The sequence below is a fragment of the Pantoea sp. MT58 genome, assembly GCF_014495885.1.
Classification (GTDB): Bacteria; Pseudomonadota; Gammaproteobacteria; order Enterobacterales; family Enterobacteriaceae; genus Pantoea; species Pantoea eucalypti.
In genome coordinates this window covers 516,079-573,220 of sequence record NZ_CP061083.1, presented here as the reverse complement: position 1 = coordinate 573,220, position 57,142 = coordinate 516,079, and the positions used below count along the sequence as shown (strand labels likewise).

Genomic DNA, 57,142 nt, shown 5'->3' with positions numbered 1-57,142 from the left:
ACAAGCTCAATAATCGCCACAATCAGCAGGTTGCACTGTTCCATAAACTGGAAATGTTGCGCGATCGTCTGATTGAGCAGGGCGATGAGGCGATGGGCGATGTGATTGCGCTCTATCCCGAAGCCGATCGTCAGCAGTTACGCAGCATGATTCGTAACGCGCAGAAAGAGAAAGCGGGCAATAAGCCGCCGAAGTCTGCACGTCAGATTTTCCAGTATCTGCGCGAGCTGGCCGAAGCGAAGTAATGCCATGGCAGACGTGCTCAGACAGAGCACGGCCAGGGCAGGAAGTCTGAGCGGATTTGTAACGGCAAGAGATGAAAGGATTTACCAGGATTTTCCTGCAAAATAAGCGCCCTGTCGGGCGCCTGTCATATCAGGCCAGCCTGTCCAGCAGCTTCTGATGAATACCGCCGAACCCGCCGTTGCTCATGACCAGAATCGTGTCGCCTGGCTGAGCGGCTTTGACCACCATTTCGACCAGGGTATCGATATCCGCACTCCAGTGCGCAGGCGGTATACACGCTTCTGCCACGTCTGAAACCTGCCACGGAATATGGTGAGGCTGGAACAGGAAGACCTCATCAGCCCGCGCCAGAGACGGGGCCAGATCGTTTTTGCTGACGCCCATCTTCATCGTGTTGGAGCGTGGCTCCAGTACCGCCAGGATACGTGCTCTGCCGCCCACTTTACTGCGCAGCGCAGCCAGTGTTGCCAGAATCGCGGTCGGATGATGCGCGAAGTCATCATAGACTTTGATGCTGTTCACTTCACCGCGCAGCTCCAGCCGGCGACGTGCATTGATAAAGGTGTTCAGCGCCTGGCCTGCATCTTCCGGCTTCACACCGACATGCCGCGCGGCCGCAATCGCCATCAGGCCATTGTGCATGTTGTGTTCGCCAACCAGGCCCCAGTTCACTTCCCCGACTTTTTCGCCGTCGAGCCAGATTTCCCAGTGAGAGGCATCGTTGGTCAGCTTCTTCGCCTGCCAGCGCCCGTGCTCGCCAACGCTCTCCTGCTCACTCCAGCAGCCCATCGCCATTACCTGTTTGAGGTTAGGATCATGTTCCGGCAACAGGATCTTGCCCTGACCCGGCACGATCCGCACCAGATGGTGGAACTGCTTCTGGATCGCCCGCAGATCATCAAAGATGTCAGCATGATCAAACTCAAGGTTGTTGAGGATCAGGGTACGCGGACAGTAATGGACGAACTTGGAACGCTTGTCGAAAAACGCGCAGTCATACTCATCCGCTTCAATGACGAAGAATGGACTTTTTCCTAATTTTGCTGAGACATCGAAGTTTCCTGGTACACCACCAATAATGAAGCCGGGTTCAAGGGCGCATGCCTCGAGAATCCACGCTGCCATGCCTGCTGTGGTGGTTTTACCGTGGGTTCCGGCCACTGCCAGTACCCAGCGATCGCGCAGCACAAAATCGTGCAGCCACTGTGGGCCAGAGAGGTAGGGAATGTTGCGTTCCAGTACGGCTTCCACGCAAGGATTACCCCGCGTCATCGCATTGCCGATGATGACTAAGTCAGGCATCGGATCCAGCTGGCTGGCGTCATAACCTTCCGTTAATTCAATGCCTTGCTGTTCGAGCAGGGTACTCATTGGCGGATAAACGTTGGCGTCTGAACCGGTCACCTGATGACCAAGTGAACGTGCCAGCATCGCCAGACCGCCCATAAAAGTGCCACAAATCCCGAGGATGTGAATGCGCATAACATGATCCATTACTCAAAAGTTCGGCGCACAGTGTAACGCCGCTCGCAGACGGAAGAAACGGATTAGGACTATGGTTTTTGAAGTTCATTCGGCTAAACTGCGTACGCATCCGTTGGCAGACTGTTACGCGTGCTGCCACTCCATCGAAGATTCAGGGAATGTGTTATGAAAACGTTGGGCGAATTTATCGTCGAGAAGCAGCACGACTTTCCGCACGCCACAGGTGAACTGACGGCGCTGATTTCAGCTATCAAGCTGGGTGCCAAAATTATCCACCGCGACATCAACAAAGCCGGTTTAGTGGATATTCTCGGTGCCAGCGGCGTGGAGAATATTCAGGGTGAACAGCAGATGAAGCTTGATCTGTTTGCCAACGAAAAACTGAAGGCAGCACTGAAAGCACGTGGCATCGTCGCCGGTATCGCTTCTGAGGAAGAAGACGAGTTCGTTATCTTTGAAGGTGAGGAAAACGGTAAGTACGTGGTGTTAATGGATCCACTGGATGGTTCTTCTAACATCGACGTTAACGTTTCCGTCGGCACCATTTTCTCTATTTATCATCGCGTTAGCGAACCCGGCACGCCAGTGGTTGAAGCGGACTTCATGCAGCCAGGCAACAAGCAGGTTGCTGCCGGTTACGTGGTCTACGGCTCATCCACCATGATGGTTTATACCACCGGCGCAGGTGTGCATGCGTTTACTTATGATCCGTCACTGGGTGTATTCTGCCTCAGTCACGAACGTATGACCTATCCGCCAACCGGATACACCTATTCGATCAACGAAGGTAACTACATTCGTTTCCCGCAGGGTGTGAAGAAATATCTGAAGTTCTGTCAGGAAGAGGATCTGCCAACGCATCGTCCTTATACCTCACGTTACATCGGCTCGCTGGTTGCGGATTTCCACCGTAATCTGCTGAAAGGCGGTATCTACCTCTATCCAAGTACCGCCAGCCATCCTCAGGGCAAGCTACGTTTGCTGTATGAGTGCAACCCGATGGCGTTCCTGGCCGAGCAGGCGGGCGGTAAAGCGACCGACGGTCAGAGACGTATTCTGGATATTCCACCGGTCACGCTGCATCAGCGTTGCCCGTTCTACTGCGGTAACGAGGCGATGGTGAACGACGTTGAGCGTTTCCTGGCTGAGTTCCCGGATTGCCGTCAGGGTTAATCCGGAAGTAGTATAAAAAGTCATATAGATAGGGCGCGATTTCGCGCCCTATCTGTTTTTTACGCTGTCTGCAATCTGAACTGCGCCATCGTTGACTGAAGCTGGTCGGATTGTGCTTCCAGCGACTGAGTGGCAGCGGTTGCCTGCTCTACCAGCGCGGCGTTCTGCTGAGCCGCGGCATCCATCTGCGTGACGGCCAGATTGACCTGCTCAATGCCACGGCTCTGCTCGTCGGAGGCCATCGAGATCTCTTTCATCAGTGCCGTGACGCGCATCACCTCACCAGAAATCTCATCCATGGTTTCCCCGGCGCGCGTCGCCATCTCACTGCCCTCTTTCACCCGAGACTGTGAGTCACTGATCAGCGTGCGGATCTCTTTGGCTGCGTTAGCACTGCGCTGTGCCAGCGTGCGCACTTCATTTGCCACCACCGCAAAGCCACGGCCCTGCTCGCCTGCACGCGCCGCTTCCACGGCGGCATTGAGCGCCAGGATGTTAGTCTGGAAAGCGATGCCATCAATCACGCTGAGAATGTCGCCGATACGATTGGCGCTTTCGGTGATCTCATTCATTTTTTCCATCACGTAGCTGACGACCTCAGCGCCGCGATCGGCAGTATCGGAGACCGCGCTTGCCAGCTGGTTCGCCTGCTGAGCATTTGTGGCGTTAAGTCGCACGGTGGCTGTAAGCTGCTCCATACTGGCCGCCGTCTGCTCCAGCGAGGCGGCGGACTCTTCGGTGCGCTGAGACAGATTGACGTTACCGGCCGCCAGTTCACGGCTGCCGATGTCGATCTGCATACTCGCTTCACGCACCTGACTCACTGAGGTCCGCAATGAGTCCTGCATCCCGCTCAGTGCATGGTTAAGCCGGCCCAGCTCATTGTTGCTGGACGGTGGCAGCGCCTGCGACAGATCACCCGCCGCGATCTGCTCAAGATGGACAATCGCCTGGTTCAGCGGCTGCAGCAGCATCCGGCGCAGCAGTTGCCAGGCAAGCACCAGCAGCAGCAACGTTAATATCCCTGCCACACCGATCAGGATTTTCATTTTGGTTTCGTTTTGGGCCGCCTGCACCAGCTGAGCCTGCGTGACCTGGTCAGCAAACTGGCTGAAGTCAGTGACCGCCTTATCGTAACTGGCCGCCAGTGTTGCCAGGTTGCCTTCCAGCAGCTGGTAATATTCGTCGGTATATTGCTTATCCAGCGCGTCCATCATCGGTTTGATGCCCTGGTCGAGATAGGCTTTGTAACTGGCTGAAACCGCATCCGCCAGCATCTTACCGTGCGCCGTCACCGTTCCTGCGTCCACAAAGCGCTTCAGGTTGAGTTGTGATGACACCACATCCGCCTGTGAGAGTTTTGTAACTGCCGCGCCCTCTTCCAGCATACCAATTTCAATTTTACGCACTGCCAGCGCCGCGTTAGCGCGGGCACGCATCAGATCTGAATTGCTCTTATAAAGACTGTTCAGCTCGATCCCCTGAATGCGGTTAACCACATCCAGCGAGCGGTTTCCTTTGTTAATTGCCACGATACCCATAGAACTCACCGCCAACAGCAGCAGTGTCATAAATGCCAGCAAAGCCAGCAACCCCGTGCGAAGTGATAACTGTTTCATCCTGATAGTTTCCGTGTATGTGAAAAGGCGAATTTCAAGCGGCCTCAAAGCGGAGGAATTATCGGCAGTAACGGTCCGAAACTTTAACGCTGATTAGTGTTAACAACTTGATCATCACAGAAACATCCATCAAGCTGATTGCCGCCCATCCGTTATCCGGAGAAAAGAATGAAACCAGGTTTGTTTCTGATGCTGATCTGCCTCAGCACATCGGCGCTGGCAGAGGATATACCGTCAGACGCTTCGCCTGATCGCTGCCTCAATAATGCCTCAACGACTCTTGCAATGAATCAGTGCTACGCGGCAGCAAGCAAGGTCTGGGATCAGGCGATGAATAAGCAGTACAACAAGCTGATGAAAACGCTCTCCGGCGAACCGAAGAACAAACTGCGTGCCGCTCAGCGTGCCTGGCTGAGCTACCGCGACAGCTGGCTGGAGGCGAGTCGCAGTCAGCTCAGTTCTCAGGGAACACTGGGTAGTGTCGCCCTGAGCGCGCAGAGTCTGAGCCTGGTGCGGAATCAGGCGCTGATGTTGCAATCACTTTCTAAAGGCAGTTGTGCGAATCCCGATGACTGCTGATCGATAACTGGCTTTTGCACTGGCGGAAGTCAGTGCGTTCCATAACCTTCAGGGAGAAACCATGGCTGCTTACGCCTCGACCATCATTCTGATTTGCCTCGCCGTGCTGAGTTATTTCGTACACAACAATGCGGTCACGATTTCGATTCTGGTGCTGCTGGCGATTAAAATTACCCCGCTGGCGCAGTTCTTCCCCTACGTCGAAAAACAGGGCATTACCTTAGGCATCATTATTCTTACCGTGGCAGTCATGGCGCCGCTGGCGAGCGGCTCACTGCCCGCCTCCGCCTTAATCAAATCCTTTGCCAACTGGAAGTCGATTGTGGCGATTCTGGTGGGGATTTTTGTCGCCTGGCTGGGCGGTCGTGGCGTGAATTTTATGAGCGTACAACCCTCTGTAATCGGAGGTCTGCTGATTGGTACGGTGATAGGCGTCGCGTTCTTTCGTGGCGTGCCAGTAGGGCCACTGATTGCCGCAGGCATTGTTTCACTGTTTGTGGCAGCTAAGTAGCGTTTGGGCGCATTCCGAAACGCCAAAAAGGGGGCATACATTCAGAGTCAGTTGGCTATAATAGCCGACACTCAACATACGACTACTGAAGGAATACCAGATGAGTTTGAACCAGGTGCCAGCAGGTAAAGACCTGCCAGAAGATATCTACGTTGTCATTGAGATCCCAGCGAACGCTGATCCGATCAAATATGAAGTTGATAAAGAGTCTGGTGCCCTGTTTGTAGACCGTTTCATGTCTACCGCCATGTTCTATCCGTGCAACTACGGTTACATCAACCATACCCTTTCTCTGGATGGTGATCCGGTTGACGTACTGGTTCCAACCCCGTATCCACTGGTCCCAGGCTCCGTGATCCGCTGCCGTCCGGTTGGCGTGCTGAAAATGACCGACGAGTCTGGTGAAGATGCCAAACTGGTTGCCGTTCCGCACACCAAGCTTTCTAAAGAGTACGATCACATCAAAGATGTGAACGACCTGCCAGAACTGCTGCGTGCACAGATCACCCACTTCTTTGAACACTACAAAGATCTGGAAAAAGGCAAATGGGTGAAAGTGGATGGCTGGGATAACGCCGAAGCCGCTAAAGCTGAAATCATCTCCTCTTATGAGCGCGCACAGAAGAAGTAATTCTGCTGCCGGTTTGTAAGTCGAAAAAAAAACACCGTCCAAATGGACGGTGTTTTTGTTCAGGCCTCTGGCTCCTCATCACGCTTTAGCCAGTCACCACTCATAATGCGCTGGCGTCCTGCCACTGAGCGTTGATAAACATAAAGCCATGCACTGCCAAACGGCGTCTGAGTCAGAAATCGTTTGTACTCTCCCCCTTTGGTGCGAAGCGCATCCAGCTCCGCCAGGGTTGAGGCATCAATGCGGTACACCTCACAATGTACCGCTCCATTGCCCTCTATAACGCCGGGATAATGGCCCAGACTATACAGCTCAAAGCCTTCAATCTGGTGATCACCCAGCCACTGCGCATTGGTCATCCAGTGACTGTTTCCCTGTTTGCGCCGTAAACTGCCGTAGACAATTATTCGCATTGCTAAAACTCAAACTGATAGAGCAAATCGAGAGCCTGATCCACACCGGACACGGCTTCCAGATAGAGCTTAGGCATCAGGCGGTAACGCAAGGTTAACGTCGCCAGTGAATCAAATATGCCAACACCGTATTTTACCTGCAGACCCGGTAGCACGTAGCCGCTGACCTGCACCTGCTGGCTATCGCCAACACCGGCAGTATCAACGGCGAGATTGCTGACACCGAAGGTCTCTCCGATTTTACCCACAACCTGACCACTTTGTGCAACCCCTAAGCCAACAAGTGCCGACGTTAGAGCGTTACTGTCGCCGTCGCTGCCTAATCCCTGACCACGCAGCAGGTAGGAAAGCGCTTCCTGTTGCGACATCGCCGGATCGGAGAAGACTTCCGCTTTAGGTTCATCGGCAAGGCCGGTCACGCGCAGACCGGCAGTGACGCCATCTTCCGTCGCATCCGGGTTACGAATGGCTTCCAGGTTAACGTAAGGCTGATCAGGCGGCCCGGCAAACTGCAGCTCACCTTTACGCACAATCAGATCCTGACCATAGGCGTGGAAGCGACCGGATGGAATGTTGATCTGGCCGTTTAAGCCCAGTCCTGACTTATCCTGCACCATTTTCAGATCGCCATTCAGCTTCGCTTTCAGACCAAATGCGGACAGACGCACATCGTTGCCGACGTGGATCACCAGGTTACTGTTAATCGGAATCGCAGCGGTTTGCGGTGCAATTGGCTTCAGCTGTTTATCCAGCATCACCTCATCTGACGAGACGCCCGTCGCGCTTTCCGGCACTTCCTGCACCGTAATGCGCGCCCACGGAATATCGACGCTGCCATCAAGGTTAAAGGCGGCTGGCGTCGCTTCAAATACCAGATCCGGCGAGACATCCATGCGCACCATCGGCGGCACGGTGACGCGAACCCGACTGCCCTGCGCCGCAATGCGCGCACGCCAGTTATCGAGCTGGCTCCAGTCGGCGTTACCGCTGAGATTGATGTTGCCCTGTGCAGTCTGGACCAGTCCGTTCAGGGTAGAGCTCATACCGTTGAACACCAGATTCAGGTTGGCGGCGGTCAGATCGACCGGCATAAAGTTGCCATCCACATCCACACCCGTCAGACCCAGCTGCCCAAACACCTGTGGCTGCTGCACACTTCCCCCCAGGCGAAGGCTGCTGTTCAGGCTGCCTTTGATCTTCTCGCCCTGCATCAGCGCAGGATTGATCATCGCCAGCGAGATATTGCGGATGTTCACGTTACCGCCCAGCGTGCGGCGATTTTGCGGATCGTCGATCTGCACGTTGCCATCCAGCTGCCCGTTTTTGGCAATGCGGATCAGCCAGTCGAGCTGCGCGCGACCGTTTCGCAGTGCGGCATTCAGGTTAAGCGTGTCAAAGGCGATCGGCAGGCTGTTGCCCTGAACATCCTGCACCACTTTTACGCCGTTACCCTTCAGCGCCACAGTACCGGTTGGCAGGCTGCCATCCGCCGTCCAGTTAACGCGTACATCGCCACTGAACAGGCCGCTGAGCTGGGTTGCCTCCGGCATAAATGGCTTGACCATCGCAAGGTCAAAACGGTTCAGCACCACATGCGCCTTACCTGCCGGGCCCGCTTCAATCGGCTCCGGTACACAAATTTGTGCATTGGGGTTCTGCCAGCAATGCGGCCCGATGGTCGCCGTCTGACGGCTGTTCAGATAGTCGATGGCCATGGCGCGGGTCAGACGCCACTCGCCCACGGGCGTGTCAAAGCGGGTATCGTTTAGCGAGCCTTTCCAGCGCTCGGTCTGGCGATCAAAGCTGCCGTTGAGCGCCAGCTGACCCGAGACCGGTTTGCCCTGCACAGTCAGCTTCATCTGATGCTGACGCTCATTCCCCTCTGCATTCAGCGTCAGCAGGCCGATGTTCAGCGCATCCTGCTTCAGTTGCTCAACGCGAAGTTGCAGTTTACCGGCGACCTGTTCGCCGGAGCGGACATCGCCATTCAGGGTGACGCGATTAATCTGCATCTGCTGCCAGCGCAGACCACGGGCATTGAGATCGGCCAGCAGCTGCGGTGCCTTCAGAGTGCCACGCGCTTTAATCGTGCCGTTGACCACGCCGCCCAGACCCGGCAGCGCATTGTCGAGCTGTGGCGCATCAATACTGGCATCAAGATCCAGACTGTCGCCCAGCGCCCCTTTGACATCCAGATGGTTGCGTCCCAGCGCCAGCTTAATACCCGGCACCGTCCACTGGTTGTAGCTGTTACCGGTCAGTGAGCCGTCAGCGGTTACGGCATTCTTTTTCACGTTACCTTTTAGCTGAAGCTGCGGCACGCTCAGCTGCCAGGTGCCGCCATACAGACTGCCGCGCGTGGTGATTTTGCCATCCAGCCGCGCGGGCCAGTCGGGATACTGTTTCGCAGTATTGATCCCTGCCAGCGTCAGCTCACTGCGCCAGCTGATTGCCTTACTCCAGTCCACCAGCGCGGTGAGATCGATATTGCCCTGCAGCGCGGCTACGCGCAGGCGATCGAGGCTGAACTGCTCAACGTTACCTTTACCCGTCAGCGAGACATTGGCCGGTGGCACAGATTCGCCCTTCACGGCGGTCTGCAGTGACATCACATAGTCGGTGGCTTTGCCTTTGAACTGATAGTCCAGGTTATCGGCCTGATACTGTATCGGTCCGGTCAGCGGCCAGCGCAGTTGCGGACTGGTCAGCTGCAGTGACAGCGGCAATCCCGCAACAGCCAGTTGGGTCGTCGCATCCAGCTGCGCATTGACCGGACCTGAGAGATTCAGGCCCAGCTTCAGCGCGTCGCGCATCGCACCGTTAAGTTTCAGCGCCAGCTTTTCGCCTTTAATCGGATCGGTATTGACCGTGCCATTCAGGGAGAAATCGACCGGCCAGTTATCCGCCAGCGTCGCCTGCCCACTCCCCTTCAGATTGCCCAGATTCGAGTCCACTTCCAGCGTCGTTAACTGCATCTGCCGATCGGCGGTTTTGGCTTTTAGCAACAACCGGCTGACAGCGATATCGGTGTCGCCGGTCACGCGCAGCTGCTCGCCCAGAATCTGCTGCACGTCAATATCCAGCGGCAGACGGAAATCAGGCAATGCCGGTAGCAGCGGTTGCGCAAACATCGCCTGCAGCGTTTCGCCCAGCGGTTTCTCAGCGGGATGCGGCTGCTGAACTTTCGGATCGACCACCTCTTCCTTCACCACTTTTGCCGCTTTTGGCAGCGCAATCAGCAGGCTTTGGATATGGGTCGGATTCAGCGTCAGCGCACGATCCTGCCACTGCAGGCCCGTGGTGAAATCAAGCAGCGAGATCGCGGTGTCATCAACCTTCACATTGATGTTGTGCAGGCCAAGATGACGCAGCGTGATGGGGTATGGTGTGCTGAGGTTAGTGTTGCTACTCTCCTCTTCCGGTGCGGCGGCGGCAGGTGCCATTTTCTTGCTGTCGACGACCACGCTGATATCGCGCAGGGAGACATCGTTGACGCACACGGAGGAGTGCAGCAGGCAGTTGAGATCCACCGCCAGGTGAATCTGCCCGGCATCAACACTGACGCCGGGCATCTCAAAGCGCAGACCGTTAAGGGTCAGGTTACGCCAGCCGCCATCGACCTGTTTGATCGACAGGCCAGGCACCCAGCGCGATGCGCCCTTGAGCACTAAATGCAGTCCCGGCGTGGTCCCGATTAAAAATGCCACGCCACCCAATAGCACAACCAGAAAGATCAGAATACCGATCAGGACCTTTTTCCACAGCTTCATAGTTCAGGCCCCAGTCCTACGTAAAATTGCAATCCATGCTCCTCGTCATCCCCGATAGGTCTGGCAATATCAAATTTGATGGGGCCAACCGGTGAAGACCAGCGCACACCGACACCTGCACCGGTTTTGATATTGCTCTGTTTAATGTCGTTAACCGCTTCGCCTGAGTCGACAAACACCGCGCCCCACCATTTACCGGTGACGTTATACTGATATTCCAGCGATCCGGTGGCGAGTTTTGATGCCCCGGTGAGTTTGCCGTCGTCGTCACGCGGTGAAATATTTTTGTATTTGTAACCGCGAATACTGCGGTCACCACCGGCGAAGAAGCGCAGATCCGGTGGCACCTTGTCGAAGTCGTTGGTTTCAATCCAGCCAAGATTGCCGCGCGCCACAAAGCGATGACTGTCACCGAGAGTGCGAATCCAGACGTTTTGCGCCTGCAGAATCAGGAAGTCGACGTCGGAGCCCCATGTCGTATCGGAAACGTCGACGGAGTAGCGCTGTGAGTCGCCCCAGGTCGGCATCAGACCGCCGCGCGAGCGGGTGCGGTTTACGCTGACGCCGGGATAGAGCAGCATGGTGGTATTGGTCACACTGCCCTGCGTAAAGTGATCCAGGCTCCAGCGCAGGTTGACCGCCTTCTGCCAGCCGCTGCTGCTGTCCCAGTTGCGCGACATCGCAAGCGTGGTGGTGTCGGCTTTGGTGTCGTTAAGGTCGGTACGCTTGAGGCCTCCGGAGAAGGTGTAGTACTGCTCCAGTGGGCTCTTCAGTAACGGGACTTTATAGCTGAGGTCGACCTGCTGTTCCGGCGCAGACACGTAGGCGCTGGCTGTCAGGCTGTGGCCGCTGTCGTTGATCCACGGTTTTTTCCACGTTCCTTTCAGCCGCGGACCGACGTCAGTTGAGTAGCCGACGCCGGTTTCAATGGTGTTTTCGGTGCGGGGTGACATCACGGCACTCAGCGGCAGCACTTTAGTCTGTCGTCCCTTGCTGAATTCCGGCGCGACCACCACCGAATTAAACCAGCCGGTGGCGGAGAGGCGGCGATTCAGTTCGGCCAGATCGCGTGAGCTGTAGTAATCCCCTTCTTTAAAGGGCACCAGATTTTGCAGATACTCTTCACGAATCTGCGATCCCTGAAAAGTGACGTCACCAAAGCGATAGCGCTCGCCGCTGTCGTAGTCGATATCCCAGAACGCTTCATGGCGCTCAACCGAGACGCCGAGCTGGCTTTTTTTAAAGGTGCCGTCGAAGTAGCCGTTACGCAGCGCAAGATTAGAGAAGCCGCTTTTAAATTTGTCATACTGCCCGTGGTTAAGCTGCGTGCCCACTTTGGGCCGTCCCTGCTTCACCCAGGCTTTGTAATCAGGATCATTGCGCGCATCACCTTCCACCACAATGGTGCTGCCGCCAATTTTGACAGCCTCGCCCGGCGTCACATGTGCGACTAATACCGGCCGTCCTCCCTTCGCAGGCGCGGGGCGGGATTCGAAATCGATGGTCGGCTCGTAATAACCAAGGGCGCGCAGCCCCTCTTTTATTGCAACAGAGACACGTGCACGAAAACGGCCATCATTCGAGACCTCGTCGCTGCCGATGGTGGAAAGGCGCGCTCTGACATTCTTTTGCAGATCCCCGGTTAAGCCATCTACCTGTAATCGCACGGTCGCCGCCTCAAGGGCGGGCGCGGCAAGCAGCAGGCCAGCTATGCAATAAACATAAAATCGTGGCACCTGTACTCCTGTTAATCATGCCGGCCCCTTTTCCGCGGGGCACTTATTAATCATCTTTGCCCGCACTACCGCAACGGCAACATCCTCATCATAGCCGCACTTTATGGCAAACGGCGGCGCAAAATCGACTTCTAACTCAAATAACGCGGCTATTGTCGGTAAATGGGGGGATTGATACAACTCCTGCAGGCGGGAATGAGCGGTCCAAAATGATTCACTCAGATAAATCTGAGTCGATAACGTACCGTTCTGCCTGCTAATCCTGAGGGAAGCGGCAGATTGCCCTCTGGCGGCCCGATGAGCGCTCCTGCTATAATCTGCCACCACAGGCATTCCGCCTGTTTTCATTTCTGCCCCGACATGTACGTTGTCGAACTGGCGCAGACATTTTTGGCACGGATAGCTCTGTTTCACGGATAAACCAACTCTGTTTGCGCTTACCCACGCTGCCCAGGCCAAAAATGACAAGTGGATAACCCTTTGGATCTCATATGTTAGATAGCTTGCTTGTCATTTTATTGCTGATTGTAATCAGTGCCTTTTTCTCCCTGTCGGAGATCTCGCTGGCGGCCGCCCGTAAGATCAAACTGAAACTTCTGGCCGACGAAGGCAACGTCAATGCCCAGCGTGTGCTGAAAATGCAGGAAACGCCGGGCATGTTCTTCACCGTGGTGCAGATTGGCCTTAACGCTGTCGCCATCCTGGGCGGTATTGTCGGCGACGCGGCATTTTCACCGGTTTTCAGCGGCCTGTTTAACCGCTTTGTTTCGCCGGAACTGGCGGAACAGCTCAGCTTTATCTGTTCATTCACCATCGTGACCAGCCTGTTTATCCTGTTTGCCGACTTAACACCAAAGCGGGTTGGCATGGTCGCACCGGAAACCATCGCGCTGCGCATCATCAATCCGATGCGTTTCTGCCTGTTAGTGATGCGTCCGCTGGTATTTCTGTTTAATGGCCTGGCCAACGTCTTCTTCCGTATTTTCAAGCTGCCGATGGTGCGTAAAGATGACATCACCTCCGACGATATCTACGCGGTGGTGGAAGCCGGTGCGCTGGCGGGCGTTCTGCGCAAGCAGGAGCATGAGCTGATTGAAAACGTGTTTGAGCTGGAGTCACGTACCGTTCCCTCTTCAATGACCTCACGCGAGAATATTGTCTGGTTTGATCTGCACGAAGATGAGACCAGCCTCAAGACCAAAATCGCCCAGCATCCTCATTCGAAGTTTCTGGTCTGCAGCGGCGACATCGATCATATCGTTGGCTATGTCGACTCAAAAGAGCTGCTGCTGCGCGTACTCGGCAATCAAAGCATGGCGCTGAACAGCGGCCTGCAGATTCGCTCTGCGCTAATCGTGCCGGACACGCTGACGCTCTCAGAAGCGCTGGAAAGTTTTAAAACCGCTGGTGAAGATTTCGCGGTGATCATGAACGAATATGCGCTGGTCGTGGGCATCATTACGCTGAATGACGTCATGACCACACTGATGGGCGATCTGGTCGGTCAGGGCATGGAAGAGCAGATCGTGGCGCGCGATGAGAATTCATGGCTGGTTGAAGGCGGCACACCGATTGATGACGTAATGCGCGTGCTGGACATCGATGATTTCCCGCAGTCAGGCAACTACGAAACCATCGGCGGCTTTATGATGTATATGCTGCGTAAGATTCCAAAGCGTACCGATTTTGTGAAGTTTGCTGGCTATAAGTTCGAAGTGGTAGATATCGATAGCTACCGTATCGATCAGCTGCTGGTCACCCGCATTGATGAACGACCACCCGTGCTGAACCTGACCAAAACCGAAGAAGAGTAAATGACTCAGAGCGTGTCCCGGCGGCTATTATTGTCCCAGGCAGTCCTGGATACAGAGCGCGCGGAACAACCGGAACGTTTACGTAGCAGTTGGAGATTGTGGGCACCGTCCGTGTTCGGACAGGCAAAGGGAATAGCCTGATAGGTCATACACTAAGGGCGCCATCGGCGCCCTTGTTATTAGTTGAACTCAAGTTTGAGACGAACGACCTGGCGGTTAATTTCTGACATCACGCTCAGGTGCTGTTTGTCTTTGACGCGAGGGATTAATACTTTCCCTTTATCGAACTCGAACGCGCCCACGTCCTTGATATACAACCTTCCTTTGAACAGCGTTTTTACATATTTCGCTATTTGTAGCGGATTATAGCGCTGGAAGATCTTCATGCTGTTTAACTCCTGTACATTTTTAAGCACGCTTCGCCGTTTCCAAATTTGGTTCCAGCCCATGAAGCGCGAATTCGCGATAACTATAGAACACTAAAACTGACTGATGTTCCTAAAAGTGAATTTTTTTACTGAATTGACACATCATTACAGAACACTCTGTTATCAGGCTCACACAACACAGTATAAACCTTCATTGATTAAGGAATTGTGGCGGCCATAACAAACCTGACACCTTTCCAGGACAGGCGCATCATCCCTGCTTACTATTGCAGTAAAATGACTGACTGGTCTGATCACCTAAGGAAATAACAATGCGTATAACCCTGGCAGCTGTGGCGTTGTCTCTGTTGATACCGGCAGGCGCGATGGCTCATAACCTCAGACTGGATATGCGGGTACCGGCTGTAGGCGTGAATGACAAAGGCGAGCTGTTATTGCAACAGGAGAAGTTTAGCTACAAAAACTGGAATAGCGCGCAGCTCAGCGGAAAAGTTCGCGTCATCCAGCATATTGCGGGGCGCTCATCTGCGAAAGAGATGAACGCGGCACTGGTAGAAGCGATCAAAGCCGCGAAGCTGCCGCATGATCGCTATCAGACCACCACCATCGTCAATACCGATGACGCGATTCCGGGCACGGGCATGTTTGTGCGCAGCAGCGTCGAGACCAACAAGCAGCAATATCCCTGGTCTCAGTTTGTCATAGACAGCAAAGGCAACGTGCAGCACAGCTGGCAGTTACAGCCTGGTGGTTCCGCCATAGTGGTGCTGGATAAGCAGGGCGAAGTGAAGTTTGTGAAGGATGGTTCGCTGACGCAGGATGAAGTGACAAAAGTTATCGCGCTGGTCAACTCACTGCTGAAAGAGTAATGCTGAACACCCGGGAGCGAGAGAATCGCTCGCCGGGCATTTATGCCAATACCGTCTTAAAAGAGCGAAACGCGGAAGCCGGGATTCAGGAAGGATTCGCGCGGCGCATAGTCCAGGGTTTTGCCCTGCCAGTCATGTACATGCGCACCCGCGGCCATCGCCACGGCATGACCCGCGCCGGTATCCCAGATATTGGTTGGCCCGAAACGGGGATAGAGCTGAGCTTTACCTTCTGCCACCAGACAGAATTTCAGTGAGGAGCCGGTCGCAACGGTCTGATGCTCACCTAACTGCTTCAGGTACTCTTTCATCTCGTCGTCGTCACCATGTGAGCGGCTGACCACGACCAGCGGAGGACGTGCGTCACGGACATGAATCTGTTCACGATGACCGCCCTCTTCTTTCCACGCTTTACCCTCTGCCGCGGAATACATTACGCCCAGCACTGGCGCATAGACGACGCCCATCACCGGCTTGCCCGCTTCAATCAGCGCAATATTGACGGTAAATTCACCGTTACGCTTGATGAACTCTTTGGTGCCATCCAGCGGATCAACCAGCCAGTAGCGTTGCCAGTGCTGACGGACATCCCAGGCTGGCGGATCTTCTTCTGAAAGTACCGGTATGTCAGGCGATAGCTGTTTCAGCCCCTCCATGATGACTTCATGCGCCGCGATATCCGCAGCGGTCACCGGCGAATCGTCCGATTTGTGAGAAACGTCAAGCGGCGCGGCACCGTTATAGACCTGCATAATCGCGTCGCCAGCTTCGCGTGCCAGTTGGCAGATTTGCTCTAACATTTTTCACCTCGTTTTTGTCTGTCTGCTGCAGGATCAGCCCATCTTCAGATAGTGACATTTTAGCAGTTCCGCCTGACCAGCCTGTTTACTGGTCCGGCGGCGATTCAATTTATAGATATATCAATATCATAGTTACGTGCTTATCGCCATGCTGACGCCAGTGAGCCTTTATCGTATAAGAATGAGTCGCAGGCCGATGCATCAAAACGTTATATCCATCACGATTTAAAATGACTATCTGTCATGCTTTTACATTATTTTGAGAGCCTGAATTTAATTTGCAGCAGGAGCAAGCATGTTTAAGCCCGGAATGATGTTACTGGCCCTGAGCGTTTCCGTCGCCGCCCAGGCCGCGACGGTGGATTTACGCGTACTGGAAACCACCGATCTGCACAGCAATATGATGGATTTCGACTACTACAAAGATACGGCAACTGAGAAATTTGGTCTGGTGCGCACCGCCACGCTGATTCACGCCGCCCGGCAGGAGGTGAAGAACAGCCTGCTGGTTGATAACGGCGACATCATTCAGGGCAGCCCATTGGGCGACTACATGGCGGCTAAAGGGCTGCGTGAGGGTGAAATCCATCCGGTCTACAAGGCGCTTAATACGCTGGATTACGCTGTCGGCAACCTCGGTAACCATGAATTCAATTATGGCCTGCCCTACCTGAAAAAAGCGCTGGCGGGTGCGCGCTTCCCTTATGTGAACGCCAACGTGATTGATGTGAAGAGCGGCAAACCGCTGTTTACCCCTTACCTCATCAAATCCACGACGGTGGTTGATCGCGAGGGCAAATCGCAGACCCTGAAGATTGGCTATATCGGCTTTGTGCCGCCGCAGATCATGGTGTGGGATAAAGCCAATCTGCAGGGCAAGGTACGGGTGGATGACATCACCGAAACAGCTCGCCGCTATGTGCCTGAGATGCGCGCGCAGGGTGCCGATCTGATTATTGCTATCCCTCACTCCGGCCTGAGCAGCGAGCCGTATCACGCAATGGCAGAAAACTCGGTTTACTACCTCAGCCAGGTGGAAGGTATTAACGCCATCCTGTTTGGTCATGCGCATGCCGTCTTCCCCAGCAAGGAGTTTGCTGGCATCAAAGGCGCAGACATTGCTAACGGCACGCTGAACGGGGTTCCGGCGGTGATGCCAGGCATGTGGGGCGATCATCTTGGCGTGGTCGATCTGGTGCTGAACAATGAGGGCGGACGCTGGCAGGTGAGCAGCGGCAAAGCAGAGGCGCGACCGATCTACGATAATGCCGCGAAGAAATCGCTGGCGGCGGAAGATCCGGCGCTGGTGAAAGTGCTGGCTGACGATCACCGCGCCACGCGGGAGTTTGTGGCGAAGCCCATCGGCAAGTCGGCTGACGTAATGTACAGCTATCTGTCGCTGGTTCAGGACGATCCAACGGTGCAGATCGTCAATAATGCGCAGCGCGCTTATGTGGAGCATTTCATTCAGGGCGATCCGGATCTGGGCCGTTTGCCGGTGCTCTCTGCTGCCGCGCCGTTTAAAGCGGGCGGACGTAAAAACGATCCTGCCAGCTATGTCGAAGTGGAGAAAGGTGCCCTGACTTTCCGTAATGCGGCCGATCTCTATCTCTATCCCAATACACTGGTCGTGATGAAAGTCACGGGTGCGCAGGTGAAAGAGTGGCTGGAATGCTCAGCAGGCCAGTTTAACCAGATCGATCCGCACAGCAGCAAAACGCAGTCGCTGATTAACTGGGATTTCCGCACCTATAACTTCGATGTGATTGATGGAGTCAATTATCAGATTGATGTGACCCAGCCCGCGCGTTATGACGCAGAGTGTCAGTTGATCCATCCTGACGCCTCACGCATCCGTCAGCTTACCTGGCAGGGTAAACCCATCGATCCGCAGGCTATCTTCCTGGTGGCGACCAATAACTATCGCGCATATGGCGGCAAGTTTGCCGGCACCGGAGATAAGTACATCGCCTTTGCCTCGCCAGATGAGAACCGTTCGGTGGTAGCAGCCTACATCAGCGCGGAAACCAAAGCGCATGGCGCAGTTCAGCCGAAGGCGGACAATAACTGGCGTCTGGCACCGATTACCTCATCCACTCCGCTCGATATTCAGTTTGAAACGGCACCGGGCGATAAGGCGACCGGATTTATTAAGCAGCATGCGCAATATCCGCTTCAGCCCAAAGGAACAGATGCGATTGGCTTTGCACTGTGGCAGGTAAATTTACAGCAGAAATAAGGCGGGAGAAAACGCTGCAACCGGGGTGGTTGCAGCGTCTTATCTTACAGGATTTCCAGCAGCTCAACTTCGAAGAGCAGCGTGCTGAATGGTGGGATAGAGGCACCCGCACCGCGCTCGCCATACGCCAGGTTCTGTGGGATCACCAGTTCCCATTTTGAGCCAACCGGCATCAGCGTCAGCGCTTCAATCCAGCCAGGGATAACGCCGCTTACCGGGAATTCTGCCGGTTCGCCACGGGCAACTGAGCTGTCGAACACGGTGCCGTCGATCAGTTTGCCGGTGTAGTGAACGCGTACGCGATCCTGACGTGATGGGATTGGACCTTCACCCTGAGTAATCACGCTGAACTGCAGGCCTGATTCGGTGCTGCTCACGCCTTCACGCTGCGCATGTTCCTGCAGGAATGCCTGACCTTCTGCGGCCATAGCTTCGGTACGCTCACGACGCACGCCTTCCGCGCGTTCGTGCACTTCACGCAGTGCGCGATGAACCACATCAACCGGTACGGCCGGCGAGTTCCCTTCCAGCGCGTCGCGCAGACCCGCGAGCAGTGCTTCTGGTTGCAGACCCTGCAGACCAGATTCCAGCAACTGCTGGCCAACCTGTAAACCAATACCGTAACTTGCTTGTGCTTCGACGCTGTCGAAAGAAGGGGTAGTCATCTTCGTTCCTTTCACTCTCGGATAAATTCGAACCGGCAGCATAGCAGCGCAGGCCGCTGGCGTAAAATGCCCTGCGTCGCAGATGACTTTTGCTGATGAAAGAGAAACAATAGCCACGTCAAATTTATCAATGCTGGCAGGCACTTCGCGCCGGTATTGCCCATACTATAACTATCGATGGGGATCACCTCATCTGTAGCACCTGAATAAGAGAGCAAACATGGGCCAGATTGCCCCACGCCGCCGCAGGATGCGTGCAAAACAAATGGTATCCCGGCTGCAGACCTGGCTGGCCGCACGCAGGCTACAGCAAACTGCCGGAGAGGAGGAAACCCGAATGGCTTCAGACACGTCATCCCGCCTGCCGACATGGCTTCAGCGTATCTGGCATTTTACCGACCATATTCGCTGGATGGATCCGCTGCCTGCGCCGCACCGTCGTGGCATTCTGGCGGCACTGCTGGTGATGCTGGTGGCGTTTCTCTGGCCCACCAGTACCCTGCGCTATCCGGTCGAGCAGTCTTCGCCTTCTGCGGAGAAAGAGGTGCCGATGCAGGCGGATATTTATGATAACAACCGTGCCCGTCAGCCTTCATCCTCAGCGTCTCAGCAGACGCCAAAAGCTGATTCTCAGGGCGAATGGCGCAATATGACCATTGCGTCGGGTCAGACGCTGGCGCAGCTGTTTCGTGACAACAGTCTGCCGGTCAATGATGTGTTTGCGATGGCGCGGGTGGAAGGCAGTGACCAGCCGCTCAGCTCACTGAAAAGTGGTCAGCAGGTGAAAATCCGTCAGGATGCGCAGGGTGTGGTAACCGGTCTGACCGTTGATGGCGCAAATGGCCCGGTGCTGTTTACGCGTCAGCCAGATGGCAGCTTTATTCGCGCGCAGTAAGGCCAACAGCAGTTTATTGAAAGGCATAAAAACAAAAACGCCGGCACAAGGCCGGCGTTGATGTCGTGCTCAGTTAATAAAATTAACCAGCAACAACTTTCACGTTCAGTTTAGCGAAGACTTCGCTGTGAACCTGGAAGCTTACTTCATGCTCACCGGTAGTGCGCAGAACGCCGTTCGGCAGACGAACTTCGCTCTTAGCGACTTCAACGCCAGCTGCAGTAACTGCATCAGCGATGTCGCGGGTACCGATTGAACCGAACAGTTTACCTTCATCGCCCGCTTTAGACGTGATGGTTACAGTGCCCAGTGCATTGATTTTCTCAGCGCGTGCAGTTGCTGCAGACTGAACGTCAGCCAGTTTGGCTTCCAGTTCAGCACGGCGTGCTTCGAAGAACTCAACGTTTTTCTTGGTAGCAGGAACAGCTTTGCCCTGTGGTACCAGGAAGTTACGAGCATAGCCCGCTTTAACGTTAACCTGATCACCCAGGGTGCCAAGGTTTGCTACTTTATCAAGCAGAATAACTTGCATTACCTTATCCTCTTAAAGTCGTTAATGGACAGTTGCCGATTACTGATGACGATCAGTGTACGGCAGCAGAGACAGGTAACGCGCACGCTTGATGCAGCGAGCCAACTGACGCTGGTATTTTGCACGAGTACCGGTGATACGGCTCGGGACAATTTTACCGCTTTCGGTAATGTAGTTTTTCAACGTTGCGATGTCTTTGTAATCGATCTCAACAACGCCTTCCGCGGTGAAACGGCAGAACTTGCGACGACGGAAATAACGTGCCATTAGGCTAGTCTCCAGAATCTATCAATTCAATCTGCTCGGCATGGAACACCACTTTGCTCTGGCCATTTCGTGCCTGATGGCAACTAATGAAACCGTCGAGTGTGAGTTGCGTGCCGACCGTTATATGTTGAGTAATCACCTGATGGGCGCTGCCGCTAATAATAACAGGCATACGACACCAGGCTTGCCGGTGAAACCCGGCCTCCTCCTGCACTGAGCGGTGCTCAAGCACAAACTGACAGTGAGGAATTCCTGACGGGCTAACTCTTCGAACCGGTGTCTTGCACACAGTGCCAGACAGGCGAAGTCGATTGACCGTCACGATGGATTACTCTTCAGAATCCCCAGCATCTGACTCATCAGCGGATTCGTTAGCAAAATCTTCGCGACGATCACGACGCTCATCTTTCGCTTTAACCATCGGTGATGCTTCAGTTACCGCGTTTTTAACGCGCATAACCATGCTACGGATAACGGCGTCGTTGAAGCGGAAGTTCGTTTCCAGCTCATCGATCGCTTCCTGCGGCGCTTCAACGTTCATCAGAACGTAATGCGCTTTGTGCAGTTTATTGATCGGGTAAGCCAGCTGACGGCGGCCCCAGTCTTCCAGACGGTGAATCGTGCCTTCAGCACCAGTGATAGCACCAGTGTAACGCTCGATCATGCCAGGAACCTGTTCGCTCTGGTCAGGATGAACCATAAATACGATTTCGTAATGACGCATCGAAATTGCTCCTTACGGATTATTCAGCCTCCTGTCGGGGTCAACCGCGGCCCATGGAAGCAAGGAACGTTATAGGCTGTGTCCCACAAAGGTTCGCAGTGACGAGCGTTTGTGGGACACAGCCTGAGAATGCGGCTGAAAAATTGACGCGTAATCATACCGGCGAAGGTGCCTGAACTCAAGCGCACATTTAAACAAATCGCAGGCGTCGTGCCAGATATCGGGGCTTTTTGTGCTAATGACGTAAATACAGCAGGTTGGGCGGCGAAGGTTCAAAAATGCTGACAAAGAGGTTCAGGTGGATGATCTGGCGATAATTTACTCAGTCGCTAAACTGATTAGAGACGTCACGGTTCGCTTAGTGGCGTCACGCAGAGTGTGTTCCCTGAAGTGAGGAGTCGGGCATGAAAACGTTCGTCATCGCCACTTTACTGGGTCTCTTCCTGTCTCCACCCGCTCTTGCCAGCCATGCTGACTGTGCGCAGCAGATGAGAAGTCACAGCAGCGAAGCGGCATCGGGTTATGTTTACGTTAACCGGCTGGATACGCCGGAAAGAAACCCGGTTAATGCGCCTGCCAGCGCAGCAGAAAAAGCGTCTGCGTTCTGGTAAGTGCTGGTAACTTTACGGGCGGCAGAGTCCTTCTCCGCCCGTTCATTATTTATAGCTGCTGTTTAAAAAAGCTGACCAGCGCCGTTAATGCAGAGGGCGTGATCTTATGCCCGATCTGTTTTTCCGACAGTGAGGTCAGATGCTGCGCCAGTCCATTGTCACGCAGCGCCCTCTCCAGCCGGACACTCTCCGCCCAGGGCACAACCTCATCCGCTTCGCCATGCCACAACAGTAGCGGACGGTTAGCCAGTGCCTCCAGATGGTTGCAGGGATCATAGTCCGTCAGGGGAGCCATACGGGCCGCAAACTGCGCTTTCTGCTCCGGCGTATCAGCCACCAGCGGTGGAAACAGCGATTCGCTCAGTTGCATAAAATAGCCCGATCCCATCATACAGGCGACGCTCTGGATCTGCGGATAACGCGCCATCGCGCCCAGTGCCGTCATGCCACCCATCGACGCACCCGCCACTGCGAAACGCCTGTCAGCGATCAGATTGTCTCTACGCAGCGCAGCCTCCAGCAATGGCAGCTCATCAATGTTCTGTTTCAGAATCTCCCAGAAGCGGCCCAGGCGTGCATTGGCATCACCGTGATAACGCGCGCCGTGCAGCTCCGCATCCGGCATCACCGCCCGAAACCCCGCCTGTGCCAGCGCCACGGCGAAATAGGCGTAGACCTCTTTTGATGAGGTAAAGCCGTGATAAAACAGCACGGTTGGCAGTGGCTGATGCCGTTGTCCGGCAGGCGTGGCGTGCAGGCATTCGATACCGGCCAGTGTTTCTGTAGTGAGTTCAATCATGGTCTCTCCTGAGAGGCAGCAAGGCATGCCGATCAAGTCTGTGTTCTGCGGGTTGATTTGCGAAATCACCCGCTCCGCTTAGCTGTCTAACTTCTCCCTAAACTTTTCCCGCACTCTGCCGTTGATCGTGTACTCCCTTAACTTGATCAAAGGTAATTTATGAAGCGTCTCTCTCTCAGCGGACTGAGTCTCGGAGTTAAGCTGTCTGTACTGACGTCTCTCAGCGTTGCACTGCTGTTGCTGGTGCTGACACTGACTCAAAGCCACAACGCCTCGCGCCAGCTGGAAAATCTCGCCATCGATGACATGCACAACCAGGTGCAGGGCATCAGTGAAATGGCCACTATGTTTAATGCCACCCTCACCGAAGAGGTGGCTCACTATACCGATCTGTTTACCAGCTTCCTGCCTAAGCGCTTTAGCCTGGATGAAAGCTCGCGGGTGCAGGTCGGTGCCTTTTCGACGCCAGTGCTGCGTGCCGGGTTGAAAACACTGAATCTCGATCAAACTGCCGTAGACGATTTCACCGAGCGCACCGCCGCCGTGGCGACCATTTTCGTGCGCGATGGCGATGACTTTGTCCGTGTTTCAACCTCGCTGAAAAAAGAGGATGGCAGTCGCGCAATCGGTACGCAGCTTGACCGCACCGGGGCGGCCTGGAAACGTGTTCACCAGGGCGAAGTCTACCGCGGGCTGGCGACGCTGTTCGGCCATCGCTATATCACACAGTATCAGCCGATAAAAGATGAGAGCGGTAAAGTCGTTGCCATTCTGTTCGTCGGTGTGGGTATTGATAAACAGTATGCGCTGATGCGAGAAAAAATCCTGGCGCGTAAGCTGGGTGATAGCGGTCATTTCTTCGTGCTCAACGGCACGCCCGGTAAAACGCAGGGAGCGTATCTGTTCGATCAGCACGACGAAGGAAAACGCCCCGACTGGGATGATGCAACGCTGAAACCGCTGCTGACGGAGCCGAAAGGTATGCAGCAGGTGGAGATCAATGGTGAGATGCAGATTCTGGCCTGGGAGCAATTGCCGGACTGGAACTGGGTGATTACCGGCGAAGTTAACCGCGACAGCCTGCTTGCGCCCATTACGCATAGCCGTAACCTGTTCCTGATTACCGGACTGGTTCTGGTAATCGTCTTTGCGCTGGGCTTTGTCTGGTACAGCCGTCGGGCGATTACCCGTCCGCTGCAGCAGGTGATTCATCTGGCGGAGCAGTATGCCGCCGGCAACCTGCAGGTCCATATGGATACGCTTCGTCGCGACGAAGTTGGCCAGCTGATCATTGCAATTAACGGCATTGGCGATGGCCTGGAGAAAATTGTCGGCCAGGTGCGCGGTGCGGCGCAGGAGATCAGCGACGGCACGGACACCATCGCGGCCAGCAGCCATAACATCAGCGAGCAGATCGGGCGTCAGGCCAGCAGCGTCGAGCAGACCTCTGCCAGCATGGAGCAGTTTGGTGCCACGGTTGAACACACCGCCGAAAGCCTGCGTCAGGCGATGTCACTGGTGGCCGAAGCCAGCAATATCGTCAGTCACGGCAGCAAAACCGTGGTGCGCTCTGTCAATACCATGTCAGCCATTAAGGTTTCATCGCAAAGCATTGCGGATATCACGCATGTGATTGAGTCGATCGCCTTCCAGACCAATATCCTGGCGCTGAATGCTGCGGTTGAAGCGGCGCGTGCTGGCGAACAGGGCCGGGGTTTTGCCGTGGTAGCCGCCGAGGTGCGCGCGCTGGCTCAGCGTTCCGCGCAAGCCGCTAAAGAGATCGACGGACTGATTGCGACCTCTATCAGCAACGTGGCAGAGGGCCATCAGCTCTCTGAGCAGACGCGCGATGCAATGACCAACATTGTGACGCACATCGAGCAGGTGCAGGCACTGATGGGCGAGATCAACGTGGCGGCGCAGGAGCAGGCGGCAGGTATCGGTCAGGTTAATATTGCGATGAACCAGATCAGTCAGGCGACGCACCAGAACAGCGAACTGGTGGCACAGGCGGAAAACAGCGCGCAGAACCTGAGTGATAAAGGGCACCACCTGACCCAGCTGGTCAGCGTATTCAGCCTGAAATCCTGACGTCTTTCAGGGCGATGACGTACACTCATTGTCTCGTCCTGAAAAAGGGTTTTGCTATGCGTTCTGCTTATTTACTGGTGTTCAGCCTGCTGCTGGCAGGCTGTTCGGCGTTTGACACCACGCCAAAAGCCCCGCCTGCGCCGACTCAACAGGCACAGGAGATTTCACGGGCGCAGAGTGGCGGTTTGCCGAAGCTGGGCAATATTACCGTTAACGTACACGGCTCACCGGATGATGCCCAGCGTGCCGTTGCCGCCCAGGCCAATCAGGCCGGAGCCGCTTACTATCAGATCGTGATGGTGAGCGAAACGGTCATGCCGGGCTTCTGGTACGCCAGTGCGATTTTGTACGGCGCATCACCTGCCGCAGGCACGGTCCAGTAAACGATCGGTAATCGCGGCCTCAAGCGGGCGCGAGCCACGCTGGTCGAGCCACTGCTGGCACCATGCATCCGCCAGCGGAGGTTCGGCATATTTCAGTAGCTGTGCACCCATTGCCAGCAGCAGCAGCGTGCGGGTAACCTCACGCGCCTGCTCTTCAGGAACGTGGTTAAGCCTCAGACGCAGCTGACGCCAGCGCGTATCAAAATGGCGGTTACTCCCCTTCACTGCTTCAAATTCCTGACTTAGCATCGCGGTAACCTCTGCCTGACGGGCAAACACGCGCAGCACATCAAGGCACATCACGTTGCCCGATCCTTCCCAGATGCTATTGACCGGCATGTCACGATAGAGGCGCGGGAGCTCACTGGCCTCGCAATAGCCGATCCCTCCCAGCACCTCCATCGACTCCGCAACGAACGGCGCACCCGCTTTGCAGATCTCATATTTTGCCGCGGGCGTAAACAGGCGGGCAAAGGTGACTTCATGCGGTTTTGCCGGCTGTGACCAGGCGCGCGCCAGCCGCATCAGCAGTGCAGTTTGCCCCTCCAGCTGCAATGCCTGCTGAGCCAGAACCTGGCGCATCAGCGGCTGCTCCACCAGATTTTTCCCCATTACCTGACGCTGATGGGCATGCGAGACGGCTACCGAGAAAGCGCGGCGCATCTGACCGTGACTGCCAAGGGCGCAGTCGAAACGCGTCATGCCGCCCATCTTCAGGATCAGCCGCACGCCTTCGCCCTCCTCACCCAGCAGCCAGCCAGTCGCGTCGCGAAACTCCACTTCACAGCTGGCATTGGAACGATTACCCAGCTTATCTTTTAGCCGCTCCAGCTGGATGGCATTGCGTGACCCATCGGGTAACAGCCGCGGCAGGAAGAAACAGCTTAATCCGGCAGGCGTCTGAGCCAGCACCAGATGCGCATCACTCTGTGGCACGGAGAAAAACCATTTATGGCCCGTCAGGCGGTAGGCTTCACCTGCGCCACGCGCGCCCAGCGGTTCAGCGTGGGTGGTGCTGGTGAGCAGATCGCTGCCGCCCTGCTTTTCCGTCATACCCATTCCGATTAGCAGACCCCGCTTCTGGTCGCCGGGCTGTGCATGGGTGTCGTAGCGATCGCTGAGCAGCGGATCGAGCCAGCCTTCAAAGGCGGCCGGCAGATAAGTCTGTAGCAGGGGAATGGCCGCGTGTGTCATGGTCACCGGGCAGAGCGTGCCCGCCTCAACCTGCGCATGCAGAATAAAGCGCGCAGCGCGCGCCACGCTGGCCTGTTCACGAACCGTGGGCTGCCAGCTCAGGTTGTGCAGGCGACTGGCGCAGACACCCTGCATCAGCAGATGCCAGGCGGGATGGAAACGAACTTCATCCATGCGTTCGCCACGGGCGTCGTAGCGCAGCAGTTCAGGCGGCTCAGCATTGGCGAGTCGGCCCAGCTCCAGAGACTCGGCGCTGCCCAGTTGACGACCTACCGATGCCAGCCATTCCCGATCCCATCCGGCACCTTCGCGTGACAGTGCCTCGCCAAGCGGCGTATCAGACAGAAACAGATTGCTGTTGCTCAGAGGATGAGGCTGATTAAAAACAGTGTGTGTTGTCCAGGTCATAACGGCTCCTCGCGGATGTCACTCAGTAAGTATACCCGTCGTCTTTCAGGCTGCATGTTTGTTGGCTGCGTTCACTCACCCGAATCACTTACTCATGTAAGCTCATCGGGATTCGTTCTCTTGCCGCCTCAATGCAACCCGAAATTCTTTGGGTATATACGAATGACGTGCAGTTATGCCTGGTACAGAAACTAATTTGTGGCGAGGATCACATCGGGGATCAGGCGTTGCGCTGACGCACCGCTTCAAACAGGCAGACGCCGGTGGCGACCGAGACATTCAACGAAGAAACGCTGCCCGCCATCGGAATGCTGATCAGCTCATCGCAATGCTCACGGGTCAGACGACGCATGCCTTCCCCTTCTGCGCCCATCACCAGCGCCATCGGGCCGGTCATTTTGCTCTGGAAGACGGTATGGTCCGCTTCACCTGCGGTGCCAACGACCCAGATGTTATATTCCTGCAGCAGACGCAGAGTACGCGCCAGGTTGGTCACGCGGATCAACGGCACATTCTCTGCCGCGCCACTGGCCACTTTTTTGGCGGTGGCGTTCAGGGGAGCGGAACGATCTTTTGGCACGATGATCGCGTGAACACCGGCAGCATCAGCGCTGCGCAGGCAGGCACCCAGGTTATGGGGATCGGTGACACCGTCCAGCACTAGCAGGAACGGTTTGTCCAGGCTCTGCAGCAGATCCGGCAGATCGCCTTCCTGATACTGACGGCCCGGTTTCACCCGGGCTACGATACCCTGATGCACACCGCCTTCAACCTGGCTGTCGAGCCACTTGCGCTCGGCCAGCTGAATAACAATCCCCTGAGCTTCCAGCGCGGCGACCACGGGTTGCAGGCGACGATCGTCGCGGCCTTTGAGGATAAAGACTTCCTGGAAACGTTGTGGGTCACGTTCCAGCAACGCCTGCACGGCATGGATACCAAAAATAATTTCGCTCATCGATCTGCTCAGTGTTTGGAAATGAATAAATGACCGCCCTTTCTCAGGAGAAAGGGCGGGTGCGCGCATCAGTCAGGCTGCGCCTTTTTTCTGGCGCGCTTCGCCCGGGTGGCGGCGGCGATTTTACGGGTTTTTTCCGAGACATTTTTACTTTTATTCGCGGAATCCGCAGCGGCGGGCTTGCCTTTATCACCCCGGAACGCAGAATCCGGCTCGAAGTTAGACTTCCTGCTCGCATTGCGACGGCGTTTCGTTGGGGCGTTATCGTCACGTTTTGCCCGATCACGCGCGGTTTTACCTTCACCACGGACCTGACGCTGGCTGGAGATCAGAGCAAAGTCGATTTTACGCTCGTCCATGTGGACCGCTTCAACACGCACTTCAACCGTGTCACCCAGACGATAGGTGCGACCGCCCGATTCACCAATCAGACGCTGACCAACCGGATCAAAACGGTAGTAATCGTTGTCGAGCGTTGAAACGTGCACCAGACCGTCGATGAACAAATCGCTTAAGCGGACAAAGAAGCCAAATCCGGTGACGCTGGAGATGACGCCGTTGAAGACATTGCCAACCTGATCCTGCATAAAGTCACACTTGAGCCAGTCCGCGACGTCGCGGGTCGCTTCATCCGCACGGCGCTCGGTCAGGGAGCAGTGCAGACCCAGCTGCAGCATCTCCGGCATGTCGTAGTGATAGCCGCCGGTTGCCGTAGTGAGATCTTTGGCATTTTTATCTTTAGGCATCAGGTACTTGATGGCACGTTGAACCAGTCCCTTGCCTTCACCCTGCTCTTTCGCCAGCAGATACTTGATAGCGCGGTGCAGCGTCAGATCCGGGTAGCGGCGAATCGGCGAAGTAAAGTGCGCATAGGACGAGAGTGCCAGACCAAAGTGACCGCGGTTTTCCGGATCGTAAACGGCCTGCTTCATCGAACGCAGCAGCATGGTTTGCAGCATTTCCGCATCAGGACGATCGGCAACCTGCTTCAGCAGCGCTGCATAATCAACCGGCTGCGGTTTATTGCCGCCAGGCAGCGTCAGTCCCAGCTCATTAAGCACGGTACGGAAGCTCTTGATGCTCTCGTCGGTCGGGCGATCGTGATCGCGGAACAGTGCCGGTTCCTGATTTTTCTCAACGAAGCGTGCCGAGGCGATGTTCGCCAGGATCATGCACTCTTCAATCAGTTTGTGGGCGTCATTACGTGATGCACGCTCAACACGTTCAATACGGCGCTCGGCGTTGAAGATGAACTTCGCCTCTTCCGTTTCAAACGAGATGCCGCCACGCTCTTCACGGGCAGCTTCCAGCGCATGATAGAGGTTATTCAGCTCTTCGAGGTCTTTGACCAGCGGTGCATACTGCTGACGCAGCTCTTTGTCGCCCTGCAGGATGTTCCAGACTTTGTTATAGGTCAGACGCGCATGAGAATTCATTACCGCTTCGTAGTGCTTAAAGCCTGTCAGCTTGCCCTTGGTCGAAATGGTCATCTCGCACACCATACAGAGACGATCGACCTGCGGGTTAAGCGAACATAAGCCATTCGACAGCACTTCCGGCAGCATCGGAACAACCTGCGACGGGAAGTAAACTGAGGTGCCGCGCTGATGCGCTTCGTCATCCAGTGGCGTGCCAGGACGGACGTAGTAACTCACGTCGGCAATCGCCACCCACAGACGCCATCCGCCACCGCGCTTCTTCTCACAGTAGACAGCATCATCAAAGTCACGGGCATCTTCACCATCGATGGTGACCAGCGGCAGTTTACGCAGATCGACGCGGCCTTTTTTGGCCTCTTCCGGCACTTCTTCTTTCAGCTTACTGATCTGCGCTTCCACTTCTGGCGGCCAGGTGTGCGGAATTTCATGGGTACGCAGCGCCATATCTACGGCCAGGCTGGTGCCCATATCATCGCCCAGAATCTCTGCAATTTTACCGATCGCCTTGCTGCGACGGTTCGGACGCTGGACCAGCTCAACCACCACCACGGAACCCATACGGGCATTCATCGTCTCTTCAGGCGGGATGAGAATATCAAAACTCAGGCGACTGTCGTCCGGTACCACAAAACCTGCGCCAGCGTCGGTAAAGTAACGGCCAACGATCTGATTGTTGCGGGGTTCCTGCACGCGAACCACACGCGCTTCGCGGCGGCCTTTGCGATCGGCACCCAGCGGCTGCGCCAGGATCACGTCACCGTGCATACAGAATTTCATCTGTTCTGCGGAGAGGTAAAGGTCATCTTTCTGGCCTTCTGCCCGCAGGAAGCCGTAGCCATCACGATGGCCAATGACTTTACCGCGCAGGAGATCAAGGCGTTCTGGCAGGGCATAACACTGACGGCGGGTGAACACCAGCTGACCATCACGCTCCATAGCGCGAAGGCGGCGACGCAGTGCCTCAAGGTGCTCTTCTTCCTGCAGATTCATCTCTTCAGCCAGCTCTTCACGGCTGGCCGGTTTTTCACGTTTTTCTAGCAGAGCCAGAATAAATTCACGGCTCGGAATAGGGTTTTCGTATTTTTCAGCTTCTCTATCCTGAAATGGATCTTTTGACATAGCGGTTCCTCCGATGTCATTTAATATTTATTGCCACTGGCGATCTGGACAAGATGATCTCATAAAGTGGTGTATTGCCTTCGACCAGGTCTGCCAGGGTATAGTTATCCAGCTCCTGCAAAAATCGCTGCACTGCATCATGTAATGCCTGCTTCAGACGACAGGCTGGCGTGATGGAACAGGAGGCGCAGTCAACCAGTTGTAGTGGCTCCATCTTACGTACCACGTCGCCAATGACAATCTGGCGCGCTGGCATACCCAAACGAATGCCGCCGTTTTTACCACGCGTGGCGGCGACATAGCCCGCCCGGCTCAGCTGATTGATGATTTTGACCATATGATTGCGGGACAAACCATAGGTGTTTGTCACTTCCGTAATATTGGTCTGCTGACCTTCTGGCAACGATGCCAGATAAATCAGGGCGCGTAAGCCATAATCAGTAAAACTCGTGAGCTGCACAGTAACCTCGGTGAACCTTCAGGCGTGCCATTAGGTTATTCGCCTTAAGATTGATGTCAGGATTGAATCGGATCGCCATTCGATTAACTACGATGATAAACCAGAGTCTGATCAGCCGTGCGTTTTTTTAAGCCAGCACAAGGTTTGACAAGCGAAGGGAGATTAAGTGGCATCTGAGAGTGGAAAAACAAGGGCCGGACAGTGTCCGGCCTGAATGATTATGCGTCAAACGGGTCGCGCAGAATCATCGTTTCACTACGATCGGGGCCGGTTGAGATGATATCAATCGGCACACCTGTTACCTCTTCAACACGCTTGATGTAATCACGCGCGGCCTGAGGCAAACCTTCCAGCGTCTTCACGCCAAACGTTGTCTCGCTCCAGCCTGGCAGGGTCTCGTAAACCGGCTCAATGCCTTCCCAGTTCTCTGCCGCCAGTGGCGTGGTGGTCACTTCGCGACCATCAGGCATACGGTAAGCCACACAGATTTTCACCTCTTTCAGGCCATCCAGCACGTCCAGCTTGGTCATGCAGAAACCTGACAGGGAGTTGATCTGAACCGCGCGGCGAACCGCTACTGCATCCAGCCAGCCGGTACGGCGGCGGCGACCGGTGGTCGCACCAAACTCATTACCCTGCGCACAGAGGAATTCGCCGGTTTCGTCGAACAGTTCGGTCGGGAACGGGCCTGCACCAACGCGGGTTGAGTAAGCTTTCACAATACCCAGAACGTAGTCGACATAACGCGGACCAATGCCTGAACCGGTTGCAACACCACCTGCGGTCGTGTTGGATGAGGTCACGTACGGATAAGTCCCGTGATCGATATCCAGCAGCGTACCCTGCGCACCTTCAAACATAATCAGATCGCCACGCTTACGCGCGACATCCAGCAGTTCAGAGACGTCAACCACCATGCCAGTCAGGATGTCAGCGACTTCCATCACATCGCTCAGCACTTTATCGAAGTCGACTGCCGGCTCTTTGTAATACTCCACCAGCTGGAAGTTGTAGAAATCGACGACTTCTTTCAGTTTGGCGGCAAATGTTTCTTTATTAAACAGGTCGCTGACGCGCAGTGCACGGCGGGCAACTTTATCTTCATAAGCAGGACCGATGCCACGGCCAGTCGTACCAATCGCTTTGGCACCACGGGCACGTTCACGCGCCATATCCATCGCAACATGATATTGCAGGATCAGCGGACAGGCTTCAGAAATCAGCAGACGCTCGCGTACCGGAATTCCGCGCGCTTCCAGGCCTTTCATCTCTTTCATTAAGGCTTCAGGAGAGAGCACTACGCCGTTACCAATGATGCTGGTCACGTTATCGCGCAGAATGCCAGAAGGGATCAGGTGGAGGACGGTTTTTTCACCGTTGATGACAAGCGTGTGGCCCGCATTGTGGCCGCCTTGATAACGCACAACGTAATTCGCGCGCTCAGTCAGAAGGTCTACAATCTTACCTTTACCTTCGTCACCCCATTGGGTGCCCAGTACGACGACGTTCTTACCCATTTCTCAAAATCACCGATTGCTTAAAAAAGGATTCTACCATCTGATCCTATGCTTTTCAGCACTTTTAGCATACGATTGCGCGCTTTTTTGCCTGCGTTTTGATCACTACAACATATTGGGGATAACGGCGCAAAGAGGCACAATTTAGCCGATCTTCTCCCGGTTTACAGGTTGCCGTGCAGACTCAGCATGCAATAGATCACCATGCCAGCCACCACCAGTCCACCACCAAATCGGTGCAGCAGGCGATCGGGTAAACGGCTCATCGTCAGGATCATGCGTCGCCAGGCGCGTGGCATAAACATCGGTCCCAACCCTTCCAGCACTAATACCAGCGCCAGTGCCATCCAGATGCTCGTTTTCATTCTGATACCCAAAAAAAAGGCCGACAACATTGTCGGCCTACAGGTTATATCAGTTCTTAACGTGTCGCGTTAGAGGGCGCCTTCATATATCGGAAGAAGTCGCTATCCGGACTTAACACCATCACATCCTGATTTTCACTGAAGCTGTTTTCATAGGCGCGCAGGCTACGAATGAAAGCGTAGAAGTCAGGATCTTTGCTGAACGCATCGGCAAACAACCGCGCCGTTTCCGCATCACCATCACCACGTGTAATCAGCGCTTCACGCTGGGCTTCAGCCAGAGTACGTGTCACCTGATAATCGGCCTGAGCACGCAGTTTTTCAGCCTCTTCCTGACCCTGCGAACGCTGGCTACGCGCTACCGCTTCACGCTCGGCACGCATACGGTTGAAGATCGCATCGGAAACCTCAGTCGGCAGGTTGATCTGCTTGATGCGCACATCCATCACCTGAATACCTAATGCCGCCATACTGTTCGGATTGGGCGCCGGCTCGCTGCTGTTGGTTTCACGCTCTACACGAGCCGCTGCACTGGCAATAGCGTCATCGGCCGCAGGCGTTGCGATTTCATCATCGCTGCCAGCAGAACCGGTGTTCAGCGCATCACGGACATCCGTCGTCAGGCGACCACGAGAGTCCGTTACGATATCTTTCACATCCAGACGGCCCATTTCAGAACGCAAGCGGTCACTGAACTTACGTTTCAGCAGCACTTCCGCCTGAGAGACATCGCCGCCGCCGGTAGCCAGGTAGTAGCGACTGAAGTCGCTAATACGCCACTTGATGTAAGAGTCGACGATCAGATCTTTCTTCTCTTTAGTGACGAAGCGATCGGCCTGGTTATCCATGGTCTGAATGCGCGCATCCAGCGTTTTAACCGTTTCCAGGAATGGGATCTTGAAATGCAGGCCCGGCGCAAACACCTGCGGTTTGTTTTCACCATCGCGCAGGACTTTGCCGAAGCGCAGAACAATGCCTCGCTCCCCTTCCTGCACCACAAACAGCGACGCATAGAGCGCCACCAGCACGACAATGATCAAAAATACTATTGGCTTACGCATCGATTACTCTCTCCCTTCGCGCTGGCTGTCGCTGCGCTGAGCATTGGCCCGACGCTGATCCATGATGTTGTCCGGACTGTATGACGACGTGTCATTGCGGCTGGCGCCGCGATCGGAGATAGCCGGCAGCGAAGAACTGTTACTGCCCTTCTGACCGCTCTGGCCCGGTGCAGCCTGGGTGCCACGCATCAGTTGATCCAGCGGCAGCACCATCAGGTTATTACCCCGATCGTTAACCAGGACTTTGCGGGTATGGCTCAGCACACGTTCCATCGTCTCGATATAAAGACGCTCTTTGGTGATTTCAGGCGCGGCTTTATATTCCGGCAGAATTTTGGCGAATCGCGCCACTTCACCCTGGGCTTCCAGAACGGTACGCTCTTTGTATGCACGCGCCTCTTCCAGAATACGTTGCGCACGGCCGTTAGCTCGAGGCTGAACTTCGTTGGCGTAAGCTTCTGCTTCACGGACGTACTGCTCACGGTTTTCGCGTGCCGCAATCGCGTCATCAAAGGCAGACTTCACTTCTTCCGGCGGACGGGCAGCCTGGAAGTTAACGTCCACAACCGCGACGCCCATGTTGTAAGGGCGAATCGTCTCATCGATTTCACGCTGGGTTTCGCTACGCACCACGGTACGGCCTTCAGTCAGAATGCGGTCCATGGTGGAACGACCAATCACGCCGCGCAGCGCGCTGTCAGTTGCCTGACGCAGGCTGTCGTCCGCGCTGGTGACTGCATAAAGATAACGTTCCGGATCGGTCACGCGGTACTGCACGTTCATTTCGACACGCACAACGTTCTCGTCCGAGGTCAGCATGACACCTGAAGCCGCCAGTTCACGTACTGATTCAACGTTAACCGCACGAACCTGATCAATGAATGTAGGTTTCCAGTTCAGGCCCGGTTCGACCAGGTGACTGAACTTACCGAAACGCGTCACTACGCCACGCTCCGCTTCTTTGATGGTGTAGAAACCGCTTGCAGCCCAGATGACTACAGCAGCAACAGCCACGATGCCAACAATTTTGCCACCGCTGCCGGAGCCGCGTTGACCGTTGTCGCTCTGTTTGCCACCGCCCAGTCCACCAAGCTTCTTGCTCAGCTTACGGAAGATATCATCCAGATCAGGAGGCCCGGATTCCCGTCCTCCCTTATTTCCCCCAGAGTTGCCGCCTTGATTATTGCTGCTTCCCCACGGGTCGCGGTCCTGTCCGTTATTTCCGGGCTGATTCCACGCCATGTCTCTACTCCATTTATTGTAATTACGGTTTTTACCCTTCATCTTTCGGATTGCAGCGATGTTGGCTGCCTTCGCTCACCCCGGTCACTTACAGCAGTAAGCACCCATGGATTCACTCAGTTGCCGCCTTGCTGAAATCCGAAATACCCGGGTAAATCCTGCGTATCTGGCCTGCAACGAAAATGCGACAATCTTCAATTTTGAGGTAAGTGCGTCGGGCAATATCAAACGATGTAACTGGTCAGCGACGGTTCCTGCTTACATAAACGCATCCATTCAATGATGGGCATACGTATCTGCAATCCTACACTGCCGTCTTCTTCATTCCACTCTTTCTCAATCGCCTGCAACTGATAGAAACGGCTACGAAGTCGCCCCGCTTCCGGTGGCAGACGTAACGCATGCTGGGCAATTTCACCCGCCAGACGTTCAGAGAGCGCCTGCCATAGCAGCGGAATACCCACACCGGTCTGAGCGGAGAGCCAGACGCGAATGGGCAGATTCTCTTCGTTACGATCGATACGCGGTTCAAAACCGTCAAGCATATCGATTTTATTCATTACCAGTAACGTCGGGATTTCATCCGCTTCAATCTCTTCCAGTACGGCATCAACAGCGGCGATATTTTCTGTCACGCGCAGGTCCGCGCCATCAATCACGTGCATTAACAGCGTCGCCTGACGCGTCTCCTGCAGTGTGGCTTTAAAAGCGGCAACCAGATCGTGAGGAAGATGGCGAATAAAGCCGACTGTGTCTGCCAGCACCACATCTCCGACATCGGCAACATTCAGGCGGCGCAGTGTGGGATCAAGGGTCGCAAACAGCTGGTCTGCGGCAAAGACGTTGGCAGAAGTCATGGCGTTAAAGAGGGTCGACTTGCCGGCGTTGGTATAACCCACCAGCGAAACCGTTGGCACATCCGCTTTGGCACGAGACTGACGTCCCTGCTCACGCTGTTTTTCAACCCGCTCAAGACGAGACAAAATCTGACTGATTCGTCCGCGCAGCAGTCGTCGGTCTGTTTCTAACTGTGTTTCACCCGGACCACGCAAACCGATCCCGCCTTTCTGGCGTTCAAGGTGAGTCCAGCCACGTACCAGACGTGTCGCAAGATGGCGTAACTGTGCCAGCTCAACCTGCAATTTACCTTCGTGGGTACGTGCACGCTGGGCGAAGATATCCAGAATTAAACCAGTGCGATCTATGACGCGGCATTCGCACAGGCGCTCGAGGTTTCTTTCCTGAGCGGGCGTAAGGGCATGATCGAATAACACGACCGATGCTCCAGTTGTTTTTACCGCATCGGCAATTTCAACGGCCTTTCCTTCACCGACAAAATACTTGGGGTGCGGCGCTTTACGGCTGCCAGTAACCACTTGCAGCGCCTCAACGCCAGCAGAAGAAACCAGGGTTTCAAACTCCTGTAAATCTTCTACTTCTTTGTCTTGGGAGAACCAGATGTGTACCAGTACGGCCTGCTCACCGGCTTCATAACGGTCAAACAAGCTATAACCTCGCTAAATAAAGACCAGGACGGAAAACGTTTGTCTTCCGTGCCTGGCTGTACGATGACGCGTTATTCTGCGCTATCACCGTCTTGTTGTGGCTGTGGCTGCGCAGTTGTGTTGCTGCCGCCCTGATGATAATTGTTGCTGCCGCCGCCGCCGGTATTATTGCTATGGTGAGAAACCGGGCGCGAAGGAACAACGGTAGAAATGGCATGCTTATAAACCATCTGACTTACCGTGTTTTTCAACAAAATGACGAACTGATCAAATGACTCAATCTGACCCTGCAGCTTAATACCGTTAACCAGATAAATCGAAACCGGAACACGTTCACGACGCAGTGCGTTCAAAAACGGGTCTTGTAATGATTGCCCCTTAGCCATTCTATCTTTTCCTTATATGCTTGTTGTTTGTTGCTAGTAGAACCTATGGTTCGAAAAATACTGCGTAAAAATTTGCGCACGATAACCCATCAATTGTACACAATCACCCATGCTTCGCACTAAGAACCTGTAACACTGTATCAAGCGCCAGCCGGGGCTCGTCACTGTCAAGCCAGTGAACATTTTCCCAACCGCGTAACCAGGTTATCTGTCGCTTAGCAAGTTGCCGGGTCGCGCAAATTCCCCGATAAACCATTTCGCTGTGATCGATTTCGCCCGATAAATAAGACCACATCTGACGATAGCCAACACAACGAATGGAAGGCATGTCCGTATGCAAATCACCTCGTGCAAACAGGGCCCGAGCCTCCGCTTCAAATCCTGACGCTAACATCTGCTCAAAACGCAACGCGATACGCTGGTGCAGCAATTCGCGGCTCGCGGGGGCGATGGCAAACTGTTGCACGTCGTAGGGTAACGCTTCACCGGATGTTTTTGTCAGTTCCGTTAAAGTTTTACCCGAAATAAAAAAAACTTCCAGTGCTCGCGAAAGTCTCTGCGGATCATTCGGATGAATACGACTGCCGGCAACCGGGTCGATTTCACAAAGCTGGCGGTGTAAAGCATCCCAGCCTTTTTCACGCGCCGTTTGCTCTATCCGCTGACGAACATCAGGATCGGCCGAGGGCAACGGCGACAATCCTTCAAGTAACGCCTTGAAGTAGAGCATGGTTCCACCAACAAGCAACGGTATTCGTCCGGCTGCAACGATTTCCGCCATTTCTGCTAAAGCATCCCGCCGGAACTCCGCTGCCGAATAGGCTTCTGCGGGATCGCGGATGTCGAGCAGACGATGGGGCGCCACTGCTAACTCTTCAGCCGACGGTTTCGCCGTACCAATATCCATCTGACGATAAATAAGGGCAGAATCAACGCTGATAAGTTCCACGGGTAAGTGCTTACGCAACTCAATCGCTAAAGCGGTCTTACCCGAAGCTGTAGGTCCCATCAAAAAAATAGCCTTTGGCCGGCCAGCCTGGTTTAATTCACTCATGCTTCAACGCGTTGACCGCGCTCTCAATCTCTATGGGCTGTAATAAGCCTGAAGGCGGCGATTTCAGCAGCTGTGGGCAAAGCCGTTCAAGCTCTGCCAGCAGGTTGATCGCCTGTGAGTGATTCCAGTCGGAGTACGCTGTTTCCTGACGCTGCGCCAGCCACTGGGCCAGTTGAGTCGCAGTGTTCTCCTGCTGCCGGGCGAGATAGCCTAACAGCTCAGGAATCAAGATTTGTAAATTTTGTGTTCGTAACGGTAAAGGCACCGCGCGCAGCGTCACGTGGTCACCATCGAGCTGAAGATCGATACCCATCTGATTGAGCAGACTACTGTTTTCTTTTGCTGCCTGTCGTTCATTCAGCGCAATTTTCAGCCTGACCGGAATCAGTAGCGGCTGCGGCTTAAGCCCCTCTTCACCCGGTTCCAGCTGAGCCAGTTTCAGCCAGCGTGCCGCAACCGGCAGCGACATCAGCATTAATGTCTGGTCCTGCTCCAGCAGCGCAAAGTGATTGTGCAAAATCGTCAGCACCCGGCCAAAACTCTGGGCATGGGGGGCCAGCGGCGAGGGTTTCGCGGCCGGACGCGGTGCTGGCTCGCGGGCGCTCAGCGGCGGTGTGGTGCCGGACGAGGGGGGGCCAGAAGGGGTTTTCAGCAGTTGCTGATAAACCGCACCTTCACGCTGACGATAAACATTCTCTTTGTTTTGCCAGGCAGGCGGTGTTTCACGCGCGGACGAGGGTTTTGTCTCACTGGCAGACGCTGCAGGCTGCGCAAAATGATTTCCCCCGGCCGCCTGACGATTTTCAGGCTGCCAGCGTGGCGCGGGTTCTTCGGCCTGCAGCGCGGGTAAGGTGGTTGCCGCCATCGCCTGAAGCGCGCTGACCACGCCCTGATAAATAAAGTCATGTACCAGACGTGACTGGTGAAATCGTACTTCATGCTTGGCCGGGTGAACGTTGACATCCACCTGATGCGGATCGATCTCCAGATAAAGCACGTAAGCGGGCTGCTGGTCATCCTGAAGCTGTGTCTGGAATGCCTGACGGATAGCATGATTGATCAGCTTGTCGCGCATCATCCGGCCATTGACGTAGCAATACTGCAGATCGGTGACCTGTCGCGACCCTGCGGGATCGGCGACCCAGCCACGCAGCGAGAGGTCATCATGTTGCCAGTCAATTCGCAGCGCATGCTGCATAAAGGTGGTGCCGCAGATTGCCGCCAGTCGCCGTTCACGCTGACTCTCCTCACTGACAGCACGGTACTGACGCATCATTTTACCGTTGTGACTTAATGATATCGCCACGTCAAAACGTGCCAGCGCAATACGACGAATCACTTCGTCGATATGGCCGAATTCGGTTTTCTCCGTGCGCATAAACTTGCGGCGTGCCGGGGTGTTATAAAAAAGATCCAGCACTTCCAGCGTGGTGCCGCAGGGATGCGCTGCCGGTTTAACTGTCACCGTCATGTCACGCCCTTCCGCATAGGCCTGCCAGGCTTCAGTTTGATCGGCGGTACGTGAGGTTAAGGTCAGGCGGGAGACCGAACTAATGCTGGCCAGCGCTTCACCGCGAAAGCCCAGACTCATAATCGCTTCCAGGTCATCCAGTGAGGCTATTTTGCTGGTAGCGTGCCGGGCCAGCGCCATCGACAGCTCAGCTTTAACGATGCCGCAGCCGTTGTCACGGATCCGGATAAGCTTTGCGCCACCCTTTTCAATATCAACTTCAATGCGCGTAGCGCCAGCATCCAGACTGTTCTCCACCAGCTCTTTGACCACCGATGCAGGACGCTCAACGACTTCACCCGCCGCAATCTGGTTAGCCAGTTGTGGCGGTAAAATTTGAATCGGCATGGTTTTCCTTTTAACTGGTAGCCCGGCGCAGCGGCCGGGCAAGCAATCAGGATGCAGGAATTTTCAGGTTCTGCCCCAACATGACGTTGGTCGACTTGAGATTATTAGTCTGCATTATCGCTTTCGGGCTGACGCCGTAATGTGCGGCAATGCCAGTCAGCGAATCACCGACCACCACTTTATGGCGTACTACACCGCGTGGTGCCGCGCGCGCAGTTCGACTGGCCACTGCACTGGCCGGGACTTTTAATCGCTGTCCGACCCACACCACATCACGCTTCAGCGCGTTCATCCCACGCAGCGTGTCCATGCTGACACCATACTTTGCGGCAATGCCGGAAAGTGTCTCCCCGCGCGTCACCGTATGACGCTGTGTCACACCGGTGTATTGCGGTACACCGGTCGCCGGATTACTGGCTACGCTGACCGCTGGCGACGAGCCCAGCGGCCGGTTTTCCTCCTTTGGGATGGATTGTAGCGGGTGCGCCAGGAAATAAGTGCGCAGACCTCTGTAGATCGACTGCGCAATCTTATCCTGGTGTGCGCTACTGCCAAGCAGTCGCTCCTCCGAGGAATTACTGATAAAGCCGGTTTCCACCAGCAAAGAAGGGATATCTGGCGAACGCAGCACGCCCAGGCTGGCATGCTCAGGCAGACGTTTATGCAGCGACGTTACGCTGCGTAGCTGCTGTAACACTTTCTGGGCGATGTCATAACCCACGCGCTGCGAGTGACCAAACTGCAGGTCCAGTACCGCCTGGCTGAGGTAAGGATCGGCCTGACTGTTGGCCAGCAGGTCACCTGCGCCGCCCAGCAGCTCAGACTGTTTCTCTTTCTGCTCCAGCCAGTTAGCCATCTCGTTATTTGCGCGACGGTTGGATAATACCCAGACCGATGCGCCAGTCGCCGCATGGCTCGGCGCGGCGTCAGCGTGAATTGACACCAGCACGTTGGCATTGGCTTTACGCGCGACATCAGAGCGGCCCATGACCGAGATAAAATAGTCGCCATCACGCGTCAGCACGCCTTTGAACATCGGATCGTTGTTTAGCAACACTCGCAGTTTGCGGGCAATGGCGATTGTGACGTTCTTCTCTTTCAACCCGCGCTGCCCGATAGCGCCCGGATCCTGACCGCCATGTCCGGCATCAATCGCCACAATCACGGTGTCATTCTGGCTGACCGCACGACCTGGACGTACGGTGCTGGCCGTGCTGGTCACTGAGGTCACTGGATTGGAATTAAATGGGTTAACCGCGTCAGCACTCTGTGTCGGCACAGGTCTCGGGGCCGTGACCGGCGCAGGCGCACTGCGCGTAATAGCAGGCGCCTTACCGGTAATTGTGAAGACCACGCTATAGCTATTGCCATTGCGCTGGGTGACCGCTCGGGTTTTACCCGCCTGCGTCAGTTCAAACACCAGCCGCACACTCTGTTTATCTTTAGGGGTGCTGGTACGAATCCGCTTTACGATATTTTCGCCGCTGAAATTGAGTGGCAGTCCCTGAACCACGCCGCTTTGGTTAACATCAAGCACCACACGATTCGGGTTGTGCAGTGAGAAAAAGGCATAGGCAGGCTGTCCTGCAAAGTTCAGGGTGATGGTGGCCTGACTGTCGCCATTGGCCACTTTGATATCTGACAGAGTAGCGGCAAAAAGAGGCGTACAGACCAGCAGCAGCAGTGTTACCAGCGCTATTTTCATCCGTGACATCATGTCTTATCCCTGCTCTGATCAAACAGTTCCAGCCATTTCTGGCCCGATGCCGACTGTGCCGTCAGCTCTGCCTCACGCGCTTCGCCCACGTAGCGCAGCGTTAACGTAAGGTCGGGCGAGGGCAGAAAACCGGCACCCTGCTGCGGCCATTCCACCAGACAGATGGCCTCGCCACTGAAGTAGTCACGGATGCCCATGAACTCAAGCTCTTCAGGATCGGCAAGTCGATAGAGGTCGAAATGATAGAGCGTATGGTTGTTAAGCGAGTAAGGCTCAACCAACGTATAAGTGGGGCTTTTGACGTTGCCCTGATGGCCCAGCGCCTGCAGAAAGCCGCGGCTGAAGGTGGTTTTACCCGCCCCCAGATCGCCATAGAGATAAATGACTGCCGCGCTGCCACAGGCGCGCGCCAGTTGAGCGCCCAAATCGAGCGTAGCCGCCTCATCGGGCAAAGAAATAACACAGGTCTTCATGCTTCTTTATTCATCTCAGGATTAACAAATTGCCACAGCAGATCCAGTAAATCAGTTGCCAGCATACCGCGTGTTCCGCGTTCTGCAGCCACCGCATCGGCCGCTGCACCATGTGCCACGCAGCCAGCGCAGGCTGCATCAAACAGCGTGAGTTTCTGACCCACCAGCGAGGCGATAATTCCACTCAGGAGATCGCCCATACCACCAGAAGCCATGCCGGCGTTGCCCACATCCGCAAAGGCCAGTTCGCCCCGCTCACTGGCAATGATCGTGCCGGCACCTTTCAGAACCACTACGCCACCATAATGCTGCGCCAATGTCTGCGCTGCATGTAAGCGGTCACTCTCAATTTCACTGGTCTCGATATTCAGTAAACGCGCCGCTTCTCCAGGATGCGGCGTAATAATGCGATTCTGACGTTTCTCCGCACTGATTGCCAGCAGGTTAAGCGCATCCGCGTCCCAAAGCATCGGCTTTTCACTACGCGCGACCTGCTCCAGCGCCCGCTTGCCCCATTCACGCTGACCCAGACCAGGCCCAATCGCAATAACATCGGCCCACTCCAGCGCCTCAGTCAGCCGTTCATCGGTCAGCTCATCGACCATAACTTCGGGCCGGGCGGTAAGAATCGGAATGATATTATCTTTGTGAGTAAGTACTCGCACTAATCCGCTGCCGCTGCGTAGCGCGGCTTCTGCGGTCATTCGTACCGCGCCCGCGGTACCGGCATCGCCCCCGACGACCAGCAGCCGCCCATGACTGCCCTTGTGGGAGGTCGGCTTACGCGGTTTTAGCCAGCGGGTTAATGCACTGGCGTCATAACGCGCGATGGGCGCCGCTTCGCCCGCCAGAAAGGTGGCCAGGCCGAGATCGGCATAGCAGAGCTGTCCGATAGAGTCTCGCGCCTTGCCGGTGATCTGACCCGGTTTCAGTGCGACCATACTCAGCGTATGGCTGGCATTAATCACCTCACCAGGTGCGGTGCCGTTGCGGGCGGATAAGCCGGAAGGCATATCAATGGCGAGTATGGGTGCAGCGTGGGCGTTGGCCCGCTGGATAAGTGAGGCATAGGATTTCCCGGGCGCACGATTACAGCCGGTTCCCAGCAGCGCATCGACAATCACATCCACCCGCTCTGGCCAGGCGGCATCGGCCGCATGAATTTCACCGCCCGCATCCAGCCATGCCTCCCGCGCGCGCTGCGCCTCTTCCGGCAACGCTTTTTCACTTTCGCACGCCAGCAGCGTAACGGTTTTCCCAGCCGCCTGCCCCAGCCGCGCCACAACATAACCGTCACCACCGTTGTTGCCGTGACCGCACAGAATCAGCCAGTGGCTGGAATCAGGCCAGTTCGCATTCAGATGGTCATAAGCAGACTGCCCGGCTCGCAGCATGAGCTCATACAGGGTAATTCCGAGTACATCGGCGCCCTGTTGCTCAAGCGTTGGCACAGCCTGCGCAGGCCAGACAGAATATGGTAAACTACGGCTGTTTTTCTTCGAATCCTGGTCACTCATGTCATACCCTCTCGATCTTCATCAACTCGCACAACAGATTAAACAATGGGGATTGGATCTCGGCTTTCAGCAGGTCGGCATCACCGACACCGATCTCAGCGCAGAAGAGCCGCGCCTGCAGGCGTGGCTGGACAAACAATATCAAGGCGAGATGGCGTGGATGGCGCGACACGGCATGATGCGGGCACGTCCTCATGAACTGCTACCCGGCACGCTGCGTGTCATCAGCGTTCGCATGAACTACCTTCCGGCCAAAGCCGCCTTTGCCAGCACGCTGAAAAATCCTCAATTGGGCTATGTCAGCCGTTATGCACTCGGTCGTGATTACCACAAAGTATTGCGCAATCGACTGAAAAAGCTCGGAGAAATGATCCAGCAGCATTGTGGCGAGCTGAATTTTCGACCGTTCGTGGATTCGGCGCCGCTGCTTGAGCGCCCACTGGCGGCTAAAGCAGGACTGGGGTGGACGGGCAAACATTCGCTGATTCTTAATCGGGAAGCAGGCTCGTGGTTTTTCCTCGGCGAATTGCTCATCGATATTCCGCTACCGTTAGATGCCCCGCAGGAGGAGCAGTGTGGTCGCTGTGTCGCCTGCATGACCATCTGCCCCACCAGCGCTATCGTTGAGCCTTACGTCGTCGATGCCCGTCGCTGTATCTCCTATCTCACCATTGAGCTGGAAGGGGCTATCCCGGAAGAGTTTCGTCCGCTGATGGGCAACCGGATTTATGGCTGCGACGACTGCCAGCTGATCTGTCCGTGGAATCGCTATGGACAACTTAGTGACGAAAGCGATTTTTCACCGCGAGCGGCGTTACATGCACCGGAACTGATCGATCTGTTTCAGTGGGATGAGGCGAAGTTTTTACGCATAACAGAAGGCTCAGCGATTCGTCGCATTGGTCATTTACGCTGGCTACGTAACATCGCTGTCGCGCTGGGCAATGCACCCTGGTCACCCGAAATTATTCAGATTCTGGAGCAACGATTGGGTGAGAGTGAACTCCTGGATGAACACATTCTGTGGGCAATCGCACAGCAGCAGCAGAAACGCGAGCAAATCGTGGTTGAAGTGCAGCCTGCCCAGCAGAAGCGGCTGGTTCGTGCAGTAGAGAAGGGATTACCGCGTGATGCGTGATTGTACAGCCCGATCGTGAATTATCGTTTTCCACATGCTGTGAATAAAAATAAAAAGCTGTTGTCATTCAAATGCAATAACACTGATTTCGCTGCGAAATAACACATTGAAATATCTTCATTTATCTAAATATCAATAACTTATGTAAAAGTTGTGTTTATTTGATAATGAGGCTATCGCTTCGGTTAAAGCACAAAGCTGTGGATAACTCTGTTCAAAAACAATTTACAGATCGCCGTAAAGGGCGCAGATGATGGGATGCAGTGTTGTGGATAACCTTCAGGAAACAATCAAAACCCCGCGGCGTAAAACAGCCGGAAAACGGACTGAAACAGGGTGATGTAAATCTGGAGCGGGAAACGAGACTCGAACTCGCGACCCCGACCTTGGCAAGGTCGTGCTCTACCAACTGAGCTATTCCCGCATAGAAGGGCACTGCTTAATCAAAACTGGAGCGGGAAACGAGACTCGAACTCGCGACCCCGACCTTGGCAAGGTCGTGCTCTACCAACTGAGCTATTCCCGCAAAGAGGTTACTGCTTACATTTTAAAACTGGAGCGGGAAACGAGACTCGAACTCGCGACCCCGACCTTGGCAAGGTCGTGCTCTACCAACTGAGCTATTCCCGCGCCTTGTACCGTTAATAAATTCTTCACCGGTACGGGGTGCGCATTATACGAGAAATCGTTGCTGCTGCAAGCGTCTGAAAGCAAATATTTTCGCTTTCAGCGCGTTTGATGATTAAAACAGCAAACTGGTGATTTCATGCGCACCCTCAGTGGATTAAAGCTGCAAAAAGTGTTCGCGGTAGTAAGCCAGCTCCGCGACAGACTCACGGATATCATCCAGCGCCTGGTGCGTACCACCTTTTTTGAAGCCAGGCAGGATCTCCGGTTTCCAGCGACGTGCCAGCTCTTTCAACGTACTGACATCCAGATAGCGATAATGGAAATACGCTTCCAGTTCAGGCATGTACTTAAACAGGAAGCGACGATCCTGCCCGATACTGTTACCACAGATAGGCGACGTGTTCGCCGGAACCCACTGTTTCAGAAACTCAATGGTCGCCAGCTCTGCTGCGCGATCGTCAATCTGACTCTCCTTCACCCGCGCAACCAGACCGCTGTTGGTATGGGTGCGGACATTCCACTCATCCATCAGCGCCAGCTGCGCATCGGACTGATGGACCGCCATGACCGGACCTTCTGCCAGAATGTTCAGGTTGGCGTCAGTCACCAGGGTTGCAATCTCAATAATGCGATCGTGCGTCGGATCCAGTCCGGTCATCTCAAGATCAATCCAGATCAGATTCTGTTCATTTCCAGTAGCCATGCTTTTTCCTGCGGTTGCTGTAGTCGTCATTCACGATGAATAAGGTGTATCATAGACGTTTTGCCCAGCCGGGCGAAATCTGGCTAACGCTGTGAGGGTGAGTGAGTAAAAATAAACTGTCGAAGGGCCAACAACGTCGCGTAAGCGCTAACCACGATCGCCGTCTCAACCAACGCAGAGAGCGTCCGGAAGCGGATGACAACATGTTTGGTGAAGCTGCAGATGGGGTCGTTGTCAGTCGTTTTGGCATGCATGCTGATGTTGAGGATAGCGCAGGCGTCACCCACCGCTGCAATATCCGCCGCACGATCCGTTCTCTGGTAACGGGCGACCGGGTGATGTGGCGTCCGGCCACCAGCGGCGGCAAAGGCATTGTTGAAGCGGTGCATGAGCGCACCAGCGTATTAACCCGCCCCGATTTCTACGACGGCGTGAAGCCCATGGCGGCGAATATCGATCAGATCATTATCGTCTCTGCGATCCTGCCGGAACTGTCGCTTAACATCATCGATCGCTATCTGGTCGCCAGCGAAACGCTGGACATCGAACCGTTACTGGTCCTGAACAAAACCGATCTGCTGGATGACAAGGCGCGCGCCTTTGTCGATCAACAGATGGATATCTATCGCAACATTGGCTACCGCGTAGTGATGGTCTCCAGCCGGGCAAAAAACGGCCTGGACGATCTGAAAGCGGCCCTGACCGACCGCGTGAGTATTTTTGCTGGTCAGTCCGGTGTGGGTAAATCGAGTCTGTTGAATGCCCTGCTCGGCTTCGACAAAGAAGAGCAGGTCGCGATTCTGACCAACGAAGTGTCGGATGGCTCTGGCTTAGGCCAGCACACCACGACCGCATCGCGGCTGTATCACTTCCCGCACGGCGGCGACGTGATCGATTCTCCTGGCGTCCGTGAGTTTGGTTTGTGGCATCTGGAGCCGGAACAGGTCACACGCGGCTTTGTCGAATTCCGCCCCTTCCTGGGCTATTGCAAATTCCGCGATTGTAAACATGACAGCGATCCGGGATGTGCCATTCGTGAAGCGGTCGAACAGGGAAAAATCAACCGGTCCCGTTTCGCTAACTACCACCGCATCCTGGAGAGCATGGCGCAGGTAAAAACGCGTAAAAATTTCCCTGATAGCGAAAATTAATCGGTATAACCGCGTCTGAACGGATAAGCCGGCGCTTTTTGCGAAGTGCGTTCCAGTGGTGCGTTCAGGCCGTGCAGCGTGCCGGAAATCGCGTATAGTCGCCATCTGAACGGGGCGCTGCTACAATCCGTCCCCTTTTTTACAACGTCCTGAAATAGCCAGGAGGCTAAGGTGTTTGATCGTTTAAAACTCGGCTTGAATCATATTCTCCCGAAGAAATGGCTGACTGAACTTGCCGGTTGGGGCGCCAGTCGCCGCGGTGGTTGGTTGACCAAACTGGTCATTGACATCTTTGTCTGGTTTTACAAAGTCGATATGGCGGAAGCGCGTAAGCCTGATACCGCAAGCTATCGCACGTTTAATGACTTTTTCGTTCGTCCGCTCAAAGACGATGCGCGTCCGCTGGATGCTGACGCCAGCCTCATTGCCCTGCCTGCGGATGGTGCGATCAGTCAGCTCGGCCATATTCATGGCGATCAGATTTTCCAGGCTAAAGGTCATCACTACACCATTGATGCCCTGCTGGCCGGCGATGAGCGGATGGCCGCTCAATTTGTGGAGGGTGAGTTCGTCACTACCTATCTGGCTCCACGCGATTATCACCGCGTCCACATGCCGTGTAACGGTATCCTGCGTGAGATGATTTACGTGCCCGGAGACCTCTACTCTGTAAATCCGCTGACCGCGCGTAACATTCCTAACCTGTTTGCCCGTAACGAGCGCGTTATCTGCTACTTCGAAACCGATATCGGCCCGATGGTGCAGATCCTGGTGGGTGCCACCATTGTCGGCAGTATTGAGACCGTCTGGGCTGGCACGATAACGCCGCCTCGTGAAGGCGTAATTAAGCGCTGGCATTATCCGGCTGCGGACGACGAAGGCGCCGTGGTGTTGCTGAAAGGTCAGGAAATGGGCCGCTTTAAACTCGGCTCTACCGTCATCAACCTGTTCGCGCCCGGTCGCGTCAAGCTGGCGGAAAGCCTGGAAGCAGAAAGCAAAACCCGTCTGGGTCAACCGCTGGCGATTGCGCTGCCGGTCGCCACAGACATTTCCGACGTCATTGTCGATTAAATTGAGTGTCCTCTGTGCGTTCGATTCTCCTCCTGCTGCTGAGCCTGTGGCTCAGCAGCCCGGCCTTTGCGGCCAGCCTTCCTGACGCCAGCCAGCTCAAACAGCAGCTGGAAGAGATAAAATCGGCCAAAAGTTCTCCGGCTCAGGCCGAACAGATCCAGACAATTGAAGCCGCCTTAAACTTCCTCTCAGAACGTGATGATTCCCTGGAGCGCGCGGCCCAATATCAGCAGGTGATTGATGACTTCCCGCGTCTGGCGCGCGAATTGCGTCAGCAGATTGCTGCGCTGAGTGACAACGGAAAAACGGTGCGAAGCAACATGAGCAGCGCCGAGCTGGATCAGGAGATCCTGCAGGTTAGCAGCCAGTTGCTGGAAGAGGGCCGTCAGGCGCGCCAGGAGCAGGATCGTGCGCGGGAGATCAGTGATTCATTGTCGCAGCTTCCACAGCAGCAGACGGAAGCGCGTCGGGCGATGACGGAGAGTGAACGCCGGCTGCAGGGCGTCAGCAGCAGTTCACCGCAGGGCCAGTTGCAGCTGGCAGCGCGTCAGGCTGAAAGTGCCGCGAATAAAGCACTCGTCGATGAACTTGAGCTGGCACAGCTCTCTGCCAATAATCGCCAGGAACTGGCGCGGATGCGGGCTGAAGCCCACCAGCGCAAAGCCACTCAGCTCGACAACTATCTGCAGGCACTGCGTAACCAGCTCAACGATCAGCGGCAACGCGAAGCGGAAGTTGCACTGGCCCGTACCGAGCAACTGGCGGAAAACAGTGGCGATCTGCCCCCAGAGATTAGCGATCAGTTTCGGGTTAACCGTGAACTCTCGGTTGCCCTGAATCAACAGGCGCAGCGCATGGATCTGGTGGCATCGCAGCAGCGGCTGGCGACTAATCAGATTATTCAGGTCCGTCAGGCGCTCTCTACACTGCGCGAGCAGTCCCAGTGGCTGGGGGCTTCTAATCTGCTGGGCGAAGCGCTTCGGGCACAGGTTGCGCGCCTGCCGGAGATGCCTAAGTCGCAGCAGATTGACAATGAGATGGCACAGCTTCGCGTACAGCGTCTCTATTATGAAGATCTGCTGGAGCGCCAGGAGACGCTGCGCAAGGGACGACAGGCCGATGGTCAACCCTTTACTGCTGAACAGAAGCGTATTCTTGATGCACAGCTACGCACCCAGCGGGAGCTGCTTAATTCGCTGATATCTGGCTGTGACACGCTGATTCTGGAGATTACCAAGCTCAAAGTCGGCAACACCCAGTTGCAGGATGCGCTGACGGAAGTCAAAGACGCGACGCACCGCTATCTTTTCTGGACCGCCGATGTCAGTCCGATCGGTTTAAGTTATCCGCTGGATCTGGCCAAAGATCTTTCCCGTCTGCTGTCGCTGGATACGCTGGGTCAGCTTGGCAAAGCGATGGCGATGATGTTTACCAGCCGCAATTCGGTGATCCCCATTATGGGTGCCTTGCTGCTGGTCGGCTTCAGCATCAGTTCTCGTCGTCACTTCAATGCTTTCCTTGATCGCTCCGCCAGCAAAGTCGGCAAGGTCACCCAGGATCGTTTCCGCCTGACCATCCGCACCGTGTTCTGGTCGATCCTGGTGGCGCTACCGCTACCGGTATTGTGGGGGGCATTGGGTTATGGTCTGCAGAACGCCTGGCCCTACCCTATCGCCGTGGCAATTGGTGATGGTATTACCGCCACGCTGCCGCTGCTGTGGGCGTTTATGATCAGCGCCGCCTTTGCCCGTCCCAACGGACTCTTCATTGTGCATTTCCGCTGGCCGCAAAATCGGGTGGCGCGCGCCATGCGCTACTACTCGCTGAGTATCGGCCTGATTGTGCCGCTTATTATGCTGCTGATCGCCTTTGGCAATCTGGAGGATCGACAGTTCTCCTCGTCACTGGGCCGTCTCTGTTTCATCCTGATTTGCGGGGCAATCAGCATTGTTACCGTCAGCCTGAAACGTTCCGGCATTCCGCTTTATCTCGATAAAGAAGGAAATGGCGAGAACATGGTGAACCGGATGCTGTGGAACCTGATGATCGCCATGCCACTGATGGCTGCCCTCGCCTCTGCTGTGGGTTATCTGGCTACTGCGCAGGCGCTGCTGGCGCGACTGGAGACCTCGGTCGCCATCTGGTTCCTGCTTCTGGTTATCTATCACATCATCCGCCGCTGGATGCTGATTCAGCGCCGCCGTCTTGGCTTTGATCGCGCCCGTCAGCGCCGTGCCGATATGCTGGCTAACCGTGCGCGCAGCGAAGAAGAGAAGGAGCAAGGCTCTCTCAATACCGACGCGATTGAGATCGAAGAGCCTGTGATCGATCTGGATGCGATCAGTGCGCAGTCGCTGCGGCTGGTGCGCTCGATCCTGACGCTGATCGCTCTGGTCTCTGTGATTGTGCTGTGGTCAGAGATCCACTCGGCCTTCGGCTTCCTGGAGAATATTCAGCTGTGGGATGTCAGTACGTCCGTACAGGGCGTCGAGTCGATTCAACCCATCACGCTGGGGTCAGTCCTGATCGCTATTCTGGTGTTTATTATCACCACGCAGCTTGTGCGTAACATGCCCGCACTGCTTGAACTGGCGTTGTTGCAGCATCTCAATCTGACGCCTGGCACAGGTTATGCCATCACCACACTGACCAAATATCTGCTGCTGCTGATTGGCGGACTGATTGGTTTCTCAATGATCGGCATTGAGTGGTCAAAACTGCAGTGGCTGGTTGCCGCACTGGGTGTGGGACTGGGGTTTGGTCTGCAGGAGATTTTTGCCAACTTTATCTCTGGCCTGATTATCCTGTTCGAAAAGCCCATTCGTATCGGCGATACCGTGACGATCCGTGATCTGACCGGCAGTATCACGCGGATTAATACCCGTGCGACCACCATTACCGACTGGGACCGCAAAGAGATCATTGTGCCCAACAAGGCCTTTATCACCGAGCAGTTTATTAACTGGTCGCTGTCAGATTCCGTCACGCGCGTGGTACTGACTATTCCGGCACCGGCGAAAGTGAGTAGTGAGCAGGTCACAACCATTCTGATTCAGGCGGCTGAGCGCTGCAGCTATGTGCTGGACACGCCGCAACCAGAAGCCTTCCTGGTCGATCTGCAGCAGGGAATTCAGTTGTTTGAACTCCGTGTGCATGCTGCGGAGATGGGACACCGAATGCCGCTGCGCCACGAGCTGCATCAGTTGATTCTGAGCGGATTTGACCAGCACGGTATTGAGATGCCGTTCCCGCCATTCCAGATGCGTATGGAGACCCTGGGCAAGAAGCTGCCTGCCAGCAACGGGGCGCCTGCAGCCCGCGCCTATAAATCTGGCGGCCTGTAATGCAAAACGCCCGGCAAAGCCGGGCGTTATTACAACTCTGAGCCGTCAGTTACTGCTTAACGAACTCTTCGCCCTGAGCGATATCTTTCTTCAGCGTGTCCAGCATGCCTGACAGCGCCTGCTGTTCGAACGCGCTGAGAGTACCAATTGGCATGCGTTCAGCAATGCCGTTTTTACCTAACAGCAATGGCTGAGAGAAGAAGCGGGCATGTTCACCCTCACCTTCCACGTAAGCACACTCCACCACATTCGCCTCACCCTTCAGTGCACGAACCAGTGATAAACCGAAACGTGCAGCTGCCTGGCCCATCGACAGCGTGGCCGAACCGCCACCCGCTTTGGCTTCCACCACTTCGGTACCGGCGTTCTGAATGCGTTTGGTCAGATCAGCCACTTCCTGATCGCTGAAGCTGACACCTTTGACCTGCGACAGGAGCGGCAGAATGGTTACACCAGAGTGACCGCCAATGACCGGTACTTCAATCTGATCTGGCTGTTTGCCTTTCAGCGCTGCCACGAAGGTATTGGCACGGATGATGTCCAGTGTGGTGACACCGAACAGGCGATTTTTGTCGTAAACGCCATGCTTTTTCAGCACTTCTGCCGCAATCGCAACGGTGGTGTTAACCGGATTGGTAATAACACCAATCAATGCTTCAGGCGCCGTGGTAGCGACCTGTTCGATCAGGTTCCGAACAATACCAGCGTTAACGTTAAACAGGTCTGCGCGATCCATACCAGGTTTACGTGCGACACCCGCGGAAATCAGTACCACATCTGCACCTTGTAAGGCGGGGGTGGCATCTTCTCCACTGAACCCCTGGATAGACACTGCAGTAGGAATATGGCTGAGATCGACGGCAACGCCCGGTGTAACCGGCGCGATGTCATACAGTGAGAGTTCTGAACCTGCGGGAAGCTGGGTTTTGAGCAGAAGTGCGAGCGCCTGGCCTATGCCGCCAGCGGCACCGAGAACGGCAACTTTCATTCTTAACTCCTTATTAAGGTGGGGCAGAGATGGGCCGAAATTCTATCTGTGTCAGACCTTAATCAACTGCTCAGGCGATGATAAATATCCGCTGTTAATTCTACGTGTTTTCACAGTTAATCGCCGGATTCAAAAGTTACTTATCATTGCGCCTGAATGACCGACAACTTTGCCGTCGTCAGACAGAGAACGGCTGTGAGCGTTTTCTGTTGCTATTTCTGTTACTACACCACCAATAATATAACAACTTTGCAACCTTCGCCTTCCGGGGCTGTGACGGGGGTTTTGGTCTGAGCGTATTTATTTGCTATTATCGCCGCCCGCTAGCCGCCCGAACCCTGCTCATCAATCGATCGATTGCATAAAAATGCATTAAAATGCATAATCACCACTCTGCCGCAGGCGGCTGCGCGGTTATTCTCTCTATTTATTGGTAACCTATGCGAAACCCATCGAAACAAGACGATCTGATCAAGGCTTTTAAAGCCTTATTAAAAGAAGAAAAATTCAGTTCCCAGGGCGAAATTGTTCAGGCGCTTCAGGATCAGGGCTTTGAAAATATCAATCAGTCCAAAGTCTCGCGCATGCTAACCAAGTTTGGCGCTGTGCGCACCCGCAATGCCAAGATGGAGATGGTCTATTGCCTGCCTGCTGAGCTGGGTGTGCCGACCACGACAAGTCCGTTAAAAAACCTGGTACTGGATATCGACTACAACGATGCCCTGGTGGTAATTCATACCAGCCCGGGCGCAGCACAGCTGATTGCACGCCTGCTGGATTCACTGGGTAAGTCGGAAGGGATTCTTGGCACCATTGCTGGCGATGACACGATCTTTATCACCCGTGCGCGCGACTTCACGGTTAAGCAACTGCACAGCGCAATCCTGAACCTGTTTGAACAGGAACTCTGATTGCTGACTGACGGCCTGCACTCCCGTGCCAGGTCGTCAGTTTGTTTTCTCTTCTCATCGTGTTACATCACATTGTTCCGCTGCTTGATGTGTCATAAGCCCGTTTTCATGCGCCTGACAGTCAGACATATCGCTTACTCTGCTTCACTATTTGCGCTATTTTACACTGCTTTACATCACCGATCCGGTAACATTGCCCGGATCCAGATCAAACTCCAGTCCAATCCCCGCCAACTTTCGCACTAAACGTTAAAGTGATCTATCTCACTGTTTTTGTGATTAAAAAACCCTCAAAGGCTACTTTTTAACCCGTTTTTATAACGTTAAGTTATTAAAAGTAGCCATAAGGATAAAGAATCACAAAAAAACATTATTAGCGGAGTATTAATTTCTGTCGTTATTAGTTCTATACTTCTTTTCGTGATGCAAATCACACTAACTAAAAAGATAAAAATAGACGACGAGGAAATATCTATGAACGTAAAAACTACCATCGCTGCCCTGAGCATTCTCTCTGCCCTTTCATTTGGTGCAGTTGCCGCAGAATCTATCGATGCCTCTCAGGCACAGGATCTGCAGGCAGTCGGCACCATCAGTGTCAGCGGCGTTGCCGGTTCACCGATGGATATTAAGCAGCAACTCAGTGACAAAGCCGATCAGCAGGGCGCAAAAGCCTATCGCGTGATCGAGGCTTACAACAACGGCAATTATCACGCTACCGCCGCACTCTATAACTAAGGCGTAGCCCGATAATGCCAGTGGTTCTCCGTCTGACGCGCCCTTTGCGCTCCGGAGAGCTGAAGCAAATAATTCAGGAGATTTGACCATGAAAACGAAATTAGCGATTGCCGTACTGAGTCTGGCTTCACTGTTCTCAGTAGGTGCCAGTGCTGCAAGCCTGGTGTCCAATGAGCAGGCACAGGGCCTGCAATCAATGAATCAGACCATCAGTATTGGTGGACGCAACGGTGACCAGACGCATGTCCGTCAGGTCCTGTCTGAGAAAGCGGACGCACAGGGTGCAAGCCACTATCGCATCATCGAAAACAACCAGGATAACACCTGGCATGTCACCGCTGAGCTTTATAAATAATTAACCGTGATGGCGCCTGAAGGCGCATGAAAATATCGACGACCCGCCTTTATGAGTAACCGCAGGTTGTTGATTGTATTGAGGAGATAATCATGAATATCAAAACAACCATCGCTACAGTCAGTCTGCTTTCCGTTATGGCGTTCGGCGCATCTGCTGCGCAGCTGGTAACCGGCGATCAGACGCAGAACCTGCAGCCTGCGGGCACCGTAAGCATCAGTGGAACCGCGGGTGCACCAATGGATTATCGTGCAGCGCTTTCACAGAAAGCGGATGAACAAGGTGCCAGCGCCTACAAAGTCATTGAAGCGCGCACGGGTGATAACTACCACATCACCGCACAGCTTTATAAGTAATTCCTCGTCAGATTTATGACGAACCCTTTGGCCCCGCTCGCCGGGGCCTTTTTTTATCTGACGTGTTATCTGACGTTAAAGTGCAGCCTGCCTTCCAGCTCCTCTTCCGCTTCATCAAATAACAGAATCAGCGCACCATAGCGACGCCTCTGTCCCCTGCCGAGATTTATAAATTCAATCTCCAGTGGCATGGGTAACAGATCGCTCGTCACGACATCCCATAATCCATCCAGGTCGCAGATGCGGCGTTCCTCCAGCGTAAAGCGCTCGCTGAACTGGCGGAAAAAATGGGCCTGATCGACAATTTCATTAAAATCAAAACGCTCGATTTTCATGCTGACGGCTCCCATGCTCCGTCTGCGGGCGGCCTTTGCCGCCCCCGTTCATGTCCGCTAGTTCAAACCGCCCAGATGCAGCGCTTTGACCTCCAGATACTCCTCCATGCCAAGTACCGAGCCTTCCCGGCCCAGACCCGACTCTTTAACACCACCAAAGGGTGCCAGCTCGGTTGAAACAGCACATTCATTAATACCGATCATGCCACTTTCCAGCGCCGCTGAAACACGGAACACCCGTTGCAGATTTTGAGTGTAAAAGTAAGCGGCAAGACCAAACGGCGTATCGTTGGCCCGGCGGATGACATCCTCTTCGTCATCAAAGCGGAAACAGGCGGCCACCGGACCGAACGTCTCTTCCTGGGCGAGGTGCATACCTTCGTGTGCCTCAGTAATTACGGTCGGCTGCCAGAAGTTGCCGCCCAGTGCATGACGTTCGCCGCCCGCCAGTAATTTGCCACCTTTCGCTACCGCGTCTTTAACGTGCTGCTCAACCTTCTCCACTGCTGAAGCTTCAATTAAGGGGCCGACAATGACGCCCTCTTCCATCCCGTTGCCCACCTTCAGCGCGTTCACTTCGGCAGCCAGTTGTTGTGTGAAGCGGTCATAGACGGCATTGTGAATGTAAAAGCGATTAACGCTGACACACACCTGGCCCGCATTACGAAATTTGTTGGCAATCGCACCCTTAACGGCAGCCTCAATGTCGGCATCGTCGAACACGATATAAGGGGCATTCCCGCCAAGCTCCATCGATACTTTTTTCATGGTTTCGGCGGCATTGCGCATCAGCAGCTTGCCCACCTGGGTAGAGCCGGTGAACGAGATTTTGCGCACCACTTTGCTGGCCATGATTGCATCGCTGATAGCATGAGTATCACCCGCGACCGCGTTCAGTACGCCATCTGGCACACCTGCCTGCTTCGCCAGTGCCAGTAAGGCAAAGGCGGAAAGTGGCGTGTTGTTGGCGGGTTTAATAATGCCGGTACAGCCTGCTGCCAGAGCCGGGCCCAGTTTGCGGGTCAGCATTGCCATCGGAAAATTCCACGGCGTGATGGCAGCCACTACGCCAATCGGCTCGCGAGTGGCCAGAATACGGGAGCCTGGTTTTGCGGGTGGAATGATCTCTCCATTAGCTCGTTTCGCCTGCTCGGCAAACCACTGGATAAAACTGGCGGCATACCCGACTTCCCCTTCCGCCTCTTTCAGGGGCTTGCCTTGTTCGGTCGTCATTAGCTGTCCAAGCCAGCGCTTATTCTCAATGATCAACTGATACCAGCGAGTGAGAATGTCAGCGCGCTCTTTCGCCGTCTTCGCCCGCCAGGCAGGAAAGGCTCGTTCTGCGGCGGCGATCGCCTGTTCCGTTTCAGCTTTCCCTGCTTTTGCCACCTGTGCAATCACCTCACCGGTTGCCGGGTTAGTGACGTCAAAAGTGGAGGCAGCCTGATGCCACTGACCGTCCGCTAAATAGCCGGTCCGGAACAGTTCGCTCTCTTGCAGTGATTTCATTGATTCGCTCCTGTCAGTTTTACGCTTCCGTCTGAAGAGTATAGTTGGCAAAAGCGACAGATTTTGTGTCAGGCGGGGATTGCGCTGGCCGCTGCAGGTGACAGCGGCCAGTTTCAGATTTGGATGAGCGTGTTCTGATACTTATCCAGCATCATCGCCAGTCGTTTTACGGGTTCTGTTACGCTGACGGGTGCATCGTAATGGACCAGTTTCTCCTGATAGACATCCAGCTCCTTCAGCAGACGCTCAAAGTAGTAACGGCGCTTGTCGTCGCTGCTGGCGGAGATCACCCGATCTGCGGTGTAACGCAGTTGTCGGTGATACGCAGAGAGGTCTGCGTTAACCGGCACGTCTGCATCACGTAAGCGCTGATGGCCAATGATCAGTGTCAGCGCGATGCGA

At 54.9% G+C, this 57,142-nt stretch carries 53 protein-coding genes and 3 tRNA genes (2 of these 56 running past the window's edge); 20 read left to right on the top strand and 36 right to left on the bottom strand.

Annotation, left to right across the window (positions count from 1 at the left end):
* Positions 1 to 245, top strand: partial view of a ribosome biogenesis factor YjgA gene (yjgA, locus tag IAI47_RS02760; protein WP_003855525.1) — the 3' end only. 301 nt of this gene lie to the left of the window's left edge; only the last 245 of its 546 coding nucleotides appear in the window; its start codon lies beyond the left edge, outside the window; the stop codon is at positions 243 to 245.
* Between the two features lie 130 nt (positions 246 to 375).
* On the opposite strand, the gene mpl is transcribed toward yjgA, so the two are convergent.
* Entirely contained in the window at positions 376 to 1,728 is a 1,353-nt protein-coding gene (gene mpl, locus IAI47_RS02755) for a UDP-N-acetylmuramate:L-alanyl-gamma-D-glutamyl-meso-diaminopimelate ligase (protein ID WP_008925783.1), read from the bottom strand.
* A gap of 168 nt (positions 1,729 to 1,896) precedes the next feature.
* Between mpl and fbp the strand changes: the two genes are divergently transcribed.
* A complete protein-coding gene (fbp, locus tag IAI47_RS02750; protein WP_003855523.1) occupies positions 1,897 to 2,904 on the top strand; it encodes a class 1 fructose-bisphosphatase in 1,008 nt (335 codons plus the stop codon).
* 59 nt (positions 2,905 to 2,963) lie between these two features.
* On the opposite strand, the gene IAI47_RS02745 is transcribed toward fbp, so the two are convergent.
* Positions 2,964 to 4,523 carry a methyl-accepting chemotaxis protein gene (locus IAI47_RS02745; RefSeq protein WP_003855522.1) on the bottom strand — a complete coding sequence of 520 codons (1,560 nt, stop codon included), beginning with the start codon at positions 4,521 to 4,523 and terminating at the stop codon, positions 2,964 to 2,966.
* Positions 4,524 to 4,691: 168 nt separating this feature from the next.
* Here IAI47_RS02745 and IAI47_RS02740 point away from each other — a divergent pair, with 168 nt between their 5' ends.
* The 3 genes from IAI47_RS02740 to ppa all read left to right on the top strand — a co-directional run bounded on the left by IAI47_RS02740 (position 4,692) and on the right by ppa (position 6,244).
* Complete coding sequence (locus tag IAI47_RS02740) at positions 4,692 to 5,102, top strand: lysozyme inhibitor LprI family protein (protein ID WP_003855521.1); 411 nt, start codon at positions 4,692 to 4,694, stop codon at positions 5,100 to 5,102.
* 61 nt (positions 5,103 to 5,163) lie between these two features.
* On the top strand, positions 5,164 to 5,613 hold the full coding sequence (locus tag IAI47_RS02735) for a DUF441 domain-containing protein (RefSeq protein ID WP_003855520.1): 450 nt from the start codon (positions 5,164 to 5,166) through the stop codon (positions 5,611 to 5,613).
* A 100-nt stretch (positions 5,614 to 5,713) separates the two neighbouring features.
* The gene (gene ppa / locus IAI47_RS02730; RefSeq protein ID WP_003855519.1) at positions 5,714 to 6,244 is read left to right on the top strand and encodes an inorganic diphosphatase; all 531 of its coding nucleotides are present in this window, start codon (positions 5,714 to 5,716) and stop codon (positions 6,242 to 6,244) included.
* Between the two features lie 59 nt (positions 6,245 to 6,303).
* Here the strand turns inward: ppa and IAI47_RS02725 are convergent, their stop codons facing one another.
* The 3 genes from IAI47_RS02725 to IAI47_RS02715 are packed head-to-tail and all read right to left on the bottom strand — an operon-like array spanning position 6,304 to position 12,163.
* Positions 6,304 to 6,657: a gamma-glutamylcyclotransferase gene (locus IAI47_RS02725; protein ID WP_008925784.1), complete on the bottom strand. Its 354-nt coding sequence runs from the start codon at positions 6,655 to 6,657 to the stop codon at positions 6,304 to 6,306.
* Positions 6,658 to 6,659: 2 nt separating this feature from the next.
* Positions 6,660 to 10,427 (bottom strand): translocation/assembly module TamB domain-containing protein, encoded by a 3,768-nt coding sequence (locus IAI47_RS02720; protein WP_008925785.1) that lies wholly within the window; start codon positions 10,425 to 10,427, stop codon positions 6,660 to 6,662.
* On the bottom strand, positions 10,424 to 12,163 hold the full coding sequence (locus IAI47_RS02715) for an autotransporter assembly complex family protein (protein WP_008925786.1): 1,740 nt from the start codon (positions 12,161 to 12,163) through the stop codon (positions 10,424 to 10,426). The genes IAI47_RS02720 and IAI47_RS02715 overlap by 4 nt, the downstream gene beginning before the upstream one ends.
* A 491-nt stretch (positions 12,164 to 12,654) precedes the next feature.
* On the opposite strand from IAI47_RS02715, the gene IAI47_RS02710 reads away from it, so the two are divergent.
* Positions 12,655 to 13,977: a hemolysin family protein gene (locus tag IAI47_RS02710; RefSeq protein ID WP_008925787.1), complete on the top strand. Its 1,323-nt coding sequence runs from the start codon at positions 12,655 to 12,657 to the stop codon at positions 13,975 to 13,977.
* A gap of 179 nt (positions 13,978 to 14,156) precedes the next feature.
* Here the strand turns inward: IAI47_RS02710 and IAI47_RS02705 are convergent, their stop codons facing one another.
* Positions 14,157 to 14,363 (bottom strand): DUF1107 domain-containing protein, encoded by a 207-nt coding sequence (locus IAI47_RS02705; RefSeq protein WP_003855513.1) that lies wholly within the window; start codon positions 14,361 to 14,363, stop codon positions 14,157 to 14,159.
* A gap of 314 nt (positions 14,364 to 14,677) precedes the next feature.
* Between IAI47_RS02705 and IAI47_RS02700 the strand changes: the two genes are divergently transcribed.
* Positions 14,678 to 15,235 carry a YtfJ family protein gene (locus tag IAI47_RS02700; protein WP_008925788.1) on the top strand — a complete coding sequence of 186 codons (558 nt, stop codon included), beginning with the start codon at positions 14,678 to 14,680 and terminating at the stop codon, positions 15,233 to 15,235.
* A 56-nt stretch (positions 15,236 to 15,291) separates the two neighbouring features.
* Here IAI47_RS02700 and cysQ read toward each other — a convergent pair whose 3' ends face one another.
* A complete protein-coding gene (gene cysQ, locus IAI47_RS02695) occupies positions 15,292 to 16,035 on the bottom strand; it encodes a 3'(2'),5'-bisphosphate nucleotidase CysQ (RefSeq protein WP_003855511.1) in 744 nt (247 codons plus the stop codon).
* A gap of 295 nt (positions 16,036 to 16,330) precedes the next feature.
* On the opposite strand from cysQ, the gene IAI47_RS02690 reads away from it, so the two are divergent.
* The gene (locus IAI47_RS02690) at positions 16,331 to 18,274 is read left to right on the top strand and encodes a bifunctional 2',3'-cyclic-nucleotide 2'-phosphodiesterase/3'-nucleotidase (protein ID WP_008925789.1); all 1,944 of its coding nucleotides are present in this window, start codon (positions 16,331 to 16,333) and stop codon (positions 18,272 to 18,274) included.
* Between the two features lie 44 nt (positions 18,275 to 18,318).
* On the opposite strand, the gene fklB is transcribed toward IAI47_RS02690, so the two are convergent.
* Complete coding sequence (gene fklB, locus IAI47_RS02685; protein WP_003855508.1) at positions 18,319 to 18,939, bottom strand: FKBP-type peptidyl-prolyl cis-trans isomerase; 621 nt, start codon at positions 18,937 to 18,939, stop codon at positions 18,319 to 18,321.
* Positions 18,940 to 19,159: 220 nt separating this feature from the next.
* Here fklB and IAI47_RS02680 point away from each other — a divergent pair, with 220 nt between their 5' ends.
* A complete protein-coding gene (locus IAI47_RS02680; protein ID WP_150103661.1) occupies positions 19,160 to 19,834 on the top strand; it encodes an OapA family protein in 675 nt (224 codons plus the stop codon).
* 82 nt (positions 19,835 to 19,916) lie between these two features.
* Here the strand turns inward: IAI47_RS02680 and rplI are convergent, their stop codons facing one another.
* Genes rplI through rpsF form a run of 4 tightly spaced genes read right to left on the bottom strand, consistent with a single transcriptional unit; the run spans position 19,917 to position 21,357 of the window.
* Positions 19,917 to 20,366: a 50S ribosomal protein L9 gene (gene rplI / locus IAI47_RS02675; protein ID WP_003855506.1), complete on the bottom strand. Its 450-nt coding sequence runs from the start codon at positions 20,364 to 20,366 to the stop codon at positions 19,917 to 19,919.
* Positions 20,367 to 20,405: 39 nt separating this feature from the next.
* The gene (rpsR, locus tag IAI47_RS02670; protein ID WP_002210155.1) at positions 20,406 to 20,633 is read right to left on the bottom strand and encodes a 30S ribosomal protein S18; all 228 of its coding nucleotides are present in this window, start codon (positions 20,631 to 20,633) and stop codon (positions 20,406 to 20,408) included.
* 4 nt (positions 20,634 to 20,637) lie between these two features.
* Positions 20,638 to 20,955 (bottom strand): primosomal replication protein N, encoded by a 318-nt coding sequence (gene priB / locus IAI47_RS02665; protein WP_010256154.1) that lies wholly within the window; start codon positions 20,953 to 20,955, stop codon positions 20,638 to 20,640.
* Between the two features lie 6 nt (positions 20,956 to 20,961).
* Positions 20,962 to 21,357: a 30S ribosomal protein S6 gene (gene rpsF / locus IAI47_RS02660; protein WP_003855334.1), complete on the bottom strand. Its 396-nt coding sequence runs from the start codon at positions 21,355 to 21,357 to the stop codon at positions 20,962 to 20,964.
* A gap of 404 nt (positions 21,358 to 21,761) precedes the next feature.
* On the opposite strand from rpsF, the gene IAI47_RS02655 reads away from it, so the two are divergent.
* Positions 21,762 to 21,968 (top strand): hypothetical protein, encoded by a 207-nt coding sequence (locus IAI47_RS02655; RefSeq protein WP_003855333.1) that lies wholly within the window; start codon positions 21,762 to 21,764, stop codon positions 21,966 to 21,968.
* A gap of 49 nt (positions 21,969 to 22,017) precedes the next feature.
* Here the strand turns inward: IAI47_RS02655 and yjfP are convergent, their stop codons facing one another.
* A complete protein-coding gene (yjfP, locus tag IAI47_RS02650) occupies positions 22,018 to 22,767 on the bottom strand; it encodes an esterase (protein WP_008925791.1) in 750 nt (249 codons plus the stop codon).
* A 159-nt stretch (positions 22,768 to 22,926) separates the two neighbouring features.
* On the opposite strand from yjfP, the gene IAI47_RS02645 reads away from it, so the two are divergent.
* Both IAI47_RS02645 and bsmA read left to right on the top strand, forming a co-directional pair.
* A complete protein-coding gene (locus tag IAI47_RS02645; protein ID WP_008925792.1) occupies positions 22,927 to 24,858 on the top strand; it encodes a methyl-accepting chemotaxis protein in 1,932 nt (643 codons plus the stop codon).
* 56 nt (positions 24,859 to 24,914) lie between these two features.
* A complete protein-coding gene (gene bsmA / locus IAI47_RS02640) occupies positions 24,915 to 25,241 on the top strand; it encodes a biofilm peroxide resistance protein BsmA (protein WP_003855330.1) in 327 nt (108 codons plus the stop codon).
* Here the strand turns inward: bsmA and IAI47_RS02635 are convergent.
* The 15 genes from IAI47_RS02635 to nnr all read right to left on the bottom strand — a co-directional run bounded on the left by IAI47_RS02635 (position 25,215) and on the right by nnr (position 43,511).
* Positions 25,215 to 26,843 (bottom strand): isovaleryl-CoA dehydrogenase, encoded by a 1,629-nt coding sequence (locus IAI47_RS02635; protein WP_008925793.1) that lies wholly within the window; start codon positions 26,841 to 26,843, stop codon positions 25,215 to 25,217. The two genes, bsmA and IAI47_RS02635, sit on opposite strands and share 27 nt — an antisense overlap.
* A 220-nt stretch (positions 26,844 to 27,063) precedes the next feature.
* Positions 27,064 to 27,798, bottom strand: coding sequence for a 23S rRNA (guanosine(2251)-2'-O)-methyltransferase RlmB (gene rlmB, locus IAI47_RS02630; RefSeq protein WP_003855328.1), 735 nt, complete (start codon positions 27,796 to 27,798; stop codon positions 27,064 to 27,066).
* Positions 27,799 to 27,866: 68 nt separating this feature from the next.
* The gene (gene rnr / locus IAI47_RS02625) at positions 27,867 to 30,356 is read right to left on the bottom strand and encodes a ribonuclease R (protein ID WP_008925794.1); all 2,490 of its coding nucleotides are present in this window, start codon (positions 30,354 to 30,356) and stop codon (positions 27,867 to 27,869) included.
* A gap of 16 nt (positions 30,357 to 30,372) precedes the next feature.
* Entirely contained in the window at positions 30,373 to 30,816 is a 444-nt protein-coding gene (gene nsrR / locus IAI47_RS02620; protein WP_003855325.1) for a nitric oxide-sensing transcriptional repressor NsrR, read from the bottom strand.
* A 218-nt stretch (positions 30,817 to 31,034) separates the two neighbouring features.
* Positions 31,035 to 32,333: an adenylosuccinate synthase gene (locus tag IAI47_RS02615; RefSeq protein ID WP_008925795.1), complete on the bottom strand. Its 1,299-nt coding sequence runs from the start codon at positions 32,331 to 32,333 to the stop codon at positions 31,035 to 31,037.
* 164 nt (positions 32,334 to 32,497) lie between these two features.
* Positions 32,498 to 32,698, bottom strand: coding sequence for a DUF2065 domain-containing protein (locus IAI47_RS02610; RefSeq protein WP_033743145.1), 201 nt, complete (start codon positions 32,696 to 32,698; stop codon positions 32,498 to 32,500).
* 56 nt (positions 32,699 to 32,754) lie between these two features.
* A complete protein-coding gene (gene hflC / locus IAI47_RS02605) occupies positions 32,755 to 33,759 on the bottom strand; it encodes a protease modulator HflC (protein ID WP_003855319.1) in 1,005 nt (334 codons plus the stop codon).
* Positions 33,760 to 33,762: 3 nt separating this feature from the next.
* Positions 33,763 to 35,001, bottom strand: coding sequence for an FtsH protease activity modulator HflK (gene hflK, locus IAI47_RS02600; RefSeq protein ID WP_008925797.1), 1,239 nt, complete (start codon positions 34,999 to 35,001; stop codon positions 33,763 to 33,765).
* 224 nt (positions 35,002 to 35,225) lie between these two features.
* Entirely contained in the window at positions 35,226 to 36,506 is a 1,281-nt protein-coding gene (gene hflX / locus IAI47_RS02595) for a ribosome rescue GTPase HflX (protein WP_003855317.1), read from the bottom strand.
* A gap of 71 nt (positions 36,507 to 36,577) precedes the next feature.
* A complete protein-coding gene (gene hfq / locus IAI47_RS02590; protein ID WP_003855314.1) occupies positions 36,578 to 36,892 on the bottom strand; it encodes an RNA chaperone Hfq in 315 nt (104 codons plus the stop codon).
* 103 nt (positions 36,893 to 36,995) lie between these two features.
* Positions 36,996 to 37,946 (bottom strand): tRNA (adenosine(37)-N6)-dimethylallyltransferase MiaA, encoded by a 951-nt coding sequence (miaA, locus tag IAI47_RS02585; protein ID WP_033743148.1) that lies wholly within the window; start codon positions 37,944 to 37,946, stop codon positions 36,996 to 36,998.
* Complete coding sequence (mutL, locus tag IAI47_RS02580; protein WP_008925799.1) at positions 37,939 to 39,804, bottom strand: DNA mismatch repair endonuclease MutL; 1,866 nt, start codon at positions 39,802 to 39,804, stop codon at positions 37,939 to 37,941. Before mutL ends, miaA begins: the two co-directional genes overlap by 8 nt.
* 46 nt (positions 39,805 to 39,850) lie before the next feature.
* The gene (gene amiB / locus IAI47_RS02575) at positions 39,851 to 41,521 is read right to left on the bottom strand and encodes an N-acetylmuramoyl-L-alanine amidase AmiB (protein WP_003855309.1); all 1,671 of its coding nucleotides are present in this window, start codon (positions 41,519 to 41,521) and stop codon (positions 39,851 to 39,853) included.
* Positions 41,518 to 41,994 carry a tRNA (adenosine(37)-N6)-threonylcarbamoyltransferase complex ATPase subunit type 1 TsaE gene (gene tsaE, locus IAI47_RS02570; protein ID WP_008925801.1) on the bottom strand — a complete coding sequence of 159 codons (477 nt, stop codon included), beginning with the start codon at positions 41,992 to 41,994 and terminating at the stop codon, positions 41,518 to 41,520. Before tsaE ends, amiB begins: the two co-directional genes overlap by 4 nt.
* Positions 41,991 to 43,511, bottom strand: a complete 1,521-nt coding sequence (gene nnr / locus IAI47_RS02565) for a bifunctional ADP-dependent NAD(P)H-hydrate dehydratase/NAD(P)H-hydrate epimerase (RefSeq protein WP_008925802.1) — start codon at positions 43,509 to 43,511, stop codon at positions 41,991 to 41,993. Before nnr ends, tsaE begins: the two co-directional genes overlap by 4 nt.
* Here nnr and queG point away from each other — a divergent pair.
* Positions 43,510 to 44,649: a tRNA epoxyqueuosine(34) reductase QueG gene (gene queG, locus IAI47_RS02560; protein ID WP_033743149.1), complete on the top strand. Its 1,140-nt coding sequence runs from the start codon at positions 43,510 to 43,512 to the stop codon at positions 44,647 to 44,649. The two genes, nnr and queG, sit on opposite strands and share 2 nt — an antisense overlap.
* A 348-nt stretch (positions 44,650 to 44,997) precedes the next feature.
* On the opposite strand, the gene IAI47_RS02555 is transcribed toward queG, so the two are convergent.
* From IAI47_RS02555 to orn, 4 genes are all read right to left on the bottom strand, one after another.
* A tRNA-Gly gene (locus IAI47_RS02555) sits at positions 44,998 to 45,073 on the bottom strand.
* Between the two features lie 26 nt (positions 45,074 to 45,099).
* A tRNA-Gly gene (locus IAI47_RS02550) sits at positions 45,100 to 45,175 on the bottom strand.
* 28 nt (positions 45,176 to 45,203) lie between these two features.
* Positions 45,204 to 45,279: transfer RNA gene (locus tag IAI47_RS02545), tRNA-Gly, on the bottom strand.
* A gap of 154 nt (positions 45,280 to 45,433) precedes the next feature.
* The gene (gene orn, locus IAI47_RS02540; RefSeq protein WP_003855299.1) at positions 45,434 to 45,982 is read right to left on the bottom strand and encodes an oligoribonuclease; all 549 of its coding nucleotides are present in this window, start codon (positions 45,980 to 45,982) and stop codon (positions 45,434 to 45,436) included.
* Positions 45,983 to 46,083: 101 nt separating this feature from the next.
* On the opposite strand from orn, the gene rsgA reads away from it, so the two are divergent.
* From rsgA to mscM, 3 genes are all read left to right on the top strand, one after another.
* Positions 46,084 to 47,133 (top strand): small ribosomal subunit biogenesis GTPase RsgA, encoded by a 1,050-nt coding sequence (rsgA, locus tag IAI47_RS02535; protein ID WP_008925804.1) that lies wholly within the window; start codon positions 46,084 to 46,086, stop codon positions 47,131 to 47,133.
* Between the two features lie 171 nt (positions 47,134 to 47,304).
* The gene (gene asd, locus IAI47_RS02530; RefSeq protein ID WP_003855296.1) at positions 47,305 to 48,204 is read left to right on the top strand and encodes an archaetidylserine decarboxylase; all 900 of its coding nucleotides are present in this window, start codon (positions 47,305 to 47,307) and stop codon (positions 48,202 to 48,204) included.
* 14 nt (positions 48,205 to 48,218) lie between these two features.
* Positions 48,219 to 51,548: a miniconductance mechanosensitive channel MscM gene (gene mscM, locus IAI47_RS02525; RefSeq protein WP_003855295.1), complete on the top strand. Its 3,330-nt coding sequence runs from the start codon at positions 48,219 to 48,221 to the stop codon at positions 51,546 to 51,548.
* Positions 51,549 to 51,597: 49 nt separating this feature from the next.
* Here mscM and mdh read toward each other — a convergent pair whose 3' ends face one another.
* Positions 51,598 to 52,536: a malate dehydrogenase gene (gene mdh, locus IAI47_RS02520; RefSeq protein ID WP_003855294.1), complete on the bottom strand. Its 939-nt coding sequence runs from the start codon at positions 52,534 to 52,536 to the stop codon at positions 51,598 to 51,600.
* 440 nt (positions 52,537 to 52,976) lie between these two features.
* Here mdh and argR point away from each other — a divergent pair, with 440 nt between their 5' ends.
* From argR to yhcN (IAI47_RS02500), 4 genes are all read left to right on the top strand, one after another.
* A complete protein-coding gene (gene argR / locus IAI47_RS02515) occupies positions 52,977 to 53,447 on the top strand; it encodes a transcriptional regulator ArgR (protein ID WP_003855293.1) in 471 nt (156 codons plus the stop codon).
* Between the two features lie 474 nt (positions 53,448 to 53,921).
* Positions 53,922 to 54,185: a peroxide/acid stress response protein YhcN gene (gene yhcN, locus IAI47_RS02510; RefSeq protein ID WP_003855290.1), complete on the top strand. Its 264-nt coding sequence runs from the start codon at positions 53,922 to 53,924 to the stop codon at positions 54,183 to 54,185.
* An 88-nt stretch (positions 54,186 to 54,273) separates the two neighbouring features.
* Positions 54,274 to 54,540, top strand: coding sequence for a YdgH/BhsA/McbA-like domain containing protein (locus tag IAI47_RS02505; protein WP_008925805.1), 267 nt, complete (start codon positions 54,274 to 54,276; stop codon positions 54,538 to 54,540).
* Between the two features lie 92 nt (positions 54,541 to 54,632).
* Positions 54,633 to 54,896, top strand: a complete 264-nt coding sequence (gene yhcN, locus IAI47_RS02500; RefSeq protein WP_003855286.1) for a peroxide/acid stress response protein YhcN — start codon at positions 54,633 to 54,635, stop codon at positions 54,894 to 54,896.
* A gap of 65 nt (positions 54,897 to 54,961) precedes the next feature.
* Here yhcN (IAI47_RS02500) and IAI47_RS02495 read toward each other — a convergent pair whose 3' ends face one another.
* The 3 genes from IAI47_RS02495 to aaeB form a co-directional block, all read right to left on the bottom strand.
* A complete protein-coding gene (locus tag IAI47_RS02495) occupies positions 54,962 to 55,231 on the bottom strand; it encodes a hypothetical protein (protein ID WP_003855285.1) in 270 nt (89 codons plus the stop codon).
* A gap of 57 nt (positions 55,232 to 55,288) precedes the next feature.
* Positions 55,289 to 56,740 (bottom strand): NAD-dependent succinate-semialdehyde dehydrogenase, encoded by a 1,452-nt coding sequence (locus IAI47_RS02490; RefSeq protein WP_008925806.1) that lies wholly within the window; start codon positions 56,738 to 56,740, stop codon positions 55,289 to 55,291.
* A gap of 113 nt (positions 56,741 to 56,853) precedes the next feature.
* Positions 56,854 to 57,142 carry the 3' end of a p-hydroxybenzoic acid efflux pump subunit AaeB gene (gene aaeB / locus IAI47_RS02485; protein ID WP_008925807.1) on the bottom strand. It continues 1,664 nt past the right edge of the window, so the window shows 289 of its 1,953 coding nt (coding positions 1,665-1,953); its start codon lies off the right edge, out of view; its stop codon occupies positions 56,854 to 56,856.

Bases quoted from the DNA above. Each gene is read 5' to 3' on its own strand.
- mpl (WP_008925783.1), bottom strand. From the start codon at position 1,728: ATGCGCATTCACATCCTCGGGATTTGTGGCACTTTTATGGGCGGTCTG.
- fbp (WP_003855523.1), top strand. From the start codon at position 1,897: ATGAAAACGTTGGGCGAATTTATCGTCGAGAAGCAGCACGACTTTCCG.
- IAI47_RS02745 (WP_003855522.1), bottom strand. From the start codon at position 4,523: ATGAAACAGTTATCACTTCGCACGGGGTTGCTGGCTTTGCTGGCATTT.
- IAI47_RS02740 (WP_003855521.1), top strand. From the start codon at position 4,692: ATGAAACCAGGTTTGTTTCTGATGCTGATCTGCCTCAGCACATCGGCG.
- IAI47_RS02735 (WP_003855520.1), top strand. From the start codon at position 5,164: ATGGCTGCTTACGCCTCGACCATCATTCTGATTTGCCTCGCCGTGCTG.
- ppa (WP_003855519.1), top strand. From the start codon at position 5,714: ATGAGTTTGAACCAGGTGCCAGCAGGTAAAGACCTGCCAGAAGATATC.
- IAI47_RS02725 (WP_008925784.1), bottom strand. From the start codon at position 6,657: ATGCGAATAATTGTCTACGGCAGTTTACGGCGCAAACAGGGAAACAGT.
- IAI47_RS02720 (WP_008925785.1), bottom strand. From the start codon at position 10,427: ATGAAGCTGTGGAAAAAGGTCCTGATCGGTATTCTGATCTTTCTGGTT.
- IAI47_RS02710 (WP_008925787.1), top strand. From the start codon at position 12,655: ATGTTAGATAGCTTGCTTGTCATTTTATTGCTGATTGTAATCAGTGCC.
- IAI47_RS02705 (WP_003855513.1), bottom strand. From the start codon at position 14,363: ATGAAGATCTTCCAGCGCTATAATCCGCTACAAATAGCGAAATATGTA.
- IAI47_RS02700 (WP_008925788.1), top strand. From the start codon at position 14,678: ATGCGTATAACCCTGGCAGCTGTGGCGTTGTCTCTGTTGATACCGGCA.
- cysQ (WP_003855511.1), bottom strand. From the start codon at position 16,035: ATGTTAGAGCAAATCTGCCAACTGGCACGCGAAGCTGGCGACGCGATT.
- IAI47_RS02690 (WP_008925789.1), top strand. From the start codon at position 16,331: ATGTTTAAGCCCGGAATGATGTTACTGGCCCTGAGCGTTTCCGTCGCC.
- fklB (WP_003855508.1), bottom strand. From the start codon at position 18,939: ATGACTACCCCTTCTTTCGACAGCGTCGAAGCACAAGCAAGTTACGGT.
- IAI47_RS02680 (WP_150103661.1), top strand. From the start codon at position 19,160: ATGGGCCAGATTGCCCCACGCCGCCGCAGGATGCGTGCAAAACAAATG.
- rplI (WP_003855506.1), bottom strand. From the start codon at position 20,366: ATGCAAGTTATTCTGCTTGATAAAGTAGCAAACCTTGGCACCCTGGGT.
- rpsR (WP_002210155.1), bottom strand. From the start codon at position 20,633: ATGGCACGTTATTTCCGTCGTCGCAAGTTCTGCCGTTTCACCGCGGAA.
- rpsF (WP_003855334.1), bottom strand. From the start codon at position 21,357: ATGCGTCATTACGAAATCGTATTTATGGTTCATCCTGACCAGAGCGAA.
- IAI47_RS02655 (WP_003855333.1), top strand. From the start codon at position 21,762: ATGAAAACGTTCGTCATCGCCACTTTACTGGGTCTCTTCCTGTCTCCA.
- yjfP (WP_008925791.1), bottom strand. From the start codon at position 22,767: ATGATTGAACTCACTACAGAAACACTGGCCGGTATCGAATGCCTGCAC.
- IAI47_RS02645 (WP_008925792.1), top strand. From the start codon at position 22,927: ATGAAGCGTCTCTCTCTCAGCGGACTGAGTCTCGGAGTTAAGCTGTCT.
- bsmA (WP_003855330.1), top strand. From the start codon at position 24,915: ATGCGTTCTGCTTATTTACTGGTGTTCAGCCTGCTGCTGGCAGGCTGT.
- IAI47_RS02635 (WP_008925793.1), bottom strand. From the start codon at position 26,843: ATGACCTGGACAACACACACTGTTTTTAATCAGCCTCATCCTCTGAGC.
- rlmB (WP_003855328.1), bottom strand. From the start codon at position 27,798: ATGAGCGAAATTATTTTTGGTATCCATGCCGTGCAGGCGTTGCTGGAA.
- rnr (WP_008925794.1), bottom strand. From the start codon at position 30,356: ATGTCAAAAGATCCATTTCAGGATAGAGAAGCTGAAAAATACGAAAAC.
- IAI47_RS02615 (WP_008925795.1), bottom strand. From the start codon at position 32,333: ATGGGTAAGAACGTCGTCGTACTGGGCACCCAATGGGGTGACGAAGGT.
- IAI47_RS02610 (WP_033743145.1), bottom strand. From the start codon at position 32,698: ATGAAAACGAGCATCTGGATGGCACTGGCGCTGGTATTAGTGCTGGAA.
- hflC (WP_003855319.1), bottom strand. From the start codon at position 33,759: ATGCGTAAGCCAATAGTATTTTTGATCATTGTCGTGCTGGTGGCGCTC.
- hflK (WP_008925797.1), bottom strand. From the start codon at position 35,001: ATGGCGTGGAATCAGCCCGGAAATAACGGACAGGACCGCGACCCGTGG.
- hfq (WP_003855314.1), bottom strand. From the start codon at position 36,892: ATGGCTAAGGGGCAATCATTACAAGACCCGTTTTTGAACGCACTGCGT.
- miaA (WP_033743148.1), bottom strand. From the start codon at position 37,946: ATGAGTGAATTAAACCAGGCTGGCCGGCCAAAGGCTATTTTTTTGATG.
- mutL (WP_008925799.1), bottom strand. From the start codon at position 39,804: ATGCCGATTCAAATTTTACCGCCACAACTGGCTAACCAGATTGCGGCG.
- amiB (WP_003855309.1), bottom strand. From the start codon at position 41,521: ATGATGTCACGGATGAAAATAGCGCTGGTAACACTGCTGCTGCTGGTC.
- tsaE (WP_008925801.1), bottom strand. From the start codon at position 41,994: ATGAAGACCTGTGTTATTTCTTTGCCCGATGAGGCGGCTACGCTCGAT.
- queG (WP_033743149.1), top strand. From the start codon at position 43,510: ATGTCATACCCTCTCGATCTTCATCAACTCGCACAACAGATTAAACAA.
- nnr (WP_008925802.1), bottom strand. From the start codon at position 43,511: ATGAGTGACCAGGATTCGAAGAAAAACAGCCGTAGTTTACCATATTCT.
- orn (WP_003855299.1), bottom strand. From the start codon at position 45,982: ATGGCTACTGGAAATGAACAGAATCTGATCTGGATTGATCTTGAGATG.
- mdh (WP_003855294.1), bottom strand. From the start codon at position 52,536: ATGAAAGTTGCCGTTCTCGGTGCCGCTGGCGGCATAGGCCAGGCGCTC.
- argR (WP_003855293.1), top strand. From the start codon at position 52,977: ATGCGAAACCCATCGAAACAAGACGATCTGATCAAGGCTTTTAAAGCC.
- yhcN (WP_003855290.1), top strand. From the start codon at position 53,922: ATGAACGTAAAAACTACCATCGCTGCCCTGAGCATTCTCTCTGCCCTT.
- IAI47_RS02505 (WP_008925805.1), top strand. From the start codon at position 54,274: ATGAAAACGAAATTAGCGATTGCCGTACTGAGTCTGGCTTCACTGTTC.
- yhcN (WP_003855286.1), top strand. From the start codon at position 54,633: ATGAATATCAAAACAACCATCGCTACAGTCAGTCTGCTTTCCGTTATG.
- IAI47_RS02495 (WP_003855285.1), bottom strand. From the start codon at position 55,231: ATGAAAATCGAGCGTTTTGATTTTAATGAAATTGTCGATCAGGCCCAT.
- IAI47_RS02490 (WP_008925806.1), bottom strand. From the start codon at position 56,740: ATGAAATCACTGCAAGAGAGCGAACTGTTCCGGACCGGCTATTTAGCG.